Source organism: Marinomonas sp. SBI8L, from assembly GCF_001624705.1.
Lineage (GTDB): Bacteria > Pseudomonadota > Gammaproteobacteria > Pseudomonadales > Marinomonadaceae > Marinomonas.
Genome location: NZ_JSEO01000016.1, coordinates 57,672 through 113,834, shown reverse-complemented (window position 1 = coordinate 113,834; position 56,163 = coordinate 57,672). Strand labels below are relative to the sequence as shown.

68 protein-coding genes (2 of these 68 running past the window's edge) are annotated in these 56,163 nt (G+C 38.8%); 33 read left to right on the top strand and 35 right to left on the bottom strand.

From position 1 onward, the window contains the following. Positions 1-156 carry the final stretch of a MobV family relaxase gene (gene mobV, locus OA91_RS20650; RefSeq protein WP_082828053.1) on the top strand. Its footprint begins 228 nt before the window's first position, so only the last 156 of its 384 coding nucleotides appear in the window; its start codon lies off the left edge, out of view; the stop codon is at positions 154-156. A 377-nt stretch (positions 157-533) separates the two neighbouring features. Here mobV and OA91_RS20645 read toward each other — a convergent pair whose 3' ends face one another. The 3 genes from OA91_RS20645 to OA91_RS20635 all read right to left on the bottom strand — a co-directional run bounded on the left by OA91_RS20645 (position 534) and on the right by OA91_RS20635 (position 1,810). After that, positions 534-998, bottom strand: a complete 465-nt coding sequence (locus tag OA91_RS20645; RefSeq protein WP_063339583.1) for a hypothetical protein — start codon at positions 996-998, stop codon at positions 534-536. Between the two features lie 54 nt (positions 999-1,052). After that, positions 1,053-1,262 carry a hypothetical protein gene (locus OA91_RS20640; protein ID WP_063339584.1) on the bottom strand — a complete coding sequence of 70 codons (210 nt, stop codon included), beginning with the start codon at positions 1,260-1,262 and terminating at the stop codon, positions 1,053-1,055. A 167-nt stretch (positions 1,263-1,429) separates the two neighbouring features. Then, positions 1,430-1,810, bottom strand: a complete 381-nt coding sequence (locus OA91_RS20635; protein ID WP_063339585.1) for a hypothetical protein — start codon at positions 1,808-1,810, stop codon at positions 1,430-1,432. Positions 1,811-2,366: 556 nt separating this feature from the next. Here OA91_RS20635 and OA91_RS20630 point away from each other — a divergent pair. After that, a complete protein-coding gene (locus OA91_RS20630) occupies positions 2,367-2,567 on the top strand; it encodes a DUF2986 domain-containing protein (protein WP_063339586.1) in 201 nt (66 codons plus the stop codon). A 160-nt stretch (positions 2,568-2,727) separates the two neighbouring features. Here the strand turns inward: OA91_RS20630 and OA91_RS20625 are convergent, their stop codons facing one another. After that, a complete protein-coding gene (locus tag OA91_RS20625) occupies positions 2,728-3,687 on the bottom strand; it encodes an EamA family transporter (RefSeq protein WP_082828052.1) in 960 nt (319 codons plus the stop codon). 191 nt (positions 3,688-3,878) lie between these two features. Here OA91_RS20625 and OA91_RS20620 point away from each other — a divergent pair, with 191 nt between their 5' ends. The 3 genes from OA91_RS20620 (at position 3,879) to OA91_RS20610 (ending at position 7,396) form a co-directional block, all read left to right on the top strand. Continuing rightward, positions 3,879-4,388, top strand: coding sequence for a MarR family winged helix-turn-helix transcriptional regulator (locus OA91_RS20620; protein ID WP_063339587.1), 510 nt, complete (start codon positions 3,879-3,881; stop codon positions 4,386-4,388). Between the two features lie 164 nt (positions 4,389-4,552). Continuing rightward, the gene (locus tag OA91_RS20615; RefSeq protein WP_063339588.1) at positions 4,553-6,205 is read left to right on the top strand and encodes an NAD(P)/FAD-dependent oxidoreductase; all 1,653 of its coding nucleotides are present in this window, start codon (positions 4,553-4,555) and stop codon (positions 6,203-6,205) included. Between the two features lie 147 nt (positions 6,206-6,352). Beyond that, on the top strand, positions 6,353-7,396 hold the full coding sequence (locus OA91_RS20610) for a lipid A deacylase LpxR family protein (RefSeq protein ID WP_063339589.1): 1,044 nt from the start codon (positions 6,353-6,355) through the stop codon (positions 7,394-7,396). A gap of 35 nt (positions 7,397-7,431) precedes the next feature. Here OA91_RS20610 and OA91_RS20605 read toward each other — a convergent pair whose 3' ends face one another. Beyond that, positions 7,432-7,647 carry a VF530 family DNA-binding protein gene (locus OA91_RS20605; protein ID WP_046019032.1) on the bottom strand — a complete coding sequence of 72 codons (216 nt, stop codon included), beginning with the start codon at positions 7,645-7,647 and terminating at the stop codon, positions 7,432-7,434. Positions 7,648-8,147: 500 nt separating this feature from the next. Here OA91_RS20605 and OA91_RS20600 point away from each other — a divergent pair, with 500 nt between their 5' ends. The 10 genes from OA91_RS20600 (at position 8,148) to OA91_RS20555 (ending at position 12,918) form a co-directional block, all read left to right on the top strand. Continuing rightward, positions 8,148-9,569, top strand: coding sequence for a sigma 54-interacting transcriptional regulator (locus tag OA91_RS20600; protein WP_063339590.1), 1,422 nt, complete (start codon positions 8,148-8,150; stop codon positions 9,567-9,569). A gap of 78 nt (positions 9,570-9,647) precedes the next feature. Then, the gene (locus OA91_RS20595) at positions 9,648-9,899 is read left to right on the top strand and encodes a RebB family R body protein (RefSeq protein ID WP_046019030.1); all 252 of its coding nucleotides are present in this window, start codon (positions 9,648-9,650) and stop codon (positions 9,897-9,899) included. Positions 9,900-9,927: 28 nt separating this feature from the next. Beyond that, a complete protein-coding gene (locus tag OA91_RS20590; RefSeq protein ID WP_046019029.1) occupies positions 9,928-10,194 on the top strand; it encodes a RebB family R body protein in 267 nt (88 codons plus the stop codon). A 54-nt stretch (positions 10,195-10,248) separates the two neighbouring features. Beyond that, entirely contained in the window at positions 10,249-10,515 is a 267-nt protein-coding gene (locus OA91_RS20585) for a RebB family R body protein (RefSeq protein ID WP_009833203.1), read from the top strand. A gap of 42 nt (positions 10,516-10,557) precedes the next feature. Then, positions 10,558-10,824, top strand: a complete 267-nt coding sequence (locus OA91_RS20580) for a RebB family R body protein (protein WP_046019028.1) — start codon at positions 10,558-10,560, stop codon at positions 10,822-10,824. A 29-nt stretch (positions 10,825-10,853) separates the two neighbouring features. After that, a complete protein-coding gene (locus OA91_RS20575) occupies positions 10,854-11,120 on the top strand; it encodes a RebB family R body protein (protein ID WP_046019027.1) in 267 nt (88 codons plus the stop codon). 68 nt (positions 11,121-11,188) lie between these two features. Then, positions 11,189-11,470, top strand: a complete 282-nt coding sequence (locus tag OA91_RS20570; RefSeq protein ID WP_046019026.1) for a RebB family R body protein — start codon at positions 11,189-11,191, stop codon at positions 11,468-11,470. Positions 11,471-11,621: 151 nt separating this feature from the next. Further along, entirely contained in the window at positions 11,622-11,888 is a 267-nt protein-coding gene (locus OA91_RS20565) for a hypothetical protein (RefSeq protein ID WP_046019025.1), read from the top strand. 46 nt (positions 11,889-11,934) lie between these two features. After that, positions 11,935-12,480: a RebB family R body protein gene (locus tag OA91_RS20560; RefSeq protein ID WP_063339591.1), complete on the top strand. Its 546-nt coding sequence runs from the start codon at positions 11,935-11,937 to the stop codon at positions 12,478-12,480. Positions 12,481-12,579: 99 nt separating this feature from the next. Beyond that, positions 12,580-12,918 (top strand): hypothetical protein, encoded by a 339-nt coding sequence (locus tag OA91_RS20555; protein ID WP_063339592.1) that lies wholly within the window; start codon positions 12,580-12,582, stop codon positions 12,916-12,918. A gap of 74 nt (positions 12,919-12,992) precedes the next feature. Here OA91_RS20555 and OA91_RS20550 read toward each other — a convergent pair whose 3' ends face one another. The 6 genes from OA91_RS20550 to OA91_RS20525 all read right to left on the bottom strand — a co-directional run bounded on the left by OA91_RS20550 (position 12,993) and on the right by OA91_RS20525 (position 19,201). Then, positions 12,993-13,643: an acyltransferase gene (locus OA91_RS20550; protein WP_063339593.1), complete on the bottom strand. Its 651-nt coding sequence runs from the start codon at positions 13,641-13,643 to the stop codon at positions 12,993-12,995. Continuing rightward, complete coding sequence (locus tag OA91_RS20545) at positions 13,600-13,899, bottom strand: hypothetical protein (protein ID WP_063339594.1); 300 nt, start codon at positions 13,897-13,899, stop codon at positions 13,600-13,602. The genes OA91_RS20550 and OA91_RS20545 overlap by 44 nt, the downstream gene beginning before the upstream one ends. Before the next feature lie 228 nt (positions 13,900-14,127). Beyond that, on the bottom strand, positions 14,128-14,619 hold the full coding sequence (locus OA91_RS20540) for an acyltransferase (RefSeq protein ID WP_063339595.1): 492 nt from the start codon (positions 14,617-14,619) through the stop codon (positions 14,128-14,130). Positions 14,620-14,720: 101 nt separating this feature from the next. Continuing rightward, complete coding sequence (locus OA91_RS20535; protein WP_063339596.1) at positions 14,721-15,320, bottom strand: tail fiber protein; 600 nt, start codon at positions 15,318-15,320, stop codon at positions 14,721-14,723. A 27-nt stretch (positions 15,321-15,347) separates the two neighbouring features. Further along, positions 15,348-18,173: a hypothetical protein gene (locus OA91_RS20530; RefSeq protein ID WP_063339597.1), complete on the bottom strand. Its 2,826-nt coding sequence runs from the start codon at positions 18,171-18,173 to the stop codon at positions 15,348-15,350. Positions 18,174-18,340: 167 nt separating this feature from the next. Continuing rightward, positions 18,341-19,201: a lamin tail domain-containing protein gene (locus OA91_RS20525; protein WP_063339598.1), complete on the bottom strand. Its 861-nt coding sequence runs from the start codon at positions 19,199-19,201 to the stop codon at positions 18,341-18,343. A 421-nt stretch (positions 19,202-19,622) separates the two neighbouring features. Between OA91_RS20525 and OA91_RS20520 the strand changes: the two genes are divergently transcribed. From OA91_RS20520 to OA91_RS24345, 8 genes are all read left to right on the top strand, one after another. Beyond that, entirely contained in the window at positions 19,623-20,129 is a 507-nt protein-coding gene (locus OA91_RS20520) for a DUF2589 domain-containing protein (RefSeq protein ID WP_063339599.1), read from the top strand. 36 nt (positions 20,130-20,165) lie between these two features. Further along, positions 20,166-20,798, top strand: coding sequence for a DUF2589 domain-containing protein (locus tag OA91_RS20515; protein WP_063339600.1), 633 nt, complete (start codon positions 20,166-20,168; stop codon positions 20,796-20,798). An 83-nt stretch (positions 20,799-20,881) separates the two neighbouring features. After that, positions 20,882-21,097: a hypothetical protein gene (locus tag OA91_RS20510; protein WP_063339601.1), complete on the top strand. Its 216-nt coding sequence runs from the start codon at positions 20,882-20,884 to the stop codon at positions 21,095-21,097. A 222-nt stretch (positions 21,098-21,319) separates the two neighbouring features. Beyond that, complete coding sequence (locus OA91_RS20505) at positions 21,320-22,153, top strand: class I SAM-dependent methyltransferase (RefSeq protein WP_063339602.1); 834 nt, start codon at positions 21,320-21,322, stop codon at positions 22,151-22,153. Further along, positions 22,150-23,718 (top strand): transporter substrate-binding domain-containing protein, encoded by a 1,569-nt coding sequence (locus OA91_RS20500; protein WP_063339603.1) that lies wholly within the window; start codon positions 22,150-22,152, stop codon positions 23,716-23,718. The genes OA91_RS20505 and OA91_RS20500 overlap by 4 nt, the downstream gene beginning before the upstream one ends. Before the next feature lie 33 nt (positions 23,719-23,751). Beyond that, positions 23,752-24,390 (top strand): hypothetical protein, encoded by a 639-nt coding sequence (locus tag OA91_RS20495; RefSeq protein WP_063339604.1) that lies wholly within the window; start codon positions 23,752-23,754, stop codon positions 24,388-24,390. Further along, positions 24,387-26,525, top strand: coding sequence for a PDC sensor domain-containing protein (locus OA91_RS20490; protein WP_063339605.1), 2,139 nt, complete (start codon positions 24,387-24,389; stop codon positions 26,523-26,525). Before OA91_RS20495 ends, OA91_RS20490 begins: the two co-directional genes overlap by 4 nt. Before the next feature lie 88 nt (positions 26,526-26,613). Continuing rightward, positions 26,614-26,877 carry a hypothetical protein gene (locus tag OA91_RS24345; protein ID WP_157203872.1) on the top strand — a complete coding sequence of 88 codons (264 nt, stop codon included), beginning with the start codon at positions 26,614-26,616 and terminating at the stop codon, positions 26,875-26,877. A gap of 103 nt (positions 26,878-26,980) precedes the next feature. Here the strand turns inward: OA91_RS24345 and OA91_RS20485 are convergent, their stop codons facing one another. Then, positions 26,981-27,439: a BLUF domain-containing protein gene (locus OA91_RS20485; RefSeq protein ID WP_046019571.1), complete on the bottom strand. Its 459-nt coding sequence runs from the start codon at positions 27,437-27,439 to the stop codon at positions 26,981-26,983. A gap of 400 nt (positions 27,440-27,839) precedes the next feature. After that, positions 27,840-28,577 (bottom strand): LysR family transcriptional regulator, encoded by a 738-nt coding sequence (locus OA91_RS20480; RefSeq protein ID WP_231870426.1) that lies wholly within the window; start codon positions 28,575-28,577, stop codon positions 27,840-27,842. A 115-nt stretch (positions 28,578-28,692) separates the two neighbouring features. Between OA91_RS20480 and OA91_RS20475 the strand changes: the two genes are divergently transcribed. After that, positions 28,693-29,883 carry an NADH:flavin oxidoreductase/NADH oxidase family protein gene (locus OA91_RS20475; protein ID WP_063339606.1) on the top strand — a complete coding sequence of 397 codons (1,191 nt, stop codon included), beginning with the start codon at positions 28,693-28,695 and terminating at the stop codon, positions 29,881-29,883. A gap of 189 nt (positions 29,884-30,072) precedes the next feature. Here OA91_RS20475 and OA91_RS20470 read toward each other — a convergent pair whose 3' ends face one another. From OA91_RS20470 to OA91_RS20435, 8 genes are all read right to left on the bottom strand, one after another. Next, positions 30,073-30,972 carry an AraC family transcriptional regulator gene (locus OA91_RS20470; RefSeq protein WP_063339607.1) on the bottom strand — a complete coding sequence of 300 codons (900 nt, stop codon included), beginning with the start codon at positions 30,970-30,972 and terminating at the stop codon, positions 30,073-30,075. A 112-nt stretch (positions 30,973-31,084) separates the two neighbouring features. After that, complete coding sequence (locus OA91_RS20465; protein WP_063339608.1) at positions 31,085-31,726, bottom strand: glutathione S-transferase family protein; 642 nt, start codon at positions 31,724-31,726, stop codon at positions 31,085-31,087. A 74-nt stretch (positions 31,727-31,800) separates the two neighbouring features. Next, the gene (locus tag OA91_RS20460) at positions 31,801-32,148 is read right to left on the bottom strand and encodes a VOC family protein (protein ID WP_063339609.1); all 348 of its coding nucleotides are present in this window, start codon (positions 32,146-32,148) and stop codon (positions 31,801-31,803) included. 52 nt (positions 32,149-32,200) lie between these two features. Next, entirely contained in the window at positions 32,201-32,665 is a 465-nt protein-coding gene (locus OA91_RS20455; protein WP_063339610.1) for a GNAT family N-acetyltransferase, read from the bottom strand. Positions 32,666-32,694: 29 nt separating this feature from the next. Continuing rightward, positions 32,695-33,237, bottom strand: coding sequence for a GrpB family protein (locus OA91_RS20450; protein ID WP_063339611.1), 543 nt, complete (start codon positions 33,235-33,237; stop codon positions 32,695-32,697). A gap of 41 nt (positions 33,238-33,278) precedes the next feature. Then, on the bottom strand, positions 33,279-34,247 hold the full coding sequence (locus OA91_RS20445; protein WP_063339612.1) for a D-2-hydroxyacid dehydrogenase family protein: 969 nt from the start codon (positions 34,245-34,247) through the stop codon (positions 33,279-33,281). Positions 34,248-34,361: 114 nt separating this feature from the next. Beyond that, positions 34,362-35,054 carry a hypothetical protein gene (locus OA91_RS20440; RefSeq protein WP_063339613.1) on the bottom strand — a complete coding sequence of 231 codons (693 nt, stop codon included), beginning with the start codon at positions 35,052-35,054 and terminating at the stop codon, positions 34,362-34,364. A gap of 142 nt (positions 35,055-35,196) precedes the next feature. Further along, positions 35,197-36,078, bottom strand: coding sequence for a LysR family transcriptional regulator (locus OA91_RS20435; protein WP_063339614.1), 882 nt, complete (start codon positions 36,076-36,078; stop codon positions 35,197-35,199). A 100-nt stretch (positions 36,079-36,178) separates the two neighbouring features. On the opposite strand from OA91_RS20435, the gene OA91_RS20430 reads away from it, so the two are divergent. Further along, entirely contained in the window at positions 36,179-36,940 is a 762-nt protein-coding gene (locus OA91_RS20430) for an SDR family NAD(P)-dependent oxidoreductase (RefSeq protein ID WP_063339615.1), read from the top strand. A gap of 179 nt (positions 36,941-37,119) precedes the next feature. Here the strand turns inward: OA91_RS20430 and OA91_RS20425 are convergent, their stop codons facing one another. Beyond that, the gene (locus OA91_RS20425; RefSeq protein WP_063339616.1) at positions 37,120-37,422 is read right to left on the bottom strand and encodes an antibiotic biosynthesis monooxygenase family protein; all 303 of its coding nucleotides are present in this window, start codon (positions 37,420-37,422) and stop codon (positions 37,120-37,122) included. 677 nt (positions 37,423-38,099) lie between these two features. On the opposite strand from OA91_RS20425, the gene OA91_RS20415 reads away from it, so the two are divergent. After that, on the top strand, positions 38,100-41,033 hold the full coding sequence (locus OA91_RS20415; RefSeq protein WP_082828050.1) for an ATP-binding protein: 2,934 nt from the start codon (positions 38,100-38,102) through the stop codon (positions 41,031-41,033). Next, positions 41,033-42,013 (top strand): response regulator, encoded by a 981-nt coding sequence (locus OA91_RS20410; RefSeq protein ID WP_063339619.1) that lies wholly within the window; start codon positions 41,033-41,035, stop codon positions 42,011-42,013. Before OA91_RS20415 ends, OA91_RS20410 begins: the two co-directional genes overlap by 1 nt. Before the next feature lie 201 nt (positions 42,014-42,214). On the opposite strand, the gene OA91_RS20405 is transcribed toward OA91_RS20410, so the two are convergent. Then, positions 42,215-42,562, bottom strand: a complete 348-nt coding sequence (locus OA91_RS20405; protein ID WP_063339620.1) for a DUF1428 domain-containing protein — start codon at positions 42,560-42,562, stop codon at positions 42,215-42,217. Between the two features lie 273 nt (positions 42,563-42,835). On the opposite strand from OA91_RS20405, the gene OA91_RS20400 reads away from it, so the two are divergent. Both OA91_RS20400 and OA91_RS20395 read left to right on the top strand, forming a co-directional pair. After that, the gene (locus OA91_RS20400) at positions 42,836-43,333 is read left to right on the top strand and encodes an SRPBCC family protein (protein ID WP_063339621.1); all 498 of its coding nucleotides are present in this window, start codon (positions 42,836-42,838) and stop codon (positions 43,331-43,333) included. Between the two features lie 53 nt (positions 43,334-43,386). After that, on the top strand, positions 43,387-43,785 hold the full coding sequence (locus tag OA91_RS20395) for a hypothetical protein (protein WP_063339622.1): 399 nt from the start codon (positions 43,387-43,389) through the stop codon (positions 43,783-43,785). Positions 43,786-43,857: 72 nt separating this feature from the next. Here OA91_RS20395 and OA91_RS20390 read toward each other — a convergent pair whose 3' ends face one another. The 3 genes from OA91_RS20390 to OA91_RS20380 all read right to left on the bottom strand — a co-directional run bounded on the left by OA91_RS20390 (position 43,858) and on the right by OA91_RS20380 (position 45,224). Beyond that, positions 43,858-44,298: a MarR family winged helix-turn-helix transcriptional regulator gene (locus OA91_RS20390; RefSeq protein ID WP_063339623.1), complete on the bottom strand. Its 441-nt coding sequence runs from the start codon at positions 44,296-44,298 to the stop codon at positions 43,858-43,860. A gap of 92 nt (positions 44,299-44,390) precedes the next feature. Further along, the gene (locus tag OA91_RS20385) at positions 44,391-44,756 is read right to left on the bottom strand and encodes a cupin domain-containing protein (RefSeq protein WP_063339624.1); all 366 of its coding nucleotides are present in this window, start codon (positions 44,754-44,756) and stop codon (positions 44,391-44,393) included. A 54-nt stretch (positions 44,757-44,810) separates the two neighbouring features. Continuing rightward, a complete protein-coding gene (locus OA91_RS20380) occupies positions 44,811-45,224 on the bottom strand; it encodes a GNAT family N-acetyltransferase (RefSeq protein ID WP_046019550.1) in 414 nt (137 codons plus the stop codon). Between the two features lie 465 nt (positions 45,225-45,689). Between OA91_RS20380 and OA91_RS20375 the strand changes: the two genes are divergently transcribed. Further along, positions 45,690-47,171 (top strand): EAL domain-containing protein, encoded by a 1,482-nt coding sequence (locus OA91_RS20375; protein WP_231870425.1) that lies wholly within the window; start codon positions 45,690-45,692, stop codon positions 47,169-47,171. 33 nt (positions 47,172-47,204) lie between these two features. On the opposite strand, the gene OA91_RS20370 is transcribed toward OA91_RS20375, so the two are convergent. The 5 genes from OA91_RS20370 to OA91_RS20350 all read right to left on the bottom strand — a co-directional run bounded on the left by OA91_RS20370 (position 47,205) and on the right by OA91_RS20350 (position 51,405). Then, positions 47,205-47,501: a DUF3817 domain-containing protein gene (locus tag OA91_RS20370; protein WP_063339626.1), complete on the bottom strand. Its 297-nt coding sequence runs from the start codon at positions 47,499-47,501 to the stop codon at positions 47,205-47,207. Between the two features lie 247 nt (positions 47,502-47,748). After that, positions 47,749-48,003 carry a DUF2589 domain-containing protein gene (locus OA91_RS20365; RefSeq protein ID WP_063339627.1) on the bottom strand — a complete coding sequence of 85 codons (255 nt, stop codon included), beginning with the start codon at positions 48,001-48,003 and terminating at the stop codon, positions 47,749-47,751. A gap of 215 nt (positions 48,004-48,218) precedes the next feature. Further along, positions 48,219-49,400, bottom strand: a complete 1,182-nt coding sequence (gene nhaA / locus OA91_RS20360) for a Na+/H+ antiporter NhaA (protein ID WP_063339628.1) — start codon at positions 49,398-49,400, stop codon at positions 48,219-48,221. A 93-nt stretch (positions 49,401-49,493) separates the two neighbouring features. Further along, entirely contained in the window at positions 49,494-50,333 is an 840-nt protein-coding gene (locus tag OA91_RS20355) for a DMT family transporter (protein ID WP_197477855.1), read from the bottom strand. Positions 50,334-50,442: 109 nt separating this feature from the next. After that, entirely contained in the window at positions 50,443-51,405 is a 963-nt protein-coding gene (locus tag OA91_RS20350) for a DMT family transporter (protein WP_063339629.1), read from the bottom strand. Between the two features lie 142 nt (positions 51,406-51,547). Between OA91_RS20350 and OA91_RS20345 the strand changes: the two genes are divergently transcribed. Beyond that, positions 51,548-52,447 carry a LysR family transcriptional regulator gene (locus tag OA91_RS20345; RefSeq protein WP_063339630.1) on the top strand — a complete coding sequence of 300 codons (900 nt, stop codon included), beginning with the start codon at positions 51,548-51,550 and terminating at the stop codon, positions 52,445-52,447. Between the two features lie 101 nt (positions 52,448-52,548). Then, positions 52,549-52,716, top strand: a complete 168-nt coding sequence (locus OA91_RS24340) for a hypothetical protein (RefSeq protein ID WP_157203873.1) — start codon at positions 52,549-52,551, stop codon at positions 52,714-52,716. 35 nt (positions 52,717-52,751) lie between these two features. Here the strand turns inward: OA91_RS24340 and OA91_RS20340 are convergent, their stop codons facing one another. Further along, positions 52,752-53,273 carry a cysteine hydrolase family protein gene (locus OA91_RS20340; protein ID WP_063339631.1) on the bottom strand — a complete coding sequence of 174 codons (522 nt, stop codon included), beginning with the start codon at positions 53,271-53,273 and terminating at the stop codon, positions 52,752-52,754. Between the two features lie 202 nt (positions 53,274-53,475). Between OA91_RS20340 and OA91_RS20335 the strand changes: the two genes are divergently transcribed. After that, positions 53,476-54,504 carry a GlxA family transcriptional regulator gene (locus tag OA91_RS20335; RefSeq protein WP_063339632.1) on the top strand — a complete coding sequence of 343 codons (1,029 nt, stop codon included), beginning with the start codon at positions 53,476-53,478 and terminating at the stop codon, positions 54,502-54,504. A 6-nt stretch (positions 54,505-54,510) separates the two neighbouring features. Here OA91_RS20335 and OA91_RS20330 read toward each other — a convergent pair whose 3' ends face one another. The 3 genes from OA91_RS20330 to OA91_RS20320 form a co-directional block, all read right to left on the bottom strand. Next, positions 54,511-55,164 carry a LysE family translocator gene (locus OA91_RS20330; protein ID WP_063339633.1) on the bottom strand — a complete coding sequence of 218 codons (654 nt, stop codon included), beginning with the start codon at positions 55,162-55,164 and terminating at the stop codon, positions 54,511-54,513. A gap of 54 nt (positions 55,165-55,218) precedes the next feature. Continuing rightward, the gene (locus OA91_RS20325) at positions 55,219-55,965 is read right to left on the bottom strand and encodes a DNA alkylation repair protein (protein WP_063339634.1); all 747 of its coding nucleotides are present in this window, start codon (positions 55,963-55,965) and stop codon (positions 55,219-55,221) included. A 148-nt stretch (positions 55,966-56,113) separates the two neighbouring features. Continuing rightward, a protein-coding gene (locus OA91_RS20320) for a dihydrodipicolinate synthase family protein (RefSeq protein WP_063339635.1) crosses the window boundary here: on the bottom strand, positions 56,114-56,163 show its 3' end. The gene runs 838 nt beyond the window's last position; only the last 50 of its 888 coding nucleotides appear in the window; its start codon lies beyond the right edge, outside the window; its stop codon occupies positions 56,114-56,116.

The window sequence follows — 56,163 nt, the reverse complement described above, 5'->3', positions numbered from 1 at the left end:
CACCTTGACGAAAAAACGCCACATATACACGCTCATATTGTTCCAATGACGGATGATGCTAGATTATCAGCTCGTGAGCTTTTTAATAAAAGCACATTACCTGATTATCAAAAGTCTTACTTAAACCAAATGAAAACAATTGAAACTAAAATATAATCCAGGCTCTAAGGCGGTGCATACAAAACTTAAAGATTATTATTCTATGGTTAATAAAGAAATAGAAAACAATAAAGAGTTAAAATAGAATATTTTCAAATTAGGAAATTAACTTGAAGATAAAGAAGATAAAGAAGATAAAGAACAGAAAAATGGGATATCTAAATTAAAGTTATTTATTGAAAATCTTAAAAAAATAAATAAACTTTCTAACCCAAATAAACTAGATAAAAAGAAAAGATATAATATGAATATCAACATATTTTTCCAGAGCTAAGCCCCAATAATTTCCCTGATAGCTCTGAATATAATGAAAAAGAATAAAAAATAGGTTTAAGGGACAAACCTATTTTGGTTAAATAAATTATTTACTTTTCTCAATTGTTAATCTCAAGGTTTTTTAAAGGATCAGAAATATATTTTATATGTTCGCTTGTAATATTAACACCACTTCCGATCTGTATTGTTTTTCCGAATGATTTTTTCTTTTTATCTTCGGTACGGTGTGTTCCTGTTAATTGGTCAATGTGATCCTGCTGATCAAGCTTGTAGTCATCATAATGATTTTGTATCATTTCTACTGAATTACCCGCATATTTAGCTATTAGGTAGATATCTACAACTTGCTTTAATTTTTCTGTTATAAAAGTATGACGGTAAGAATACAATATATAAGTCCTATCTGTTTTCAGGTAATCACCTTTTTCTAACCATTTTAAGTAGTTACCAAACTGCTTTGAATAACAAGTAAACTTGCCTTCTAAGCTTTCTAAAATAGATCTTTGAATAGTGTTAAAGTTTTTTAATGTTACCTTTTTATCTGGATTTTGAACTTTAGCCATTTCAAGTATAGATTGTGTTATTTTCCATTCGTTAAAACAATTTTTATTCCTTGTTTAAGGTGCCGGGCTGTTTTCCCTTTGGTGATCAATACAGAATACTTCTGTTTCACCATAGTCATTTGTAGATCGTTTAAAATTACTAAACTTTAAATGTTTAACTTCTTCGCCTGGTCTAACCCCTGTTTCAATTAAAAACTTAAAATAATATTTTAATATGGTTCTATATTCTTTTGTTTTAGCTAGTTTTTCTACTGTCTGATCCATGTATTGATCAAACCCTGCATCAATAACAGTCAAATGAGGGAATAAGAATGAATGTCTGATTTCTTGTTCGGTTGTTTCTATTTTTGGGATAATAGGAAAGTTAGATTTTTTGAGAAGCTCTTCTTCAAGATGTTCAAAAAGTTTTTTGAAACAAGTTTTATGTATGGTTATACGGCTTTTTGATAATTCCAGGGTTTCAAAATAAAGACGAACAATTTAGTTGTAAGAAAAGACATTGATTTTCTGTTGAAGTAAGGGAACATCACATTTTCAAAAACATACTTATAATCAGCGTAAGTTGTTCTTTTGATTTTTTTGAGTTCCATATTTTTCAAAATCTGCTTTATAGCAGTGTTGATCATAGGCTCTTTACTTTCAATAATGGGTAAGCCTGCTGTTAGCTTTCCTTCATACTCAAACTTTAACGCCCAATCTCGACTTTTAGCTTCGTCAATATTTGATATTTTGAGAGAACGCTTGATCTCTTTACCATCAACTCTGAGCCTGACATAGATACTTTTTGTGTGTTTTTGGCGGTAAATTGCCAATCCCTAAGTTAGATTATCATACATTTCAAAACCTCAAAGTTGTATACGCATGAGTTTAATGCGTTGTAAGTTGCTGATAATGCAAATCAAAAAGATATATCCAACCAATTCAAAATCCGTTGCCGAAAGGCGTGGCGGTTCGAGTCCGCCTACTGGTACCATTTTAATTTTAGTGTTACGGCATTAAAAAGTATGGTTTAAAAAAGCCCTGATAACCTATCAGGGCTTTTTTTTCGTCTTGTTTTTGCTAAGGAACCTGCGAATAAGTCACCTCTTCTCAGTCTTTACAGAAAAAGCATCACACAAGGTGTTACTTTGATATAATCTAGGTAACTTATGAGAAGTGACAACACAGGGTGTTACTTTTTCTGAAAGATCCGAAGGGCATGGCCTAAAAGCCCTATCTTTATGTTTGAAGAGCTTATCAATAGAATAACTATTAAGTTACGCTCCTCGCCATAAATCTAACGGCTTTTATCCACACGCTGAGGCGGGAAGACATATTCACAGGCTCCCTAGTGTTAGCTTTGTCATACATTTAACTAAAGGCTTTATCATGAATCGTCGTAAAAAGATTAAAAGCATCTTAACGAAGAAAGAAAAAATGGCGAACCGCCATAACAATCTAAACAAAAAGCCTAAGTACATAAGCAAAGCAGATAGAGCAAAATTAGAAGCAGAAGAAAGTTTGGCAACATCTGAATCAAGTGAAGAGTCTATATCACCAGTTCAAGAAACAACTCAATCTGATCGCTAGTGGCTCCGCTACTGATTAAGTTCAGCTAACACCTAAAACCTGCTTTTCTTGAATTGCAGGTTTCAGACAAGATCTAAGCTCACCTCAAAACACACCCCACAAACCTCATATAAAACAACGCCTTACATAGTAAAGAATAAGTATACACTTTCCCCTAATTCTAAATACTCGCTTTTTGGTGTGAGCTATTAGCGTGTGAAATACTAGAAATAGCTTCCTGAGTGGCGTTAGGCTTATTTTGTTTTTGTATTGCTGGATTCAACCAACGTTGCAGCATCAATACAGAACCTAATACGATAAGAATAGCGATACTCTCACGCATAGTTAGAGCTTGTTCTAGAACGGCCCATCCAACTAAGATAGCCGTTACTGGGCTAAGCAAACTTAAAGATGAAACAGAAACAGATGACAGTTTAGCTATCCCTCTAAACCAGAGACTATAAGCTAATAAGGCGCCAAAAATAGATAGGTAACCATAACCTAGGTAGTTATTCAGAGTTAAACTTGGTAATACCCCTTCAAAAGCAAATGCTAAAGGAAGCAGAATCAAACCACCTAAACCAAGCTGCCATCCTGTAAAGCTCAACACAGACATACCATTATTCCAACGCCTTGCTAGGTAAGTCCCAAAACCAAGGCAGACAGTACCTGCAAACGCCGCCATCAAACCAATACTATCCCACTGTGTTTGAGGCGATACAAAAAGCAAGCTCATTCCAAGTACCGAAAATACTGCCATTAGAACCACTTTAAGCTGAGGTTTTTTATGTTCAAAAAACCAAACTATTAACATCATTAAAAGCGGTTGTATTGCACCTACCACTGCTGCTATTCCACCCGGCAATCGATAAGCAGCGACAAATAGTAAGGCTTGAAAAATACCGATATTAAGTCCAGATAATAGAGTGAGCTGCAGCCATTGTTTAATGCTCAACCTCACACGAGGAAGAAAGAAGTAGCTCCACAGAATAAGAATGATGCCGGCCGGTAGAGCCCTAATTAACGCCGCACTAAAAGGCCTATCCTGGGGTAGAAACTCACTTGCCACTAAATAGGTTGTCCCCCACATAATAGGCGCTAGTGCGGTCAACGCGATATTGCCAAAAGCCTGATCCTTCATTGTTTTAATCCTCATCTATTAAAGTTATTTAAGTGTCAAAATTATCTTGAACTTAAGATATATTTAGATTGGCAGCATTTTATCTTGACTTCAAGGTAAATTTTAGAGAAATTAGACATCAATGAATATTGCTAAATTGGACGTCTTTTTAGCCAAAAAACTCTTCACATCTATTAAGGATTGGCACAGAAATGAATGATAAAGATACAAATAAAGGCGATGCAGTAGATGCAATTAAACGTCAATGGCAAACAGAGCGACCTGACTTAAGCCTTGATGCAATGGGAATTTTTGGCCGTTTAAAACGTTGTTCAATGTTAATGACGGATAGACTAGATAACACCTTTGCCAAGTTTGATTTAAATTATTGGGAGTTTGATGTTTTGGCGACCCTGAGGCGTTCCGGTGCACCCTATACTCTTGCACCAACTGAACTTTTCTCAATCATGATGATAACTTCAGGCACCATGACTCACAGGATGAAACGATTGGAAGCAAGAGGCTTAATTGAAAGACTGCCAAATCCGGACGATGCTCGTAGCCAGCTTGTAAAATTGAGCCAAACTGGCTTTGACATTATCAATAAAACGGCTACTGCCCATGTTGATAATATGGAGAATATGCTCTCAGACATGAGTGATACTCAGAAAAAAGAACTAGACTCCAAGCTCACTAAGTTACTGGCTATTTTTGAGAAATAAGCAAAGCGTCTTAATTAAAGAAACTGCGATTAAGTAAGCAAGCGTTTTTTAATATGAGTCAGCTTTCCCCCATGTTAAACTCGCCCACAATTTCCATTGATCCCTTGTTTGGTTAATTTTTAAGTTAATCAAACAAACTACTACATAAGATACTCTAATCCCCTATGTTACGAATTACAGAACTTAAGCTGCCCCTAAATCACACTCAAGAAGAGTTATCTAAAGCCATTGCCTCATTCTTATCCATTGAAGAATCACAATTGGATGACTTTAGTATTTTCAAACGAGGTTATGATGCCCGCAAAAAAAAGGACATTCAGCTCGTATACCAACTTGATGTGAGCCTTGATAACAAGCTTGAGTCAAATGTACTGGCTCAATTCAGTGATTCTAACGCGGTAAAAGAAACACCTGATACAAATTACTATTTTGTTGGGCAAGCAGACAGTAGCTTCCCAAGTAAATCACAACAAAGACCTATCATTATTGGTTTTGGGCCTTGCGGTATGTTATCTGCTTTATTACTTGCTCAAATGGGCCTTAAGCCTATTGTTATTGAACGCGGGCAAGATGTTAGGCAAAGAACAAAAGATACTTGGGGCCTGTGGCGTAAAGAAAAACTTAATACTGAATCTAATGTTCAATTTGGCGAAGGCGGTGCTGGCACCTTCTCTGATGGTAAGCTTTATAGTCAAGTCAAAGACAAGCGATTCTTAAGTCGAAAAGTGCTGACTGAATTTGTCAAAGCCGGTGCACCTGAAGAAATAATGTATGTTAGTAAACCCCATATTGGTACTTTTAAGCTGGTTACCATGGTGGAAAAAATGCGTGCTGAAATTAGAGAGTTAGGCGGCGAAATTCGCTTCGGTGAAAAAGTAGAGTCATTAATTCGTGAAAATACTCAGGATGAGACAAAAGGTAAAGTAACAGGTATTAAACTCGCTTCTGGCGAAACCCTGTATTCTAGCCATATTGTTTTAGCAATTGGCCACAGTGCGAGAGATACCTTTAGTATGCTAGAAAAAGAAGGCATCTATATGGAAGCCAAGCCTTTTTCGATAGGTTATCGCATCGAGCACCCTCAATCTGTGATTGATGACGCACGATTTGGTGATAATGCAGGGCACCCTATTCTTGGTGCGGCTGACTATAAACTGGTTCATCACTGTAAGAATGGCCGAAGTGTATATAGCTTTTGTATGTGCCCAGGTGGCACAGTAGTCGCCGCAACATCAGAAGAAAAACGCGTAGTCACAAACGGCATGTCTCAATATTCGCGTAACGAGCGCAATGCGAACTCAGCCATTGTAGTCGGCATAGACCCAGAAAAAGATTATCCAGAAAGTGTTTTAGCGGGTATAGATCTACAAAGAAAATTAGAGTCTTTAGCTTATACACTAGGTGGTGAAAGTTACCATGCACCAGCACAATTAGTGGGTGATTTCTTAAAAGATACACCTTCTACCGAGTTAAGAAGTGTCGTACCTTCCTATAAACCAGGTATTAAATTAGGTGATTTAAGTAAGGCTTTACCTGATTTTGCCGTTGAAGCAATTAGAGAAGCGATCCCAGCATTTGAACGTAAGATTAAAGGTTTCTCTATGTCTGATGCTATCTTAACCGGAGTAGAAACACGTACTTCTTCTCCCGTTTGTATCCGTCGTGATGCAAGTTATCAAAGCATGAATACCTTAGGCCTATATCCAGCGGGTGAAGGCGCAGGCTACGCAGGAGGTATTCTTTCTGCAGCAATTGACGGTATCAAGGTGGCTGAAGCAGTTGCTAAAGACTTGTTAGAATTAGAGAAAGACGCATAAATAGAATTTTATTGGGGAGGTCAATAGCACTCTCCCCAATCAGCTAGGTTAAATTACGAGTTTCTGATATAAGTTTAGACAGGATAGCCAAGATACTGATATTCTAAAATTTAAACTGATTCAGAAAGAGCCTGCTAAGTATTATTTATGCAAGAATTTTTAACTCACTTACATAAGCAAGTTAAAGGCCTGAAGGTCAAACTCTCACTTCAAAAGTACTGTTTAATTTTATTAATTAGTAGCTTTTCTCAAATCTCATCTGCCGCTGATGGCATGGTCACATTAACCTGGGAAAACGACATGTTTTCCAACAGTGACGGCCAATACACCAATGGAATTGGATTTAACTACGCCGCCCCCTTAGGTAGTCGATTCAAGCGAGAGGATACACCCGCTCCGATATTTTGGTTTATTGAAGGCAGTGATTTTGCGACTCAATCAGGTAAGCGTAGAGGCATTTCTTACCGCTTTGGCCAAGCCATGTTTACCCCTGAAGATATTACTCAAGAAAATTTAATTACAGATGATAGACCCTATGCAGGCCTTCTTATTTGGGATGCAACGCTTATCTCATTTGACGACACCGTTTCTGATCGCTGGGCTTTTAGCCTAGGTTTAGTAGGCCCTGCAACCTTTGCCGAAGATGTCCAGGCAGGTATTCATGGTGCAACAGGGTCGGATGAGCCTCTAGGCTGGGATAATCAATTAAGTAACGAACCCGTTTTTCGTATTGAAAGAGAAATCTTATTCAGAGCCTTTGAATTTGAGCTTAATCCGAGCTTCGGTATGGACTTTTTAACCTTTGCATCACTCGGTGCGGGGAACCTGAGTAGTAGTGCAGAAGCAGGAATATCAGTACGTATTGGCCATAGTTTAGATCAAACCTACCCTAATTTTTCATCCTTCCCAGTACGAAGCCCCAATTATCTTGCAGGCAGATCTGCCCATTGGCAGATATTCGCTAGTCGAGCTAAATCCTACGTATTTAACGATGTCACCCTAGATGGCAATACTTTTACTGATAGCCACTCAGTTGACATTATTAATGACAGACTATTTAGCGTATTAGGTATTACTGTTGGTTTTCAATCTTGGAGCATTATGCTGTCTTATCAAGAATCCAGTAAAACGTTCAGAACTCAAGCAGAAGATTCAAGCTATGGGGCGCTTAGTATTTCTGCTCTTTGGTAAAGCTCCATCAAGAATTAGGTGTGTCTATGGCTAAGCTATTGGCCAACTATTATTTCAAGGTATAGCGCTTCAACTTTTTCTCTTGCCCAAGGCGTGCGTCTTAAAAACTTCAAACTTGATTTCACACTTGGATCCACTCTAAAACAATTAATAGGAATCCGAATCCCCATTTCGCGCCAGCCAATACTCTCTTCTAACGCAATAATCATCTGCTCTAATTTAATTCCATGAAGGGGATTATTTTGCTGCATTTTCAAACTCTTTTAAAAAAAGCCAATCATACGCACTTTCCAACCTGAATACCCTATCTATTCACCCTATGTTTACTTTCTTTTGCTTACTCTTAGACAAATCGTATACCTAGAGTACCGGCGAATAAGCCCCTCACCTCAGCATGCGGACTTAATCGCAAATTCCCTAGACTTATTTAATGATCTCCAGCAAACCATCCCACTTAAAATCAGAGTTTTACTTTATTTTTCCAAAATATATAGAAAATAACTTTGCTTTTCCTCCTTATAGGATAATGTGAGTCAGGCTCACTTTTATAAGATCTACCAATAAAAACTATATAAACCAAATATAACAAAAATCGATTTCAACCAGTTTTTCACTGATTCCGCCAATTTAACCGCAGCGCATATTTATACGCTGTATTAAAAATACATACCGGATAGATTTTAGCGAATTATTTTAAAACATTGATTAATTTTTTATTGATATCCGGAACTGATATCAAATGGAGTATGAGATGGACCGATTAAATATCCAAGAGTTAATAGGAAAAAATGAAAGACAAATTTTAGAGTCAATAATATATAAGAAACTTGGTGAGTCAGAGCTTAAAAAAGCAACTGTACATTTTAGCCAGGATAACTGCAATATAAATGAAAATTTTGAAAATAAACATTCTTTTTATTACAACAAAAAACCAATTGGCTATATTGACTTTCATGAAACTTATTTAGAAAGCTCAAGGCTAAATGAGGTTTTTGAAAAAGTTGATTTGCTTGTAAGCCGACACATTACTAACCAAGTTTCTCGCTTTCATCTGGGTAAAGGACAAGCGCTAATTGGCTCTAGCGATCATATTTTAGATATCGAAAACTTCATCAAACATGCTTCAAAATCTAAGCATCCAGTCATTGTTGAAGGCTATTCTGGCTGTGAAAAGCAAGCCGTCGCTAGTGCAATTCATTACAGTAGTGAAAGGCGTGAAAATGGCTTTTATGAGTTAAATTGCAGTTCTCTTAACCCTGAAAATTTTGAAGCTCAATTACTTAAATTATTAGGTAAGTTAAGCGGTGGTACGCTTTTCATCAGTGAAATTGAAAGGTTACCACTTGCACAGCAAGGGCAATTAATTCAATTACTTAGTGCAAAAAGTCAGATAGACCACACAGCTAAAAGCCTTAACAAGACTGACATAAGGTATATTATTTCTAGTAGTCAAAATTTGGCTAACGAAGTAAAAAAAGATAGATTTTTAGAAAGTTTATTAAGGGAGTTTAACTACTTAAAAATCAAGATGCCTTCTCTGAAAGATAGACGAAATGACATCCCCTATATCCTGAACTTTCTTCTTGCTGAAAACAGTGATGGTAATAAGCATTTTACAGATCAAGCCATCTCTATTTTGAAAAATCATCACTGGCCAGAAAATTATTCTGAGTTAGAAAGAATTGGCATACGTTTAATTGTACTCAGTAAAGGTCACCATATAAGGCCTGAAGACATTAAAAACCTGGCACCGGAAGTTTTTAGTGAAGACATTGAGACAATTAACCATAAAATTCTAATTGAGAATTTATTTAATTCAGATTTCAGTCAAATTAAGAACCTTCATCAAGGTCTGTCGAAGTCTTTGATTTATTTATCAGAAAACTATCATAAAGAGATCACTCTACAGCATCTTTCTGATTTTTCTTTCGTCAGCCCATCTCATCTATCTTATTTATTTCGTTCAAACCTAGGAAAGACTTTCAAACAGATTTTAGCCGAACTAAGAATTGAAAAAATCAAAAAGTCTTTTGCTGAAAACCCTAATAAAAAAATCACTACAAGCTCTTTGGAAGTTGGGTTTGGAGATCTAAGTCATTTCGAAAAAATATTTAAAAAATACACAAAGATGACGCCTAGGGAATATAAAAATAAATTAAAAGAGAGTTTATAACGAATATTTAGTTCGTTTACCCAAGTCTCATTTAGTTATTAAAAATATCATAGCCTTATTAAATAAAAGGACGTCACCATGAGCCAAGATGCCATTGAAGATGCAGTTGCACAGACCACCCTACTCACCATAGGGCTGACCTCATCAAATGCAGCTGCAAACTTAATCACAGCAACAAGCCAGTCCCTTGCGATTGCAGCACACAATGCTGTTGCCAACCAACAGCAGGGCAATATTACGCGACAAGCGTCTGGTACCCAGGGTCGTACTGGTATGTACACGACAAGCACAGCCGTAAATGGTGCCGTTGTAGATAATCTAACCGACTAGATAAGTCGTCATTTCAAGGAGCAAACAAATGCCGAATCAAGTAAATGAAAACATTACAGACTCAGTTACTCAGGTAAATACCAATACCCTTGGTATGACACCTGCCACATCCATGGGCAATCTAATGCTTTCCACTAGTCAGTCTCTTGCGGTTGCCGCAATGAATCTGACAACAGGTCAGCAACAAGCGAACGTTATGTGGCAAGCCGCAACAGTTCAGGGCATCAACGCCCTTATGAATACTGGTAACGCAGTTACCGGCACAGTATCCGGTCAAATTATTGACCGTGGGTAAGCAAGACAGTCTATTCATTTCGTTTAGACACATCATTTAAAAAAGGAAATTACTATGCCAGATACAGTAAATGGAGCAATCACAGACTCAGTCACTCAGGTAAATACCAAGGTATTGGGTGATACGCCAGCAACCGCTATGGGCAATCTGATGATGCCAACAAGCCAAGCCTTGGCTGCGTCAGCGCAGAACTTAACTGCAGGACAGCAACAAGCCAATGTGATGTACCAAGCTGCAACAGTACAAGGTATCAACGCCTTGATGAACACAGGTAACGCTGTAACAGGTGCTGTTACAGGCAACATCATCGACAAAGGTTAATTTTAACTATTTGTAAATCACTGATAAATAAGGAAATAAGTTATGCCTAGATATGTAAATGAAGCCATCACAGATTCTGTCACTCAAGTTAACACCAAGGTGTTAGGTGACACACCTGCAACTGCTATGGGCAACCTTATGCTAGCGACAAGCCAAGCATTGGGCGTTTCTGCGCAGAACCTAACAACAGGTCAACAGCAAGCTAATGTGATGTGGCAAGCAGCAACTGTTCAGGGCATAAATGCTCTGATGAACACTGGTAATGCAGTGACAGGGACAGTATCAGGTCAAATTATTGACCGCGGTTAATTCGCATTTTTTAAATTAAGGAGCATTCCATGCCAAATTCAGTAGATGGATCAATTACAGATTCAGTCACCCAGGTAAACACCAAAGTATTAGGTGATACCCCAGCAACCGCTATGGGTAACCTAATGATGCCAACTAGCCAAGCATTAGCCGCTGGTGCTCAAAACCTAGTGTCAGGCCAACAGCAAGCCAATGTTATGTACCAGGCAGCCACTGTTCAAGGCATTAACGCCCTAATGAACACTGGCAATGCTGTAACAGGCACAGTGACAGGCAACATTATTGACCGAGGTTAAGCTTGGTCTCGCGAATACCCTAATCAGGGTATTCGCTTTATTTTCAATCAGTTTTTAAGGATAAAACCATGCCAAATTATGTGAACGAAGCCATTACAGATTCAGTTACTCAAGTAAATACTAAGGTACTTGGTGACACCCCTGCGACAGCGATGGGCAACCTAATGCTAGCAACTAGCCAAGCACTTGCAGCTGGTGCACAAAACCTAACGACAGGGCAACAACAAGCAAATGTTATGTGGCAAGCGGCGACTGTTCAAGGCATTAACGCCTTGATGAATACAGGTAATGCCGTCACAGGTACTGTATCTGGCCAAATCATAGATAAAGGTGCTGCGCCGCGTCGCTAGACTGGCACAATAAATACACGCTGGGTTTAGCACAGCAGCTTACTTAGCGTGTATTTATCTAGCTTTGACTAGGTTGAGCTCAAACAAACAGCCAACAAAAAATTAAATTAATAAACCGCTATTTCTTACTATTAATGACAAGGAAAACACCATGTCTAATGAAGCAACTCAAGATAAAACCCAGTCTATTGCAAGTAAATCGCTCGCTCAATCAGGTGCTTTAGCGGTACAAGATGCGGCGAATACAATGCGAGATATGAATACCTTGTTATCCACTGCCGCCGGGGTTGCACTCGCAAACTTTATTGAGTCAGGTGACCCCAAATATCTAGAAGCACTGGATAAATTAAACTCTCAAGCAAAAGACTCTAAGAGTAATTTTATCGACCTTTACTCCAGTGTCACTGAGTCGAAATAACAGACAACTCATACGGATAATATTGTTTAGATAACAGGACTTCATCATGGATTTGTTACACACAAAAGAGGCTAAAGATCAGGCCGAACCAATTACAAATGTCAGCCCAGCGAGCGAAGAATACTCAGTTGCCATGGTTGATACCATCTTTGCAGATACTCTGTCTCGGGGTATGCAAAATGCCATTACATCACAACAGAATGCACAAATGGCATCATCAACCTCTATCACGAATGCTTGTGCAAGAATATTACAGGCAAGAGCTAGCACGCCAATAAGTGCTCCGATCCCTGAATCAACGACGGTGTCAAAAAAAGCGGCTGAATCTGCACAAGCAGTACATGAAAAGCTAACAGCCGTGGATAACACAAACCTCTTTACAGCTAATCCAGCGCAAGAGTCACCCCCACCCGCTCAAGCAAAGAGTGAAGCTGCGAACTTCAATGGAATCTCAAATCAAGTTGAGCCAAAAAACATAAAAGAGGCTTTACCTAAGTTCAATAAAAAAGCGCTAGTTTTATCTCTTGGTCTTTTAGTTGCAGGGGTAATTGCTTCTGGTTTGTATTTAGCACTGCACCCTAATATCACGTAATTTACAAAGATATGTAGAGCCCGTGACAAAAATAATATGCCGTAAATAACGTTGAAATTTAATACCCAATATTAATCTGACATCCTTCAGGAGAGAAGTATGAGTGAATCAAACGCAAGCCCAGCTCCAGCACAAAGCCAAACCACCCCATCTCAAGATGAAAGTGATCGTTACGCAGCTAAAGACACAGATAAAGACACAGGACGTTATGCTGAATCAGCTACCGATAACCAAGCAGATGCTAACTCAGATATGCCAGAGTTAGCAGCAGATCTTAGTGCCATGGTTGAAAATATTAATGCCGACTTAAGTAGCTTATACCAGGAAATTAACCAACATATTAACGAACAGTTAGATCAGGTTAAGGAATCACGCCAAGATATACAGGCCTTGATGGAAAACCTGAGTCAACAGTTAAAAAACACCCAAAAGAAATAATATGACCCCTTGTATATATGACTCTGTCTAGCTCACGTTCATCTTATACAAGGGTCTGTCACCTTCCTTCAAGATCAACCTATAGTCAGTGAGTGTACAAGCTCTGGAATCACTTCATCTGGTTTTCTAAATTGGTTAATCTTGCCCAGCAATGTATTTTTTATCGTGTCATCTGACACACTTTTAGGCACTGAAACAACATAAGAAAGCCCTGTATTATTTGGCCCTTCAACAATGTTACTAATCCATGGAAATAATGCCGGCCCCATGGTGGCAAAGTAAAATGGTCTCTCAACACCAAAATCTATGTCATAGACTCCAAAGTTAGCCCAACTTGTTAATAATAAAGAGTTCCCATATGGGTTAAGCCAATCAGGAATAAACTGAACTATTTTATCCCGCCCTCCATGCTTTTCGATATACTCTAAGCTAGCATAATAATCTAAATGTTCGTTTTCAAAATGCTCAACCTTATGACGAATACCTTGAGCTAGTTTTACTGCTGAGTCACCAGGAATGTGGCTTATTTTGACAGTCGAAACCATGTTGCCCATTAAACTTTTATCTAATCCGGCTCGACTGCGAAAATTAATCGCCATATCCATTTCTCTTGGATATAACTGGCCTTTATGTTCAAGAGTATCTGTGAATACAGATAAGATATGAGCAGACAATGCATCATTAACAGATAAAAAAACGATCTGATCTTTGTCGATAGTTTTCATGCATAGTTTTGAGTTCATCCTCACTAAAATAAAACTGAACCCACCTTTGAGCCTTCCTTTTGCATTGCATGTAGTAAATTAGCTTTATGGCTTCTACGATTCCAATTTTACGCACTGCCGCTTCATCTTGGTTGTTATTTATTGGTAAGTGCTGAGCCAGGTACTGATGTCTATCAGGTACAATCAGAGGCGTTACAAAATGACGCCCAGCAAATTGATCCGACCAAGCACGCATAAAGCTCATAAAAGTCTGCATATCGCCAATCGCATGATGCCAAGTTAAAGCTAGGGAACCTGCGAATAAGTCCTCCCGCCTCAGCGTGTGGATAAAAGCCGCTAGATTTATGGCGAGGAGCGCAACTTAATAGTTATTCTATTGATAAGGTTCTCAACATAAAGATAGGGCTTTTAGACCACGCCCTTCGGGTCTTTCAGAAAAAGTAACACCCTGTGTTGTCACTTCTCGAAAGGTACCTACATTACGTCAAAGTAACGCCTTGTGTGATACGTTTTCTGAAAAGACTGAGAAGAGGTGACTTAATCGCAGGCTCCCTAGGCACATACCACCAGCTTCAAAATAATTTACCTTGATGGTTAACACTGCTTCTTGCTTTTTAATCACTGTTTTAGGGTTAATTAGATCAAATAGTATTTTATTATTTTGACTATCAAATTGATTAGCTAATAGCTGAGTCATTTCAAAGTCATGGGTTTGGGTAGAAAAGCTAACCCCTTGGTTACGACAATTAATACAAAAGTCACCATCAAGATAACTTAGCCTACCAGCAAAGATATCAAACGACTCAAGAGCGGCCTCTAACGCGAATTTGAGCTCTTCTGTTTTTAGATTTTTCTTATAATAAAAAGCGACCGAAACAGGCACTTCACGTAATACTTCATCAAAAACATTACAGTGAATCACCCTAGGTGTATGCTGGTGGGCCTTCACCAAGCGAATAGAATGTGTGTTTTGCATTAGAAGCCTCTCCTATTTACTAAATTGACAAACCAATTGCCGTTCATATCTTGTAAACAAGAGAGTAACTGGACTTTCTTATGGGACGCTTAAATCGCTTGTTAGAGCTTGGTTTTAATTAACCAATAGACAAAGGTATTAACTGGACGGGTTTCATATTGACTAACTGAGCATTTTTTAGGCTCTGAAGTATCTGCGGGTATCAAGGGTGTTTGCGTCGTCGAGACACCAGGTTCAGCAATTACAGGTACAACTTCTTTTGGCTTCTGGTAACCATGGACATGTGTTTCAAGAGCAAAACCTTGGGTTGAACCAACACCATTTTTCTCACCATTTCTCGCCCCTACTCTGTTATCTAGACTCCCTTTATGACGTTCGCCCTCATCCACACCTCGTAAAAACTCTCCCCTTAAATCCGGTAGATTAAATCTTTGTCCACTACCACCATAACGATAACCTAGCGCAGAAAATAGTTCAGGGTACTGAGCAATCTCTAAGCTTGATCCATCACACTTAAGCCAGTTAAACATAGGTAAATTCGTTTCATGAGGCCTATCACCTGAAGTACGTATTTCCCCAGCAAAAGCGATTACAGAGCCAACCGGCATAGCATCTCCCATAATAGCAGGTGGCACTAATTCAGGCAGTTCAGGATGTTGAGCGCTGGGGGCGTGTTGTGAGTACTCGTGTTTCTTCTCCATGCTAACTTACTCCTTTAGCTTTCATGCCTAACGATTGTTATCTAAATGGCTCGCAATATTATCTAAGCTTGTATCTTCGTCTATCACAGACATCACAGTCGGTAAGCACACCTGCCAATCTTTCACTCGCTTCTCTCCCTCTAAATGATTACGTAACCCTTTATAATCATTAATCAAGGCTAAAGCGCCCTGGTTAATCGGTACTAAACTCTCTTGGCCATGCCAAATTCGCCCAGTTTCATAGAAGTACATAAAACGTTTTTCAAAACCTGGTTTCACAGGAATAAGAAGCTTGGCTTCTTGTGCTTTGATAAAACGATATAAATAGAGCTCTGAATCTAACTCAGCTAAAACAGGTAAACTTTGTGTTTCTAGCGCCTTTTCATGAGAAATATCACTCTGAGCCTTCTCTTTTAAAGAAGATGCCACACTTGTAGTAGAAGATATCTGTGATGCAGAAACGGAAGAATCTGCCGTAGAAATGTCGCGCTTAGAAGTATTTACGTCACTGGTTTCGTTTGTTTCAGAATCAGGAGTATTGCATGCTTGATAGTTTATCAACTTACAATAAAGTTGATCCCATTCTAAGATGTAATCAAAGTATTGCTGATAAGCAAACAAGTCCTTGGGTTCACCTGCAACCCCTTGTACAAAGACCATACTGTGATCAAATAAAGTTTTAATACTCATCTTAATCAGCTCACGGTTAATCAAACTCAGAGTGACTTTATTATCCTCTTCTTTTAGCTTGCCTTTTAACGTCTCTAAAGACACTTTATATTCAGCGCATTGCAACCGATACGCTTGCTGGCATGCCTCATAAACTTTAAGTTGCCATTGATTTAAGCGCTCTTGTGTTAAGGCCAGCTCCAAGTTCATGCTAATGACTTGTGTATGGGCACTGATACTAACGGCTTGTTTACCACTACAATTTTGCTTTGCACCTGTATTTGGACAAACGCCTGTTTCAAGATTTGCTAAGAATGAAACCTCGATCGCTTCTTCAATCTCTCCTTCTAATACAATTGTTTGATTAGTCTGTCCGTTTGATAAATGCATTGGATAAACCTTACCCAATAACAGAATAGTTAGCCCTGTTACAGAATCTGCCACCAAAGCACTCACTGTTAGCTTCTTAGCAGAATACCCCTTAGGGATAGTGAATATTTGTGAAGAGGATGCTAACTGGGAGCGAATACTCTTATTAAGGGAAGGCTTTAACCTTGGGGCAGGTTCAATACAGTCTAAGTTATATGCTTGATAAAGATTTAAATAATAAGCTGAGGATAAATCCGCATAGTTCTCGCCCTTATCATCAAGACTGGTATCAAGGTTATTATTAACATTATGAGACGTATTATTCGCGCTTTCTTGAGGATGTGTCTGCACATTCGAAGTATCAGGAAGTTCAATCAAGATATCTGAATATTGATTAACCCCATGCTCACTTAAACTCATTGGTTTAGCCTGATCTAACTGAACTAGTTTTTTCAATTCTCGCTGTAGCTCATCACCACCAAGGTCTAAGTTTATCTCTATCATCAAACGTTTTTGAGATTCTAAAGCCTGTACCCGATAACGCTTATTTAGCCAGTAGTAAAAACCATTAAGGGGTCGATCTTTGTCATTATGAAAACGCTGACTTTCCTTATTAACTTGCTCATAACTAAGTTGTACCTGTTTTACTTGGCTAACATGACGAGACACTCTCTGTTCAGTTTTAGCCAATACATCTTTAATAAAGTCCGCCGACGCTTGGTTATCGCCCCCTCTAGGTTTTTCATCAATCGTCCAACTTCCTGATGTGCTGGCGTTCGCTGATGTGGCGATATATTGGGTGGCATACTTATCTAGCGTATTAGTCACCTGCTTGTCAGCAAGCGTATGTTGTACATGGGCTAATAAATCTTGCTCTTTATGGGACGCCAGTGTTTTATCTAAAGCTTGCTTCTCTTGCAACATACTCAACTGAGAGTCAGACTTAAACGTAAAATCCAATTGGCTCTCTCGTGATTCACCGGATAAAACAGATTCTACTTTTTGCAACTCTCCTAGTTCGTAGCCAATTAACTTGTACTCTATTCTGTGTAACGTCCCTATGGCATAAGGTCTTACGCCCGATGCAGGCAGGCTTGAAGATATGGACGTGTCAGCTTTGACTTTTACTGTACTTTTCTCCTCATCTGTTATTCCAGAACAAGGTAAAGGGAAGACACTAAGAGGCAGTAAAAGATCAGCATTCAACCAAAGTTCAGTATTAAATTCTGACCAAGTCTGATTATTCTTAATCAAGCCCAAGGCTTTATCTATGAAGTTTAATCTTTTTAAGATACGAATTAACTGATCAAGCCAGTTGATTTCATAGTCCAGAATAATAATGAGAGAAAAACAACTTAGCCAAATACGAGTAAGGCTTTCTTGAAAGTCAGGAGAGGCAAGAAACTCAACTAAGTTATCCGAAGAGGAAAAGTGTCGATCAATTACACTAATTAGATCCTCACGACTTTGTAATCGAGAAAAGTCTTCATCTAATAATTTAATTAAAGGCAAAGATAATTGCTGAGGGTATCGAATAAAGTCTGCGCTATTAATGTAACTCACAGCAGAGGCTTGAGCCTGAGCCCTATCCCCAGCAGTTTTCGCTTTTTCCCATTGCTGGAATGTAGCATTTTCATTAAGGCTATCAGGGCAGGTATAAAAGCTATTATCCAATTCTAACTGAGTAATTTTAGGGCCATTCTCTAACTCTAGATAAGGAAAAAGTAGCTGATAGTAATTTGATCTTTCTTTCACGCTCAGATCGATTGAAGATGAATTAATCGGCATATTGTTAATTGATGATGCATTAGACATAAGGTGAACCTTCTAAGAATGAGTCCATTTACCTTATTGCCATACAAGATTAACTACTTGGCGCAAATTCTGACTTTTTGCCCCAAATCAAGCAGAGTGAGTTTGGGGCCTTGCCTCTTATGGCGCTATTTATTTTAGTGCTATTTATTTCACGCTAATTGTTAGTGCTATTTACCATAGTGATAGTCACTGACTGTTCGTTGCCCCAACCCATTTAAATAAGCATGCCCTGCATGGTTGTTCCAAATAGCTCGCTTGCTATCCCATGAATAGCCGCCTGTTCTAGCATCGAGTTTATTGGTATACACACGTATGCTGCCAAAAGGTGCAATATGACTACCTTCTGAAAAGACAAAATCATCTGCATGCCCACCCCCTAAAACCCAACTTGAGATATCCACCCAAGCAGGGCTCAAATTAGTGATCTCAACATACTCGTCACCTTCTGAATATCTATCATTGCCATCAAAAGCAATATGAGAAATATAGACATCTTTCTCAGCTTCACGGCCATACCACCACTGGCTAATCAAGGTCGCATCTTGATCGTATAATTTGGCTTTATCCCCTCGATTATTCCAAATGGCTTGGTGACTTTTAAATGAAAACGCCCCCTTATCAAACGTATAAACTCGAATACTCTGACCACTTGCTATCATAGTTTTTTCTTTAAAGGTCATAGTTTGATTAGGGCCAGCTTCAATGGACCAACCACCTAGATCGAGAATAGCTGGGCCTTGGTTGGTTATTTCAATATATTCATCTTCCTCAGGATGGCTACCATTTGAACTTGTTCCCTTAAAATTTAGCCCAGTTATCATCATTTGTTGATTCGCATATAGACGATAATTAGCCTGCCACCATGCAGTAAACGCACTGGGGTTTATCCCGTCGGCATTATCCTTCAATAACTGTTCAGCAAGCTTCAAGCTCACTTCAGAAAAGGCGGATAAAGCGCGATCCTGCTCTAGGCTGAATTGATGTTTATAGATGCTTTGTTTTAGTTTATTGATCGTATTTGATTCCATAACTCGCTTCCCTCTTTTATCTATATTTAATAGCGCTATATTTCACAGCGTTTCCCCATTAAACATCTCACTCAAGTCCAAGACTTACTCGTCCAAACGCATTATTTTTGCAGGCTATTCTTACAAATTTAAGGCAGTTTTTGGTCACATCCCCATCTCTCTTGATATTCACTCCCCCGAATCTACTGCGTCATAAATAAGGAGAAGAAAGCGGTTAAAAGACCCTTGTTTTGACAGGTTTTGTCATTTTTCTTGCCGCGTTATCTCAGCGTCTTCTGGTTAATCTTTCGGTACAAATCAAAAACCTAAAAGACACTGCGAATAAGCTATCTCACTTCAAGGTGAGGATAAAAGCATCACCTAATATGACTGAGAACAGGTGATTTATTCGTGGGCCCTATAACCAAAAAAAGAGTTTGCCATGATTAAATTTAAAGCCTTAATGAACGCTATCCACCAAAGTATTCACAGTGCAGCGCAAGCTGTCGAAGCAGAAGGTGTTAAGCACATAGAGACCTTCTTTGATGCAATAAAACACGAAGAGCTGGATATAGATGACCAAGGTGTTGCACCTGAATCATATGTCACCCATAGACCCAAGATGGTCGCCATGGCGTTTCCAAGTCGAACTGAAAAGGGAGTCGAAACCGTGATGGTGAATGTCCCTTTAATCACCCTTTCCCCTGTCAGTTCACCGAGAATTCAAGAAGTAAAATTTAAAGCAGAATTGGATGTCACAACCAACGAAGATAATGAGCTTATGGTGGCTTTTGCCAACTCTAATAAGCGTGGTTTGTTAACTAACTGCGACCATAAAAGCACTAATACTGCGATCGAAATTACCCTTAAAGGCAATGAGCCACCAGAGGGTCTCCAGCTTGTGATCGAAGGGTACGAAAAGGCCCTAAGATCGCAAATCCCAGGCTAATTCAGCCAACATAAATACTTATCCAAGGAGTTCTATATGCCAGGACCAGCTTTATTATCTATGGCGCAACAATTTAGTGGTTTGCCAATGAAGTCATTAATTGGCGGGCCTTTAAAAGCCGCAGCCGAAGCAAATGCTTTAATGGCTCACACCCAAACTGAGTTCTTATTAAACACCTGCTTTCAACCACCAGCACAAGACGGCACTCGCTCACCTATCATGATAGATATGATTATTGAGCGCGCTATCATTAACGCCGATGGCACGCCCCAAGAAAAACCCGCACAAACAAAAATGAACTTGCCGTTACTCACCATCTTGCCTCTTAACTCATTAGCGGTTGATGATGTTTCTGTTGATTTTGAAATGGAAGTAAAGAGCTCTTTTTCCAATGAAAAAGAAAACTCATCCAGTACTGAGGTGGGTGCAGAAGCAAAATTTAGCGCCTCAGCAGGTATCGGGCCTTTCTCTGTTGAAATTAGTGGTAGCGTGAAATCCACCAGCAAAACAGCCTCATCAGATAAGTCCCATTACGAGAAGTCTAATAGTGCTAAATACAATGTGCATGTTCATGCAGGACAACTGCCATTGCCACAAGGGGTAACCACTATCATTGATGCTTACTCTCAAGCTATCCAGCCTATTCAGATTGAAGCCGAGAAAAGTTAACTCTGATCATCAGGTTGAGGGTGCGATTTCATCGCACCCACTTAACAAACTCAGTGAATAAACATAATTAATAAGGACGTTTTATGCCCTACCAACAGCAAATCCCTTGCCCACATTGCCAGTCCGTCATTCTCTTCGATGCCAAGCTTTTTGTCAGTGGTATGCGGTTTCGTTGCTCTAACCCAGATTGCAATACCAGCATTAGCATAAGTCCCACAAGCTTAAATCAAGCAAAAGACGTATTCGAAAACTATGAGTCACAAAAGCAAACAATTTTGCAAAAAAGTCACTCGAATTAGCCGATCAATAAATATCCTAACCGCCTACTCGAACAGTGCAAGCCACTGAATTTACAGTGGTTTCCCCCGAGATAGAAAAACTACTCTTAGCCAAACTATAAGCCTAATCCTGAATTCATCAAGCATTTGAGGAAGGTAAAAAGTCGTGTTATTCGCTTAAGAAATTCGTCTTAAGCCATAACAGGAGACAAGACAGATAAAGGCTTTAAAGGAAGAGTAATCATGAATAAGCATTATGAAAAAGATATGGCCGAGCAATACAATCAATACTATCAATCCGGTCTGTATAAAACCCGATACCCAAGTGCGAACCCTAATGTACTTAGCTTTATTCATACTCAGCTAAGCTTGCTCCCTATTAATCCCAAAAGCCAAGTTCTTGATTTTGGCTGTGGACAAGGACGCTATCTTTTAGCATTAGCAAATACCTATAACTTACACTTTATTGGCTACGACATTAGTGAAAGAGCCATTTCAGATTTAGAAGAGTTACTTCTGCTTAACCATAACACTAGCAACAAAATTCATTTATTTTGTAAGAAGCAAAAACTCGAAAAGTACTTAGAAGATTCCAAACCTATTTCACTTAGCCTCATGATGTTTGGCGTGCTTTCTCACATAACTCAAGCCTCAGAAAGGGTTAAGGTTTTAAAAGAAAACAAAGCACAACTCGCCTCTCAAGAAGGTGCTATTTTGCTGTCAGTGCCTAATCGCAGCCGTCGTTTTCTATTTAAACAAGCTTGGAATATTGTCAAAAATATCAGCTTAAAAAACAGTGAATCGATCCAATACCAGCGTAAAGGCAAGATTAAGCTCAACTACCACTTATACACCTTATCTAGCCTAAAGCAGGAACTAGCACTTGCAGGGCTAGAAGCCATCATCAGCCAAGCAGAAAGTATGCTGCCTGAAAAATGGGTGCTCTCTCACCCTCTTTTAGCCAAATTAGACAAGATTTTATGCCACCTTTTACCCATTCAATTTGCTTACGGTTTTCTCGTATTAGCAAAACCAAAACTTAAAAACTGCACCCAACAAGATAAGGAGGCTAGATGATGTTAAGGACCTTGATTAATCTATTTTTATTCGCCCTTTTATTCGCTATTTCTGGTTTATCTAGCCAGCTATATGCAGATACTTTAAGCCAGATCCAAGATAGGGAAGTCATTAGAATTGGGGTTAAGGTGGATTATCCTCCTTGGGGGATGCTATCACCTGAAGGTGACATTGTTGGTTTTGAGCCAGACCTAGCGGCATTAGTGGCGAAAGAACTAGGGGTAAAAGCTAAACTCAGATCGGTTACCAGTGGCAATCGCTTTCAATTGCTCGAAGAAGGCGAAGTAGACATGCTTATCGCAACCGTTGGAGATACCCAACAAAGACGAGAAAGAGTCAGCATGATAACCCCTCATTACTATCGTAGTGGGGTTACTGCATTAACGGCCAAATCATCCAATATCAAAAACTGGTCAGATTTATCCGGCGAGAAAGTCTGCCTATATGGCGGCTCATATTTTAACAAAACCCTCATTCAAGATTATCAAATCGAGCCCTTAATTCTATTTAACACAAGGGATGCTCAATTAGCCCTACTCACTAAAAAGTGTGTTGCTTGGGCCTATGATAATTCAGCCATCTATCATTTATTAAAATCGGATAGCTGGAAGGACTACCAGGCAGAACTACCAATTATCTATCCTATCTTATGGTCCTTAGTCGTCAATAAAGACCTCGATAGCCTTTCTCTAAAAAGGAAGCTTGAGAGTATCACTGTTAAATGGCAGCGAGATGCAACACTTTATAAATACGCAACTAAATGGCTTTTACCTGATAGAGCCTATCTCGCGGATAGAACAAAATTATGGAATCAAAAAACTGACAGGGGAGATTACTTATGCCGTTTTAATGCGGATTACCATCTCCCTGAAGCTTGTGATCAGTACCCAAAAGACAAACCCGTTGAAAACAACTATTGGTGGCCATTTGATCAACACGATACAAATTGGCTTATCTTGGCTTTCACTCAGACCTTATTATTTACCTTGGCAGTGGTCATACTCACCTTGGTATTTGCCTATATCTTTACCCTCTTTTCTCTGCTTTCTAACCCCTATATACGTAAGACGATTAATAGCATCATCAATGTACAACGCAGCGTTCCACCTATTGTCTTGTTGTATCTACTCTATTTTGGGTTATTTTCTTATCACTATAGCCACCCCTTGATGCTAGACCTTCTTTCTGGAGGAGCAGTAACAACAGCACTGATCGTGCTCTCGCTTTATACCGCAGCAGGGATAAGCAGCTTGCTAGAAGATGCCATAGCATCACAAAATAAAAGACGCCAATTAAGCACACTGAATACTGCTTTTCTTGAAGGAAAACACGGCATTATTGCCAACTTGATTAACTTGGTAAAAGCCTCAGCTATGGCAAGCGCCCTTTCTGTACCCAATGCCATTCTTGTCACTACCAGTCTGGTTGCCTCTCAAGGCCATACTCTGTTTTTAATGACGCTGCTTATGCTGTTTTACTTCTTCGAGGTCATGCTTTTTAGCAAAACAATAGAGTATTTATTTAGGCTAATTCCCCAAGCGAAGCGCCCTCAATTAGAAAACTAACAACATAGTATTAATTTGTTTAAAGGATGAATCATGACAATTTACTATCTCATCAGTTTATTTCCCGTTTTTATGCAAGCATTTAGCTTAAACATTGTGATTACCTTGTGTGCCATGGCTCTTGGCATAATGACAGGCTTATACATTACTAAACTCCACTTAAGCCGATTTAAGTTGATTCAGCTAATCGCCAAAAGTTTTCTACTTGTGTTTAGAAATGTGCCAAGTTTTGTTTTGCTCTTCTACCTTGCGCTTATTATTCCAACGCAATTTAGTCTGGCTAGCATGCACTTTCAAATCCCCGTCATAGCAAAAGCCGTTTTTGCGCTAGGCGCTCCTGTAACCGGCTTTGCTTGCGGTTATTTTTTAGAGGCTCGAACACAAAATAAAGCCTTTCAACTCGCTCCTTGGAGCCAATACTTTATTGTCATCCTGATGGCCTCAACGACCTCATCCATCATAGGCGTAAAGGAAATCATGGCTACAGCAAATGCCACTATTGCGATTTCTGGGGATAGTCAAATGGTCATTCCTATTTATAGCTTGGTTGCACTCTGGTTTATCAGTTGTAGCTTAATCTGTTCTTGGTTAATCAAGCGTTTTGATCAGGTCTTACTCCAGCGCTTTAATAACAAGGCCCAATTGAATGCTCAGGAGGGTGACAAAGAGTGAAGCAGGGAGAACTTAGCCAGGATGGCATCACAACTCATCAAAGATTAAACAAAAGGCGGATTAGGTACTGGCAGTTCAGTTTATTGCTGGCTGCTGCTCTGTTTTTATCTGCTGGTTTGTATATACAGCAAATACAAAAACACACTGTATTAACTCAAGATGCTCTATTAGTACAGGCGATTGTAGAGCAAGGAAATAACGCCAGTTTAGAGATTAGCCAACAATTTAATACCATTAAGCAAGCCACTTCAGATATTGCTTATCAGCTTTCCCAAAGCAACTTAAGCGATAACCAAATTAGAGCACTCATTAAAGACAAGGTGCTAGCAACCAAGGGAGCTTTTAGAGGTGGCGTTGTCTTTAAAAAAGATCGCTTTAGTCCAGCAGTACCTCTGTACTCTCCGTTTTATCAAAAAGGAGCCAATAACCAGCCAAAACAGGCCTTATCTGATAAGTATGATTATACCCTTGCCGATGATGCTAACTCCGGCAGACCTAGAACCTTTTGGTTTCATCAACCTTTAAAAGAAGGCCCTATGTGGTTAGCCCCCTATTACGGCACTTCTGCTAAAAGTTGGATTGCAGAGTTTATACGGCCATTTTCATCAAACTATGACAACAAGGCTGACAATGGCTATGACGGTATTATTTTCCTTAATTTATCATTGTCTGGTCTTAGTCAGATCGTTTCACAATTGGACCTCGCACAAAGTGGCTTTGGCTTTATTCTAACTGTCAATGACGAACTCATTTCTTATCCTGTAGCAGATTATCTAGGGCAGGATATTCATAAACTTAAACAGGATAATAGTTTTTTTAAAACCATTCTCGCCCAAAGAGAAAAAGGCCCTATTACCTCCTTCATCCACCCCATAAATAAAAAAGAATGCTGGTTATTTTTTAGTGAAGTATCAGGCACTAAAGACACACTAGGCATACTGGTTTGGGCTGATGAGTTAAGAGCCGAACAAGCCCTGAGTAATGGTTTATCATCGCTACATAAACTGCCTCAACTCTTATTTCTAATCTCTGGCATTTTGTTACTCAGTTGCCTCAAGTTTCCCCATAAACTCATTAATCTAGGATATCGTTTTTCTATTCTTATCAGCTGTGTCATGTTCATAAGCTTAATTAATATGTGGGCGGATAAACTGAATAATGAACTTAGTTTAGTCACAGCGAACCAAGTCTTTGAAAAAGTAAATGTGAATAATTTCATCTTAAAACACGCCCCAGATCCAAGCTTTAAAAGGCCTTCTCTTTCACAAACTGAAGTCGGCTTTAATATCAATGCAATCACTCAGCTAGATCCAGGTACGATTCAAGTGTTGGGAGATATCAGCTTATCTAAACTAGATAATGAGTATGAAGAACCGCCCGTCTTTTTCCCGCTTGCCATAGACACACAATGGGAGAAGCTAGCAAGCAAAGATAATCTGCAAAAATGGAAGTTTACCTCTGAGATAAGGCAACCTTTCAATTACGCCTCTTTCCCCTTTGATATGGAAGAAATCAAAATCCAAATTGAAGGCAAAAACCAAATAGCCAAACATATATTAGTGCCAAAATTTAGCATGTATCAGAGCATGAACCCTGAAGATTTACCTGGCATTAATCAAAATGGTTTAGAGCTTAGCGGATGGCAAATAAAGCAAAGTTACTTTAGCTATCAGGATCTTAATGAAAACTTAGATCAAAAAGCATTACTCTCTTTCAACCTTGTGATTAAAAGAGTCATTACAGGTCCCGTTATCACCCACCTACTCCCGCTTATAATGGTTAGTTGCTTGGCTTTTTGCACCTTACTCTTATGGACCAAAAACGAAGCCAAAATCACGCTTTGGGGCTTTAGCAGCTCAACGGTACTTGAACAGTGTGCCGCTTTGTTTTTTATACTGGTCATTTCACACGTTTCATTAAGGGACGAGCTAGAAGCAAAAGACATGATTTTTCTTGAGTATTTCTATTTCGGAACCTACGCACAAATTGTCTTCGTAGCTGTCGCAGCCATTCTTTATACCTCAGATATACAAAGTCGAATTCTCGATTTTAAAGAAGGGCTTATTTTAAAGATGCTCTATTGGCCTATTTGCTTCGCTTTTTGCATCGCTATCACGCTCATCAACCTACAATAACCCTTTGATTACAAAAGTTATAATTGAATTCATTTTTAAAATGCTATTGTTCAGATTTTGTTATTAAGTTGATGGGGCTTCGATTTTAGTGGCACGAAGTTCCTCTTTGTTCTTTATCTTAATTCTTTCGAATACTTCGTTACGAAATGCATTAGAGGCCAAAGGCATTATCTTTTTAGTGTTCTATTATTTAGCCTGTTACAGCTTGCTTATATGTGTCACTATTTCGTCAATGCTTTACCTTTCTAATAGCAGAAACTATCTCATTGATTATCAAGATGGCCTGCTATTAAAAGTCTTGTATTGGCCTTACTTCCTATTATTCTGCATTATGACAACGCTTATTCAATAGCAATAAAGTAATATATAAATTAAGAGCTATTTTTAACTAATTGATATAATAGAAAAAACCACCGAATATGTGGTTTTTCTTTAAGCTTATAAACATTTAATAGTTAATTAATCGATGTACGCCACTTTCCATCTTTAAAGGCAGATAAGAGTTTTTTGGCTCTGCCTTCATCCAACTCTACAAAGGTATTGTTAGTTTGGAAAAAGTCATTTAACCCATCAATACTTTGCAAATCACTTCTTGAGGCGCCAGAATATCCCATAGTCCATTCAGAAAAATCCCTTTCCTCTATATCTTCGTAAATAATTTTGACGACTTTATCATGCCTTTTGTCATTTTGGATTGTTTTTAGAAGTCGCGCTACAACTTGTGGGTCACCTTCTAGTACTTGGAAAAATGATCCTTCGTCATATAACAACATCCCCGAAACACCTAATTTATCATTGTTTCTTCTAGCCTTTTCAAGCAGCTCGGTAATGTCTTCTGGTGTAAACTCAATTGTTGATGCACTAGTATAAATACAGTGAACTAAATCTTCTTTTTTTTCTTCTTCAGCTTCCATATAAAACCTCCATCATCACTAAAATTAATTTGGTTTGTTCTCACTCCCGATTAAACCAATAAGCCAACTTATGTCAGTTTAATAAACATGAATTAAAGCAAGAGCTTACTCTAATTCTAAAAAGTATAGTCGATTAAAAATATAAGACTTTAAATTTATGTAAGAAAGCATCAAATCAGGAAACACTGATTAAGTTGATCGACTTATCATAACGAGGAGCTAACACTCGCAGGCTTTAACTAAAGACTTTTATAAGTTCAAAACACTTTTCCCTCAATAGCTCTCTAAAGATGATAACTGAAGGTGTTACATGTGCCTTATTTGGACAGATCAAATAAAGCTCAACGGGTGGAGACTCATAGCAGGTTAGCAAAGGTTGTAATTGACCTAACTTTAGCTCTTACGCAATATCAATTTCAGATCGATAAGCAATACCATGACCAGCAAGCGCCCATCGCTTTACTATATCCGTATCATTACAAACTCGGTTACCTGATACTTTTACTTTATAGTTTGAAGCTGACTGACTATATTCCCAATGGTCAAATAATCGATCATTTATTCGGTACAACAAACAAGTATGATCTCTAAGCTCCTCTGGATGCTTTGGCTTACCATAAGTGGCTAGATAATCAGGAGAAGCGCAGGTTATTCGTTTTAAAGTTGCTATATGAAACGCGACTAAGTTCGAATCCTGAGGCTTGCCATATCTAAGAGCTAGATCTACCTTATCCTCAAAAAAGTTTGAAAGGGTATCACTTACAGTTAAATCAATTGCCAAAGCAGGATATTGCCCTAATATCTCATCTATCCATGGTATCAAGATATTTCTGCCTAAATCAGATGATACAGATAACCTTAAATTTCCCGCTATGCTTCCCATAGACTCATTGGCATTCACAACACCTAGCTCTAAAGAAGCTAGCGCCTGCTGGCAATGAAACAGGAATTTTTCACCTGCAAGCGTGATACGTAACTGCCTAGTACTACGAATAAAAAGCTGCACCCCAAGCTGTTGCTCCAAACGTTTAAGCGCGGAGCTTGCTGCTGCTGTTGTAATACCAGCCTGCTTGGCCGAAGCCGTAATACTGCCAGATTGAGCTATTTGCACAAACAATGTGAGATCAGATGTATTCATTATCAACTTATTTTTAACAGTCTATTAATCATTACCCTGTTTTTAGTTTATCTAAAAATATCAATAATAGCGCTATGAAACTATATGGCTCCCACATACAGCAAAGGGCAAAGCAATGGATAGAATACACACCTTACTTGAACAACCTCTTACCCTACCCTGCGGTGCGGTATTAAAAAATAGATTAGCAAAATCCGCCATGTCTGACTCATTAGGCGACGGAGAAGCCAATCCAACGCAAGCTCAGATAAGGCTTTATGAAAGATGGGCACAAGGCGGTATCGGTTTATCCATCATAGGAGAAGTGCAAATTGACCCAAGATACCCTGAAAAGCCAGGCAACCTCAGTCTCACAAAACATTCGGATAAAGAAGCCTTAAGGCGACTCACTCAAAGGGCAAGTATTACAGGCGCACATATATGGCCACAACTTGGCCATGCAGGGGCCTTATCTCACGCGCCTATCAGTCAAGCTAAAGGCCCATCTGCACTAGATGTAGGCACACTTCACTGCGAAGGTATGACGATAGAAGAGATAGAGAGCTTACCTGCAAGTTATGCCAAGGCTGCCAGCATTGCCAAAGAGGTCGGATTTACTGGCGTACAAATTCATGCAGGCCATGGCTTTTTATTAAGCCAATTCATTTCCCCTTTGTTTAACCTAAGGGACGACAAATACGGCGGTAGTATCAAAAATCGCTGTCGTATTATATTGGCTATTATTGAGGCTATTCGCCTTCAAGTCGGGCCCAACTACCCCATTGGTATCAAAATTAATGCATCGGATTTACTTGAAGGCGGCTTAACAGAAGAAGATGCCTTGGCACATGTTAGCTTGTTAGAGAAAACCAGTTTGGACCTGATTGAAATTAGCGGAGGCACCTATTTTCCTGGTGCAAAGTCTAGCTCAGATAGCTCAAGCAAAGGGGTTTATTACAAGACCTTTGCTAAAAGAGCAAAAAACCTTACCTCTATTCCCCTCATGGTGACAGGTGGCGTCAAGTCTTTATCCGATGCCAGCACCCTGTTGCAAGATATGAGTGCAGACCTAGTAGGCTTGGCCCGCGCTATGGTGCTCAACCCGAACCTCCCTAACGATTGGTTTGCTGGCATCCATCAAACACTGAATTTTCCTCGTTTTGATTCACCCCCAACAGAAGGTATTACTGCTTGGTACACAATGCGAATCAATGCGATCGCCATGGACGAAGAGCAAAACTTTTCTCCACCTTTAGCTCTCGCACTAAAGCAGTATTTAGAAAGGGATGAAGAGCACACGCAAAGATGGAAAAAAGCATTCCTTTAGCACTCATTAGTGTCATGGCATTAAAGGGTAATTTGCCCATTCTCTAACATCATACTCAACTAATGGGAGGGATGATGTGTTCTAAGCAATGCTCTTTTTATGAAGACAAAAGGCAAGAGACAAGCCTCAGAAATGAGCCTTGTCTCTGAGGACAGTCTCAGGTCAAAAAAGTCATCGCATTAAGCTATTCTAACGACTTGTCTGAACCGGTATCCAAGTTTCAAAATAAGAGTTTTCTGAATCAGGATCAAACCTTTCATCATACACTTCAATACTAAAGTCACTCGACATCTTATAGTCTGACTCCACTAACCATTGTCCACAAAATGCGTCTAGGGTATTACTTAAATCAGAGAGTTTGCCATGATGAGGAATAATGGCATAAAGCTGCTCATTAACCTCTTTTTTGATCCCTTTTTTGTGCATCTGAGCCTGACTAGAATCAATTGCTGCCAAATAAGCTAGATCTCCTTTTGCTTTATCATCACTCTCATAAATTAACCCATAACCTATTAAGTTAGCTTGCTTAATAAATACGTCATCCTGCATTAATGATTGCCAAAGTTTTGGAATCCGTTCGAGATTATTTGCTTTTGAACTATCAAAACCATTGAAGTAGCCCTGCACGCCCTCTAGTAAGATCGCACTTTTATGCTCAACTTTAATCGTCATCGCCTTGCTCCACTTGTAATGTTTAGGAATAAATAAGTCGAAACTTACCTTGTCTACAACAGCTCGTTGACGATATTGAACTGGAGTCATAGTAAAATGCGTTTTAAAGGCTCTAGAAAAGGCGGCTTGACTACTAAACCCTGACGCGAGAGCAACATCTAGCACGCCTTGATTAGTCTCCAATAAGAGCTTTGCGCCATAGCAAATACGACGCTCTCTTAAATGCTCTTTTAAGCTAATGCCCACTAATGCGCTGAAAGTCCTTTGTAACTGCCAACGCGATAAACCAAGCTTTTCACTTAAAAATTGAACACCTAATACATCCACATCATGTTGGTTTATCTCATTAACCAAGCTAACTAAAAACGCTTTAGCCTTACTCACTTTACATTCCTTTTCTTTCTCATCAACAGACACAGGATATCCATTCCACCAAGGTGATGTTTGATTCTAGGGTGCAAAATCAAATAAGTTTTGATTCTGGAAAAATGAAAAATAACAAAGCAAGGTGCTTGATTAGTTTGAAGGATTAAAAATCTTCACGACCTTTTAACTCACTGTAATCACTCATAATCCATGTTTTATAGCCCGGTCTTTTGCTTAATTTGTCAAACCATTTTTGAGTATTTGAGGGTAATGAGATAGAAAGCCCCTGTGTCGTCAAACGATACAGGACTGCTCCAACACAAATATCGGCAAGAGACATTGATGAACCTGCAAGATAATGCGTTTCTTTTAATTGAGCTTCAATCTGCCCAAGGCATTGTTGACATTTAACTAGATTTAACTCAACTGTTTTCATATCTCTTTTAGCTGGGGGCATTCGATAGAAGCCCCAAAAAGTTGCCATGAAAACGGGTTGAAAAGTCACCTGAGACCAGTCCATCCAACGCTCATATAAAGACTGGCTATAAGGACTTCCCTGACACCATAGCTGTGGTGAGTATTCAGCAATAAGGTATCTCATTATGGTATGAGACTCCCAAATATGTCTTTCACCATCAATTAAAACTGGGACCTTCTTCATAGGGTTTAACTGCTGAAAATCCTCAGTCTCCAACCCACCAAAACGCCCACCTAATTCCACGAGTTCATAATTTATGCCAAGCTCTTCAAGTAACCAGAGCACTTTTTGAACATTAAAAGAGGTGATTCTTCCAAACAGTTCCATGTAAATCCCTTTTTAAAAAAACCTTAACACTGAATTGTCAGTATGAACTAAGCAATACTGTTGGCCACGTAATGCTATCGACCACGTAACCCAATCAAGTTACCAAAAGGGTCCTCGATTTGGCACATTCTCAGCCCTTCTTCTATCGCCATAGGCCCACGATATAACTTTGCACCAAGAGATTCAAAGTGTTCTAAGGCGTCATTAACCGAGCTCACCGGCCAATATAAAACACTCCCCGCTTTTCCTGATCCAACCTTAGCGTCAGCTTTGACTATCTCAATCATGAATCCACTAATATCCAAAAGCCTCATATCAAATGCTTCCAAATACCTCTCCTTCGCATTAGGAAAAGCTTTTTTATACCAATCAAAACCTTGGTTAACATCAACAACATGGATCAATACACTTACAGGTTTCATAAAAGTACTTTTATAGAATTAGGAGACAATCAGCAGAATGACAAAATTTGACTTACTCTACCGCCAATTGGTAACTGATAAATTTATTACCATATAGCTCGGTTTCTTGAACGGATTTAGCTATTTTCTTTAAGAACCTGTACTCGGGGCGAGTATGTAAAAAATGAATGTAGACGTCTTCATGTTTGAACTCTCTTGCCCACTGCATCATATCTTTAAACACGCGCTTTCCTAGGCCCCAATGGCTGTCATCAATGATAATAGCAATTTCATACTGGCCCTCTTCGTATTGGATCGCGCACCAACCAGCCAGTTTTCCATCACACAAAATCCCTCTCGCTTTACAGCCAGCTTCATTATCAAGTGCACGTTTCGTTGCCATCCATTGGGCTAATGTCTCGGGCGTAAAAAGAGCATGCGCCATCAGATGCTCTCGCACCCTTTGACTATTTACTAAGGGGAGGAATGCTTCCTGATCAATGTCATCGAATTTAATATATTCTATTTTTGCCTTCATAGATTTCCCCCTAATAAACAAACGTTGCTTTATCTATTTTTGAACCAAGCCAATGCCTCTGCTTCATGCTTAACCACAAAGTCGTTTTTATGCTCACAGTATTGATCAATACTATGGGAGTAGAGGGTCGCACCTTCTTTTTTGATTCTTGCATAATCCTTTGCGACCTCAGGAAATGCAGACAAATAATCACGGAACGCAAGGTGTCGAATAGCATGGTCAGACCCCTTTAGAAACGCATGTATTTGATGCGTACGTTCCGTTTCACCTCGTTGAAAATAGCGACGCCCCTTAATGCCATATTCACCTTTTACTTGATAACCGATCGCAGCGAGCTTGTCTGAATCAAGATCAAGCGATTCCAAGCTTTCTACTTCTAATAGAATATCAATAATAGGTTTAGCGCTAAGCCCTACAACAGAGGTACTACCAATATGGAGTATATTAAAGGGTTGAGAATACACTTGGACGCCTTCACCCGAAAACTGAGATAAGATCAGCGCCTTTTCCTTTTCAAACTCATTTACCCAGTTCGGGTTGTAATCCACCACTTCGATAATACGCAAGGCCATTCATCCTTCTTTAAAACCTGTTTAATTAGACTTTTCAGACACTAAGTCTTTCTAGCCACTAGATTTTTTGCTTCGCCATTTGCAAAGGCTAAAACATTTTCAAATGCTATTTTGAAATACAACTCATAGCTCTTCTGCTCTACATAACCTAAATGCGGTAAAGCGGTGACATTTTCTAACCCAATTAATGGCTCGTTTTCAAGATTCGCGGGTTCATTTTCATAAACATCAATAGCCGCTTTCTTTGACGGATTCTGACTGAGCTCTCGATATAAAGCTTCCTTTTCAACCAATTCTGCACGGCTAATATTGACGAATAAGGAATCTGACTTCATCTTGGCAAGATCAGCAGAAGTAACACATTCTCTGGTGACCTCGTTTAAACGCAAATGCAAGGTTAAAATATCAGCACTTTCAAAAAACTCACCTTTTGACTCTGCTGCATCAAAACCATCTTCAATCGCAGCTTGGCGTGAGCTTTCACTCCCCCACACTAGCACCTTCATATCAAATACTTTGGCATACTGGGCAATACGTTTACCTATTTTACCGTACCCCCAAATACCTAAGGTTAATCCGTTTAAAGATCGACCCAACCCCATATTCCCAGAGTCTTGCCATTGGTTATTTGCTAAATTCGCACTATAAGCAGGAATATGACGAGACGCAGCCATAATCAAGGCCCAACACAACTCTGAAGGGGCAACCGGAGAGCCAACCCCTTCTGCCACTTCAACCCCATACTGATGACAAACACTCGGGATAATATGATTACTCACCTTGCCGGTTTGGCTTATCAGTTTCAAATTAGGCAAGCGAGATAAGAGAGATTCACTGATCTCAGTACGCTCTCGAATCAAGACTAAAATCTCAACATCCACTAATTTTTGCACCAATTCATCTTCAGGCAATGATTGGTTTAGCACTAAGACATTATGTCCTTCTAACAAAGAAAAACAGTTAAGTTGCCTAACCACATCTTGATAATCATCTAAAATAGCAATCTTCATAAATATTCCTTTGTTTAGGTATTCATAAATAGTTAGTCAATCAAATTAGCACCTTGTACTTAAGCTTCATTCAGATAGCTACCACTTAATAGAGCCCTATCCCTTAGTAGAGACTTATAACTCAATGAGACGATACTCTTTGCCATTTTCATCGGCGTAAATATCATCTTCAATTTGGGTCAACTTAAGCTCAAGTGGCTTTTGAGCAGCCTTACTTTTACGGCTGTTTTGTAATGCACTCTCTAATTTATATTCTGCTTTTTTGTCTAGTTTAGAGAAGATTGGAATTAGCAGGCTAACCAAAGCAACTATGATAGCTAAGGTAATCAGTAGCCTGAAATAGACTTCTGAAACCATACGCTCATCCCAAATAAGAACCATCATTAACAAAGACATAATGGAAACTGAGATAGCCGCAAGATAACGCAGCCAAAATCGTTTTTCTATCAGAGGAGGCAAGTTAAGCAGTAACACATGGGCAAAAGCAAAAGTCACGATTAATGAACTAAAGCACAAGCGCCAAATGTTATTTCCTCTCACCTCACTCCAAATTAAAAATAAAGTGAGAGACAAACTCACTAGCGCAGATATTATTCCAATACCACCAGCCAGCTTAATCTTGGTCTTTTCAATATGAGCACCACATGCCATCGCACACATACTTGCCATTGAAATAGACAGAGTTGTTAACAATACCCTGATTTCAAAGTCCCCAAACTCTCCGAATAACACTAGCCAAATAGAAAATATTGCCGTTAGAATCAAAAAACCGATTGAGACTTTAAGTGCGCTTTTTTTGATTTCCATTCAAATTCCCTTTTACTGTAACAATAAGCATGCCGTTTATACCTCAAACAGTTCATCAAGGCGATAAAAATACTATTTTAAAACACGCTAAATACCAACTTTAAATAGCGCTAATTAAGGTGGTCATAAAAGAAGTGTTTCTTCATAGGCTAAACGTTTTTAATGCAAAATTTATAAAGCTTCTGGTTCTAGGAGTCATATGTTGATCCTGATAATAAATCATAGATAACGGTTTCTTTCCTAATTCCCAATCGGGTAATAACTGGATAAGACGTCCTGCTTTTATATCAGCATCAAGTAACACTTTTGGTTGAATAACAATGCCTAATCCAGCTAAAGCCGCATTCAAGATCGCATGACTATTGTTAACTTTTACCATAGAGGTTAGAACTACCTGCGCAGTAACATCCTTCTTATAAAAAGTCCAAGTTAGCCTCTGAGATGGCGTAAATGTTATCAATTGGTGTGTCGCTAAATCATCAGGGAGGGAAGGTGTTCCAAATTTATCTAGATAATCAGGCGAAGCACATACAATCACCTCATACGGCATTAAATTTCGCTGAATTAAACGGCTATCGGGTATATCACCAATTCGAAATGCGATATCAAAACCTTCCTCTATCAGATCCAGATTACTATCACTCAGAACAAGATCGATTGAAACAAGAGGCGAAAGGTCACGATAGGACTTTAATGCAGGCATAAGAACTGAAGAACCAAAGGTAATTGGTGCTGTAATTCGTAAATTTCCTCTTGCTTCATAATGCTGTGTTTCTGCTGCCAGTTCAGTTAAAGCAACTCGCTCTAAAATATCCTTACATTGAGCTAAGTAGCTCACACCAAAATCAGTCAAGTGTTGGCGCCTTGTTGTACGGTTAAGCAAACGTGCTTGTAATCTAGACTCTAATGCTGCGATATGTTGCCCAACCATCGCAGGCGATAGATTAAGTTGATTTGCAGCAGCACTCATTGAACCTGATTGCACTGTTGTTACAAAAACCTGCATCGAGCGAAATAAATCCATTTGATAGTCCTACTTTATAGTGAATAAAGAATATCAGCATTTAATTACTATTCTTATAAAATTAAGATCTTTTTCACACCAATCAAATGAGAAAAAGGTCATGCAAACATCACAATTTAAGAACAAAACAATTTTAATTACAGGCGCTGGTTCAGGGATGGGTAGACAGACTGCTCTCCAGCTAGCATCAGAAGGAGCACAACTAGCCTTAATAGGTCGGCAATTAGAACCTCTTGCGACACTCTCAAATGAACTTAAGAAAATGGGAGTAGACTCACTTGCTATAACTTGTGATATCAGTATTGAGGAATCGGTGATTCTGACGATAGAAAAAATTAAAACTCATTTCGGTAAGTTAGATGGGGTGTTTGCCAATGCTGGAATACTGGGCGACTTTAAAACATTAGCAGAAACTGAAAAAGATGACTTTATTACCCTTTTTAATACCAATCTTCTTGGCACCTTTTTTACTATTAAACATAGCCTTTCGCTGATGGCTCAGGGATCAATCGTCATCAATGCTTCTTGGACTGCGAATGCTGTTATGCCAGGCGCTGGAGCTTATGCGTCTACCAAAGGTGCTATTTTAGCCATGATGAAAACCTTAGCCATTGAACAAGGTCCTAATAACATTAGAGTCAATGCGATTAACCCAGGAATTATACTCACGCCAATGGCCGAAGAAGTACTTGATCAAGCGTTATCTACACGCCTTGCGCAACAAGCTGCATTAAAACGTAATGGAACTCCAGAAGATGTGGCAGGTACCGTCGCTTGGCTTCTTTCTGATAACTCACCTTTTGTAACAGGGCAAGAAATAACCATAGATGGCGGATACTCAATAGGTGGGGTTCGACTATGAAGTTAGCAAGATTAAAGGTGTCAGCTAGCTTTTATAATTAGATTGCTTGAACTTAGAAATAGTTCTTTGAGAAGAGAGTTACCCACTTTGATTGTATGGGGTTAACCCAGTATAAAAATCAAACAAGGAAGCTCTCAATTCTCAAATTACTAATTCGTTTATTTAACGCTATCAAAGGCTTATATCACCACTTCAAATAGCTCTAATTGAGGTGGCCCTAAATAAATTTCACGTCGATTCCCAGCGTTTGCATGAGCTTTTCTAAAAGCGTCAGACTTGGTCCAAGCTTCAAAGTCTGCTTTAGATTCCCAAGTTGCATGGGAAGCGAACAAGGTAAACTCGTCGTTCGTCTCAGCTTGTAAAAGGTTAAAGCTCACAAAACCAGGCACGGTTTTTAACAGGCTGTCACGTCCTTCCCAGATAGCTAGAAAGTCTTCTTCAAAACCAAGTTTGATCTTAAAACGATTCATTGCAATAAACATTTCGACCTCATTAATTGAAAGTTAGTGGTGATTCTTAGATTGCTTCATTCAAAGTACTGCCTAATAAGCCACTGAATCATATCTTTTCTTCAGCGTTATCACACTTAAAGCGACAGCGTGTTTTAACTTATTTAAAGTTTCATTTTCACTGCTTCAGTGGTTCAGTGGTTCAGTGGTTCAGTGGTTCAGTGGTTCAGTGGTTCAGTGGTTCAGTGGTTCAGTGGTTCAGTGGTTCATAGAGTGTCACGCTTTCTCCCAATAGCCCAGCAGAAAATTATGCTTTATTTATTGGTATTTTCTCTTAAATCAATCACAGAAAGCTAAGCTTAATTTTAGTTTTATTAGGTTAGGGTAACTTGCGGATATGCCGATTCAAAACTACGCTTGATCCTAATAATCATCTAAAAAATGAACGAGTTAATCATGCTTCATTGCCTTTTCTCCTTTGGACTATCCTATCAGAGCACTTTCATTCAGGTAGGTCTTTATAGAAGAACAATACTAGGTTTACTTTGGGGGCAAATCATTAAGATATTCATTCAAACAAGAAAACTAGATAAAGCATTATTTAGCTTATGCAAAGCATTTGAGGCTTTAGGTACTTTAACAAAGAAAGAACTTAAATTAGACCTTTACCCTTCACTTTTATTCTCCAACTCTGCCAGAAAAAACTCATTATGTCTTTTCGCCTAAAAACCATACTAGGGTTAATTCTAATCCAAAGTACAGTGTTCACTATTCTGTATTTAGTGAGTATGTCTGTTTTACAAAGCTCAACTGAAAAAGCGATTCAAAAACGTATTTACACTGTCTCTAACTTATTTTCAGCTATGGCGAAAGACAGTGTTCTTTCATACGATTTAGCAACACTTAAAACCTATGTAGATGAAATTATTAAACATCCTGACATGGTATATATTAGAGTATTTGATGATCACACTAACTTACTAGCCGCCGCAATAAGAGAAAATGAACAGATCAAACCTTTTGTTCAAGATCAAAATATCGAAGAAGCAAGTGACGGTGTGTTCGACACTTTTACAGAGATAATCGAACAAGAAAAGGCCTATGGTAGAGTAGAGTTTGGCTTAGACATAAACTTTGCAAGAAAAGATGCGGCAGAAGCGCAAAACGTATTAGTTATAATTTCAATCCTATCAATCGCAGTCACTGTTTTATTTTCTTTCGTGTTAGGTAAGTATCTCACTCGTCAATTAACCGCACTTGCACAAGCGTCTAAGGCACTGTCAAAAGGTGACTTAAATCATCGCGTTATAGTCTCCTCAGGAAAAGATGAATTAACTAAAACTGCTCAGTCATTCAATGAAATGGCAGACAAGTTAAATACTTTATATTTTGATGTTCAGCATGAGGCGAGCTTTAACAGAGCCATTTTTTCAACCTCTCCTAGCGGTATCATTATTGCTGATGAAAACGGCATTATTAAACAGTTAAACAAGGCTTCAGAAATTCTTTTTGGCAAAACTGAAGATCAAATAATCAATAAAAACATCGACACGCTAATCTATAGCACGAGTAAAGAGAATCACTATTTTCTCAATACGAATATTAAATCAAATGGCAATCTGATAAATGAAGCTGAAGCGATACGCCAAGACAACAGTCGATTTCCCATTTATTTAGCAATAGGCAAAATGGATATAACAGAGGAAGCTATGTATGTCGTTATTGTCAGCGACCTTACGGAGAATAAACGACATGAAAAAGAGTTAGACAATTATCGCGCTAACCTTGAGCAAACAGTCAAAGAAAGGACCGAAGAATTAATTCAAGCACGTGATTCAGCCGAAGCAGGCGCACGCACAAAAGCCGCATTTCTTGCGAATATGAGCCATGAAATTCGCACCCCAATGAATTCAATTATTGGTTTTACCGAAATGCTAATTTTGAAGCATTCGCTACCTGAAAATAGCCTCAAGCATTTAAGAACAGTCCTTAATTCAGCTCAATCTCTGTTAGTTATTATCAATGACATTCTCGACATATCTAAATTAGAAAGCGGAAAGTTTGTATTGGAGAGAACCTACTTTCATCTACCAAATGCACTTGTACTCACCTTGCAGACTGTTGATCAACAAGCGAAAGAAAAGAACTTAGATATCAAATTAGAAATAGATGCGAACCTGCCACACAAATATCTTGGTGACCCTACCCGTTTAAGGCAAGTAATTTTAAACTTAGTGAGTAATTCCATTAAATTCACACAAGAAGGTCATATCCGCCTTTATGTCAAAAGGGATGCAAAAGATAAGTTACATTTCATTGTGCAAGATACAGGCATTGGAATGAGTGAAATGCAGGTTAAAAATGTATTTGATTCATTCGTACAAGCAGATGAGTCAACAACTCGCTGCTTTGGTGGTACGGGACTTGGTACTACCATTAGTAAGCAAATTGTTAACATTATGGGTGGTGATATTTGGGTTGAGAGTAAATTAGGTGAAGGTTCAGAGTTTCATTTCACTTGTGAATTAGAAGTAGCTGAAGAAGAGTTGGAACAAGAATGTTTATACGAAAGTGACAATGTGGAAGTTGATGAGTATAACTCTCCGCGTAAATTTAAAGTACTGTTAACAGAAGATATAGACGCAAATGCAGAGTTAGTGACCATCCGCCTTGAGCACCAAGGTCACAGTGTTTATTGGGCAAAAAATGGGCTTGAAGCGGTTGAAGCGACTCAAAAATTCAATTATGACATTATTTTAATGGATGTGATGATGCCTGTGATGGACGGTTTTGAAGCTAGCCGTGAAATCAGAAAGAATGAAATTGGAAGTGGTCAACATATTCAAATTCTTGCTTTAACAGCGAGTGTAATGAATGAGGACTATCAGAATTGCCTAGATTCTGGCATGGATGCCGTTGAGGCAAAACCTATCAACTTTAATCATTTATTTTCTGCGATGGAGAATATGGTTCCCGCTGAACTAGGCGAAATCAATGACACCCAAGACATAGAACTTTATCAGCAAAGCAATATCAATTTTTCACCCTTAAGAAATATCGCAGACTACACCAAAGCAATTGAGGTATGGCGGTCAAACGACGTATATGCAAAAGCATTAATAACCTTTGCCAAAGAACGAAGCAATGATGCAATCCAAATAGAGCAATTATTACGGCAAAACACAGATAAATTACAACCAGCGAAAGCCATCGCTCATGCTTTAAAAGGCTTAGCGGGAAACCTCTATATTAGTCAGGTCGCAAAAATCATCACTGAAATTGATGCGGACCTAAAATCAAATGACTGTGATAAGGCAATTTTAAAACTCGACTCATTAAAACAAGTACTTGATGACGCTTGTTGTGCAATCAACCAATTAAACCTATCCCACCTCAATCAAGCCAATCAACCTAAAACGCTGGATAAAGAAGCTATGGGACCTTTGTTATTAGAATTAATTACAGCTTTAAATACATTGGACCCTGATGTTATAGAACCTCTGTTAGATAACTTAACTCAATCAATCGGTCATAAAAAGTTACAAGATATTCAAAGGGAAGTTGATGCATTTAACTTTGAAGGTGCAATACTTAAAACCCATGAAGTTGCGATTAATCTAGGAATCACGTTGGAGTTTGCCTAATGCTGAAAAAAATATTAATTGTTGATGACGAACCTAATAACCTTAATTTGTTAAGACAAGTTCTTAAAGGTAAGTTTCAGCTCATTTTTGCTAACTGTGGTATAAAAGCACTTTCAGCAGCCCAAGAACATCGACCAGACTTAATTTTACTAGACATCATGATGCCTGATATCAGTGGTTATGATGTATGCGAAAAGTTAAAGAGTAACCCTTTAACTAAAGCTATTCCTGTTATCTTTGTCTCAGCCATGAGCGATACAGAAGATGAAGCCAAGGGTTTCGACGTTGGGGCTGTAGACTATATTCAAAAGCCTATTTCTGGTGCGATTGTACTACGCAGAGTACAAACACATTTATCCCTTGTTAAAGTAAATGAATTAGAAAAAGTCCAAAAAGATGCTGTCTTTATGCTAGGTGAAGCAGGTCATTATAATGACAATGATACGGGTGATCACATTTGGCGAATGGCGGCATACTCAAGATTACTCGCATCTGCAGCAGGCTGGACAGATGAAATGGCTGAGCTAATGGAACTTGCCGCTCCCATGCATGACACAGGAAAAATAGGTATTCCTGATGAAATTTTAAAAGCCCCGCGAAAACTCACACCTGAAGAGTGGGTAATCATGAAACAACATACTCAAATAGGCGCAGATATCTTAAATAAAAGTGACTCTAAACTTATTCATTTAGCGTCAGAGATAGCCTTATCTCATCATGAAAAATGGGATGGAAGTGGTTATCCAAATAACCTTGCAGGTGAAGCCATTCCTGAGTCAGGACGTATTGTTGCCATTACAGATGTCTTTGATGCTTTAAGTATGAAACGTCCTTATAAAGATGCTTGGCCAGTAGAAGATGTCATAGACGAGATTGTTAAAAATGCAGGGTCTGCATTTGATCCAAGGTTAGTTGATATTTTCCAACAAATTCTCCCTCAAATTTTAGAGGTTAAGCTGGCATGGGATAATAAGAATTAGGCTATCAATAGTCTTTTTTTGCAAATTACTTGATCGATTATAAATGTTCTAAACATTTCAAACTTCTCCTAATTCCCTCTTCCTTATGGCAAATGTAAAAAAACATCTTATACAAGCTTAGCCTTAGCTAATAAAAGATAAAAAAGGGTTAGTAAGCTCAACCTTATAAACCCTTTTCATAGCTCTTTAAACTAGGAACTTTTACTCGTCCACTATGGTTTGAAAACCACCATAGATGAGACGACTCCCATCGAACGGCATCATAAATTCTTTCATTCGCTCATCTTGCATCATGCCCTCCCAACCCTTGTCTCGAACCGCTTTAGAAGGCCAATTAACCCAAGAGAACACCACAGTTTCATTCTCTTCACACTTAACAGCCATAGGAAAAGATGTCTTCTCCCCTTCTGGAACATCTTCACCCCAGCATTCAACAATACCCAAGGCACCATACTCCTTAAAAAGTAATGCGGCATCCTTAGCATGCTCAATGTACTTTTCCTTATTTTCTGTTGACACAGCAGCGACAAAACCATCAATAAAATTCATTTTTATCTCCTCAACAAATTCTTATGAGTAAGAAACAATCCTTCGCAAGCCCAAAGAGCCAAAGTTTGACCCTCTTTTGTCATCCCTCTTTAACACTAGCCCTTATCAAGCGAATTTTCTTATCAAATCCATTTATAGGTAGTTTTCTTATCTTCATTCATTCTAAAGTCAAATAGCAAAAAACAATATAGTTGACATTTATCCACAAAAATAATTAAAATCACATTAGCTGATAAAAATCTACTAAATTAATAATTCTTACCTGGATCAAAAATGAAGATAAAAAAAACCATTAGGATAGAACGCAGTCCACAGGATGTTTGGCACCTAATTGCAGAAGAGTTCGATCAAGCTTATTTATGGATGGACTTTGTAAAAAAATCTTACCCTTTGGATGAATTCTCTCAAAATCAAACAGCGCCAATTCCTGGCCGTGTTTGCGAATTCACGGATAATCCAAATGGCCTCAAGGCTAAAGAAAAAATACTGTCTTATTCAGAAGAAGAAATGCGCTTTTCATTTGATGCAATCCCCATAGACGCACCTAAAGTTTTTCCTGTCAAAAAAAACATAGTCACTATGTCAGTTAAGGCTATTTCTGATGATCAATGCAGGGCGAGCTGGGAATCCAACATCACCCTTTCGGTATTGGGGATCTTGCTTTATCCAATTTTGAGAAGAGGCTTATCTAAGAATTTTACCGGTGTTTTGAAAGACCTAAAAAATTACTTGGAAGTTTCCAGTCGAACTTTTAGCGCTAGAAGCGCTTAACATACCAACACTCACATTGAGTTAAAGAACTCAACATTTAAAGGTTATTTACTATGGTTCGTCTTGCTAACATCATCGCGTGTTTATTTGTTGTCATTTTTTCGGTTGCAGGAATAACTGCAACATTTTTTCCGCAGATACTTGGTGACACAAGTGGCTTTAATCCAACCTCAGACTATGGTCTGACAAATATAAGGACACTGGGTGCGCCGCTATTAATGATGGCTTTAGTGACTGCCTATGGCATCTTATCTAAAAACTGGTTATTAATTGCACCCGCCTGCCTTTACTTTTTTCTTAATGGCAGCACCCGTGTAGTGTCATTATTAAATGAAGCCTATGACCCAATCATGATAAGAGGTCTAATCATTACTTTTAGCCTATTTTTGTTAGCGACTTGGGTCATCAAAACCCTAAGAAAAGCACAAATCACACAAGCAAAGCTAAACTGATATTCAAAGAAGGGAAGTATTTAAAAAACCTAACTCTAGATCAGTGATCAAAAGGCGAAGTAAAAACTTCGCCTAATCATCAGAACTTTCACGTAAGTTAGTTAACAATCGATTCGACACATTAAAGAAAACTTCCAGCTCTTCATCTGAAATTCCCTCCATTAGCTGCTCAGAAAAGGTCATTTCAACCCTTTCAACGTATTCAAAAAACTCTATGCCTTTTTGAGTCAAAAATAATAATTTACTTCTTTTGTCTTTCGGATTTGGTTCACGCCTTACTAAACCCAATTCATCCAGTTCGTCTACCAAGCGTTTAATTTGACTTTTATCTCGCTTAAGGGTGTTAGAAATATCTAACAAGGTAGACTGTCCTGTCATCCTAATCTGGCGCATAGCACGAAGCTGCATTAAGGTTGGTCTAACAGATAAGCCATCTAACTTAGGATTCATCTTCATTTGTAAATCAATACTTAGCGGGAAAACCGCCTGATGGATTGTTTGTTTCTTTTTCATCACTTTATGTCTTAATGTATGTAGGGAGATTTAAACATTGATACGATTAGTTTGTCTGCTTAGTTAGATAAAAATACCAAGTTAGTAAGAGCTTAAATCCACTCTTGAGCATCTTGAGAAACAGTAACACCTGTCTCTAGCTCACCGGTGTGAGCGGTACTAGTTGGCTCTATCATCATAAAATGCGTATCAGATGCCGCAACCGGACAGTGCTCAACACCTTTTGGAACCACGTACATTTCCCCTGCACCCAGCTCAATATTTTCAGTTCTAAGCTGTAAGGTTAATTGCCCTTTAAAAACGATAAACAATTCGTCTTCATTATCATGTTTATGCCAAACTAGCTCACCACTGCCTTTAGCAATTTTAACTAATTGACCATTTGATTCTGCAAGTACCTTGGGTGTCCACTCATCCGTAAAGAGTGAGAACTTTTCACTAATATTAATCTTACTCATGACATCTCCTAGCGAAAACCAAACAAAGGGAAGTTTGAGCATCCCCAGCTAACATTAGAGCTGTTTCACCATAAAATACTGACAACCCGTTTTTGGATAGTTTTCTTGTACCCATTCTACCTGATAACCCTTTCTCTCATAAAAAGGTTTAGCCTGAAAATGCAGTGTTTCTAAAAAGCACTTTTTACAACCTCTTGCTTTGCCCGCCTCTTCAACTTTGGCTAGAATTTTACTACCGACATCTTGGCCTCTTAATGTTTCAGAGACCCATAAGGTATCCAATAATAGCCAATCACCAAAAGTACGAGCTGCGGCCCCAGCGACGACCTCACCAGAGTCATCTTTAATTTGAACAGCAAGAGGAAGTCTTTCACTCACCTCCCAGTTTTGCCAATTCATCTCTTTGATTTTCTTATCCAAGAAATCAATCAAGTCACTATCTGGCTTTTGTAATACTTCAATATTCATCTAGGATCTCTAATATTCAGCTTTCTAAAACAACACCAATATTCTCTAGTTTAAATCAAACAGAGAACGCTATCCATTAACATAAACAAGGTAAAGGCTAGGTAAAAACTAAGGTATTAATATCAAAAGTTATTCATTTAGTTAGACCAAATCACGCCACTTTTTAGTAAAAGATGACAAAAATAAATGCAGCAAAAAAAACGTATACTCACACAAACAATTATTTTATGATCCTTTCAACCTTATAAATGAACCCTTAAACATCGAGCACTTAAAACAGCTAAATTATTTACGTTATTTTACTTTTTAACACTTTACTTAATACAAATAAAAACAAAATCCGCTCAGTATAAAAGTCGTGATGTAATTTAAGGCACAGTAATGAAAAAGCACTTCATTTTAAAATTCAAAATTGATAGTGGCATCAAGGTTTCATTTTTCTTTATATCTTGTTTAGTCTTATCAATGGCAATCTTGTTGCCTTTTTCCTCTCTCCATTATAAAAACCTCACTCAAGGTTCCGCTTACTACTTAGAGACAGAATTAAGCAATATCAAAACCTCTTTTACCCCTTTCTTAGATACCAAATTCACTCAAAGTAGTTGTGCTTCTTTCATACGTGAGTTCCGGCAGAAAGTATTTAATGAAAAGATAGTCAAAGAGTCTGGTATTTTTAATCAGCAAGACCATTTCTTTTGCTCGACAACACAAGGAGATGTTTCTTTTAACCTATTTAAAAGTATCAGAAAAAGGCTCAATGAGAGCCCAGTAAACACCACACTCTCCTACACAAAAACGGCGATAACGGGTGAAAAATCAGTTTTACTAATATTCTCAAAACCCGAAGTTGGCGGCATAAGTAGCTTGATACCACCACAATACCTAGTTGATATGGTAAAAACAGAGCTAAGTCCTTACGATATAAGCTTCAAGTTAGAAGTGATTAATAGGGAATTAACACAAAATATAGATGATAGGCCTTTCGCAAAATACTATTACCAATCAAGCAGATATCCTTTTTCTATTACGGCATATTTAGGCTTATCTTATTATTTAAACTTCCTGCTTAACTACCTTTGGTTTGGTTTTTTGGTTGCAGGAGTAAGTACCAGTTTGCTCGTATTCTACAAACACAAAAAGCTCTCCCAAGGCAGCTTAGGCTTCTCCCTATCAAACGCCCTTGATAAGCAGCAGCTCTACATAAATTACCAACCAATTGTCGAGCAGAGCCACAGCCATTTTGGCTATAAGGTAGTTGGCTGTGAATCCCTATTACGATGGAAAGACCCTCAACTTGGCAATGTTCCGCCAGATGTTTTTATTCCATTGGCTGAGAGATCTGGGTTAATACAAGATTTAACCTACTTTGTTTTACAAGAAGCTCTAGGGCTACTCAAGGCACACAAAAGTACATTTCAAAGCCAATATATCAGTGTCAATATCAGCCGAAAAGTTATTTGTAGAGAAGACTTTATTGAGCGAGTTAATGCTATCTTCAAAAATAATAGGCACTTATTTAATCAAATTATGTTTGAAATAACTGAGAACACAGAATGTAGTGAAGCCGAACTTGAGGTTATCAAAGAAAACCTTAAAACCTTCTCAGACCTAGGTGTAAAAGTAGCAATTGATGACTTTGGAACAGGTTATTCTGGTTTAGATTTTATCCGTAAATTCCCTTTCCATGTTTTAAAAATTGACAAGGTATTTGTTAAAAATATATCAGACGAATCAAGCTATGCCATCCCATTAATTGAGTCAATTATTCAAATTTCAAATAGCCTAAAAACAAAAATTATTGTTGAAGGTGTGGAAAATACGGCACAACTTTCTACCTTAAATAATTTAGGAATTAACTGTATTCAAGGTTTTCACTTTTACAAACCTGTTCCGAAAAAAGATTTAATTAATATCTTGCGAAGGCAGAGAGCAATTAATCATTTTTAATTAATTACTCTCTGTATTGATCTATTTTAACCATTATGATGTGCTAGAAAGTGAATCATTTTTCACAGATGATTTACGAAGAAACAACTCTGCCCTAATAAATGCGAAAGGAACAATAGAAGCGATAAATAACCCACCTCTTGCCTGTTTCGACCACCCTTCTTTCTCAGAAACTAGGGCCAGCAATACTAGGTAGATCATAAATAAAATACCATGGGTCATACCTATCATAGAGACATAGTCTCGGCTTAACAGCCCCATACTAATTGAAAGAATCATGACATACGAAACACCCTCAGCAAAACTGAGTGCTCGAAACAAACTGAACATAACCAAAACCTTCTTTTAAACTTTTCTCTATGAATAACACCCTATTAAAGGGCAACTGATGTTATCAAACTTAAGATGAAGGTGAAATGAATCAGTGTTCAGGAATATGTTTTAACGCACTTTTATCAATGAAAGCAGCGATAACTAAACCACATATAGGTCAAAACCCTATTTAAAAAACTCATAAGAAGTACCCATATCAGTAAAATAGAGCGTTTATCAGGCAGGTTTGAACGCTCTTTAGAGGCTATAAATGAGTGTGCATTAGGGTGAGAAGAGGAATGTTTACCTCTCTTTCTGCCGCCTCACCCTTGGCTCTTTTTTCAACATCGTCAGGGTGTAAGGAAGGCACTTTAAAAGACACCATTTTGGGGCGCCCTTCTTCATCAAACCATTCATTAATATTGTCTAGCGTTTGCTTTTCGATTTGATCTTGAGCATCCGCAATTGAATTCATAATGGCTTCTACAAGATTTTGCAGTGTCAAATTAGACCCAGACATAATGTCCCCTTTCTGTATCAAGTTATTTGTTTTAGTTAAGTAAGTGTTTAAACAATAACGAGGAAATCAATCAGAAACGCGGCTTAATCTGTGTATAAAATTTATTCTAGAAATAGTCTGTAGAAAGCGGCGAGCACAAAAAAAGCGTCCAACTTTATGGGGTCACTTCAATAGGCGCTGCTTTTCAAACCATACTTAATCTGGCTTAAAGCCTTTCAGGTTGGTTTCTTAAGGCTATATTTCAGGATTAGATACCCCACTATTCCTGAGGTTAACGACCCCATAATAATACCCAGCCTTTCATCAAAAATAAGGTTAATACCTGTGGCCTCAAAGGCTAGGGAGCCGACAAACAAGCTCATGGTAAAGCCAATGCCGCACAAGGTTGCTGTACCGTATAAAGCGCTCCAACTCATGCCATTAGGTAAGCTTGCAAACTTCATTTTGATGGTTAAGTAACAGATCACAAATATCCCAATTTGCTTGCCAAAGAAGAGGCCTAAAGCAATACCTAAAGGCACATTGTGGAATACTTGATCTGAGTTAACGCCGGTTAGATTGAGACCCGCATTTGAGAAAGCAAAGATGGGTAAAATGACAAAAGCGACAACAGCATGTAAGTCATGCTCCAGTACTCTAAGGGGGGAAACATGGCTGCCCTTAACATTTAATGGAATGAACATAGCAAGAATTACCCCAGTTAAAGTGGCATGAACGCCGGACTTCAACATGGCTACCCACATAATAATACCGATAAAAATATAAGGACTATTAGTAATTACATTGTAGCGATTGAGCAAGTACAAAACAGGAATGTACAAGGCCACTATGATTAATGCGGTTGAAGAAATTTTTGCTGTATAAAAAAATGCGATGATTAAAATGGCCCCAAGATCATCAAAAATTGCCAAGGAGGTTAAAAAGATTTTAATGGAAATGGGGACACGAGAGCCTAGTAAAGCTAATACACCTAAAGCAAAGGCTATATCGGTTGCTGCAGGAATCGCCCAGCCTTTTTCAGCAAGCGGATCACCATAGTTAAAATACAAATAAATCAGTGCAGGCGCTGCCATCCCCCCAATCGCACCAACCGCTGGCAAGATAACATTCTCTTTATTGGATAACTCACCTTCTAACAGTTCACGCTTCAGCTCTAACCCCACTAAAAAGAAGAAGACGGCCATTAAACCATCATTAATCCAAAGTAAAAGAGGTTTAGCAATTTCGAGGGCGCCAATGCGTACTTCTACTGGGGTTGATAGGAGCAGTTGGTAAAAGGGCTCTAAACGAGTATTAGCAAATACAATAGCAAGGACTGCCGCTAACATTAACAAGATGCCAGCTGAAGATTCCATCTTAAAAAATGTATGAATAAGCGATAAAAGGACCTTGTTCATGACTCTCCATCCTAAAATAGAAAAGCTAGACGGTTGTTTTTCTCCCTCTTATTTAGCTCTTACGTCACGCTTAGATAAGCTTCTCAACTTATATTAAGTTTTAGCTTTGCGTTGGGTGTTTACCAGATTTCCTAATAACATAACGCCTGCTCCTAGAATTAAACTTAGCTCAAATGCCTCTTGATACAAGAAAACCCCAATTAAGGCGACCAGCGGCAAGCGTAAAAAGTCCAGCGTGACTATTACTGTCACTTCGGCATGACCCATCGCTTTGGTGATGCAATAATGCGCTGTTAAAGCAGTCATTCCAATTAGGCTTAACCAAATCCATTGAGCTCCCTCAGGCCAAACCCAGTGATCAATTGATCCAATAAAACCAATAGGTATCTGTAAAAGGCACATATAAAACAAGATGCTAAAAGGCGCTTCGGTGGTCATTAAGGCTTTAGTGGTGGTATAGGCAACGGCATAACACATAGCCGCCCCGATGACGATTAAGGAAGCAAGCTCAAAAATGCCATAGCCAGGCTTCACTATGATGAGAACACCCATCAGGCCAAGGCAAATCGCAATTATTTTTTTCTGCGTTAAGGTTTCTTTTAAAAAGAAGGCGGCAATAAGGGCCGTCCAAACAGGGACAGTAAATTCTAATGCAAACACATTTGCCAAAGGTAATAAGCTGATTCCCATAAACCAGCCATACTGCCCTGCAAAGTGGACAAAATTACGTAAAGAATGCAGCTTTAATCGATTGGTACTCAGTTGAGGTTTTTCTTTGAGAGCAAGGTAAATCACACTTAAACAAATAAGGCCGATGGCGCTACGAAAAAAGAGAGCTTGGAAGATCGACAATTCTCCAGCTAATTCTCTTGCCGCTACCGCCATTAGACAAAATGACACCAAACTGCCTGTCATCCATATGATTGCAATCATCTTTACCCTTCAACTTAAATCTTCAACTTAAATCTTTAACTTAAACCTAAGTTTTAAACCTAGGTGCTTGCCCTAATAACCTAAGAAAAAGAGTTTAACAGCAATCACTTTAAGAGGCTTGCTTTAGTGGCTGGACCACCGCTTTGGAGAAATGAGAGTCTGTCTGACGTGGCTTACTTTCTTGCTTAGGGGCAGGATGACGAATCGCTAGCGCTATCATCACCAATAACATGGCCGTGATATCCAATCGAGTTAAACTTTGATCTAGTAATAAAGCACAAGACAGCATGGCTACCACCAGCTCAGCAGAACCAAAAATCGCAATAATTTCTGGCTTGGTTTTAATCGCTCCTATCACAAACAAATATTGAGGAATAGCCGCCGCGATAAAAGCTAGTCCGATTAAAGCCCACCACCCGCTCGCTTCTACAGGAAATATCATTTGTGGAGCGCAATAAATGGCTAAAGGAATCAGCACAATCAGGTGTCCAAGCGTGCCCCATGCCATCCTTCTTGGTGCCGTTAAACTTTGTTTAGGCTTAGCTAAATATTGAATTTGAAAAGCAAATACCAAGGGTGCAAGGAAGCAACCTATTAAAGCAAATTTAGATTCCATCGATAAAGCAGCGGGATCTATCACTAATGATGCCGCAATCAACACTAAAGCAGCGGATAAAACCGCATTCGTATTCACACTGCGTTTAAAAATAAGCACGCCAAGCAGTAAGGAGAAAAAAGGATAAGTGTAATAAATCAGAATCGCCGTCGCCGAAGCTAAAGTTTGTAAAGCATAAAAGTAGGCAAAAATACCTATCCCATTTGCAAACCCTAGCATTAGCATTCTGCTCACTTCTGGCCATAGTGAAGCAGGGGTTGGTAAATAAAATGACAGGAGAATACCAGGTAAGATAAAACGATAAAGCGTCACCATTTCAGCCGACATACCTTGTGCAAACAGTATTTGAGCAAAGAGAGGGTTAAATCCAAAGCCAATCGCAGCTAACAGCACCATTATTGGGCCACTTGCTTGTGTGCTCACGCTTTGTATCTCTTTGATTTGGTTAAAACTCATTCAGTTTTGTCCTTATTAGCCTTAGATTCCAGTAACGCTTCAATAGGCTAGACAATAGTTGAAACTAGATTAATATATAAGTGAATTAATTATTAAATACATGCAAAACCTGCATGTATTAATTAACAATACAGGCTCAATAATGAAGCTCGAAATTAGACACTGGCAAATGCTTAAAGCGATCTCAGAGTTAGGTAATGTGGCACAAGCTGCAGATGCTCTCGGCATTAGCCAATCGGCTTTGAGTCACAGAATCGCCGAGGCAGAACGCCGCATGGGAGGCAAGTTTTTTGAGAAAGAAGGCAGGCGCTTAAAACTCACACCTGCTGGCAGTTTAATCACTCAAGCGGCATTGCACTCGCTACCTGTGCTTGAAAGAGCTGAAAATGACTTTGAACAAAATGCCAGTGATCAAAACCAAATAGTACGGCTTGGTGTCGCCTCTTATTCTTGCTATCACTGGTTACCTGAATTTATTCAATACGCTAGCCAAAAAGCGCCTAAGCTCAAATTACAATTAGTCGCCTCAGCAACACAAAACCCGATTACCAGTTTGCAACATGGGTCAGTGGATATCGTCATTGCACCGGGTTATCTCGCAACCCCGGGTATTATTCCCATTCCACTGTTTGAAGATGAGCTAGTACTCGTCACACCTTACGACCACCCTCTCAGCCATAAACCCTATATAGAAGCGCAAGATCTTAGCCAAGAGCAGTATTACACCTATAGCCAAAATGTCTTACCTGGGTTTGAATATGAACGCTTTATTCGTCCCTCTGGTGTTATTCCTCAACAGGTGGAAGTGGTAGAAATGACAGATGCCATCATAGAATTAATTAGCGCAGGATTAGGTATGAGTATTCTGTCTAAATGGGCAGTCGATGCAGCATTACAATCACAAAGATTAAGCTATACGAAGCTCGGCGAAAAAGGCCTAGACCTAGCTTGGTCAGCCTTAATAAGAGAAAGTGAAAAGCGAAATAGCGCCAGTAAAGAACTCAGCAAATTATTAGCAGCTTGGTATAAACTTTCTCGTTAATAATCAGACACTAAATACCGATTTAAATAACGGATATAACACAGCATTCATTCATAGCCAGACATAAAGTATCAATTTAACCCGTAACATTAGGTGCTCATATGACAGGTGTCGAACTCGTTCTCTTTTCTAGCCTTATCAACTTACTAGTTAGCTACCTTGGAACACCAGACCCTGAACCTATTTGCTCACTCAAAACCGATATTAGCTATGAAGAACAGGTTACCGAGGTTCAACGTCCGGTGTATTGCAAAGACATTGGCCTATAGAGCTTAATCAGCTACTGTCAAAACAACGATTGATGCTATAGAGAATCAGTCGGTCTAAAAGTACAACGTACAGATAAAGCCGCTAGAGCAATGTTATGCACCATCTCATCTACTGTTGTACAGGCATCTGACAAAATTGAAACCTGATACTCTTCTGCTGTTTTTGATAACGCCGTATGGGTAATGCAGTTCTGCGTCATCATGCCGCAAAGCACTAGATCTTCGATACCTTCTGCTTTGAGTAAGCGATTTAATTCAGTTTGCTCAAAACTATCCGCATACACTTTTTGCACTACCTTAGCATCAGGGGCTTCTTTTTTAAGCGCTGCGATAATATCTGCGCCTTCACTGCCCTTTTGGAAAAATGGGCCATCTTCTGGGGCGATATGCTGTACAAAATAAATCGACATGCCTTTTGCTTTAGCTCTATCCATCGCCTCAATAATTTGCTTAATACTGACTTCCATATTCCAAAGAGGATATTTACCCCCTGGCAAGTAGTCATTTTGTGGATCAATAATAATTAACGCGGATTTGTTGTTTGAGGATTGGCTCATTTTTTCTACCTTTTATTAAACTCAATTCATTGAAAGCACTTGCTCAGGCTCTCAGCTAACAACCGCCCTTTAATTGCTAGGCGATAACTTGATAGACATTATGCGAGTTAAAGGCTTGACCGATAAGCGTCTAATTAGACACAATTAATGCGAAATCAGACATTCTTTTTATTGAATTAAAAACAAGATTCGAGCCAGTTTTATGATTAAGATTGCTATAGTAAATTACCCTAATGCGCTGAAATCAGCCCTTTATGGCCTTGAAGAGCTCTTCTTACTCGCTAATGGCATTCGTTCTTCGCAATTACTACCAAGTCTAAATCTGGTTCAGAAACCACTAGAATCTGATGATGAATTAGCAAATTCAACATTCGGGTCCAGTAGTGAAGATGCCGCAAAGCCAATCTTTGACGTGAGCTTAATTGACTGGTCTAGCAAGACAGCATCCAAGCCCTTCGACCAAGTATTTGATGCCATTATTCTCCCGCCTAGTTTGGGATCTGACTTTTATTTAGCGAGTGAAACAGCGTCATTCAACACGTTAAATTTGTGGCTGATAGAACAACACAAGCAAGGTGCGATTTTAAGCTCAGCCTGTGCAGGCGCTTTTCTGCTCGCCAATACCAGACTATTAGACGACAGGCCTGTTACCACTCATTGGCAATTAAGCCAAAAGCTAAAGACACACTGCCCTAAAGCGAAAATAGAAGATGATAAGATTCTGATTAATGATAAAGATATCATTACTGCTGGTGGCTTGATGGCCTGGCTAGATCTTGGTTTAGAGCTGGTGTCTGTACTCACCTGCCCAAGCTTAATGCGACAATTAGGCAAACAACTTGTTGTCGACACAGGCCATAGAGAGCAAGCCTACTATCAAGTATTTAAACCCAATAAACACTCAGACCAAAGTGTGCTTGCCTGCCAACACTATATTCAACAACATCATGCAAAATCGATCAAAGTCGGTGATTTAACCCAGCTAACTCATTTAACCGAACGCACCTTATTACGGCGTTTTCAAAAACACCTTCAGCTCTCACCCAGTGAATATATTCAAAACACCCGCATCCAAAGCGCTTGCGACCTTTTAGAATCGTCTAATTTGAGTGTGGAATCCATAGCCCATCAAGTCGGTTATCTAGATACAAGCGCCTATCGCAAAGTCTTTAACCAAAAGATGGGACTGAGCCCATCTCAATTCAGACAACGATTTGCGAGTAAACGTTAATAACCCTTACTTCTGAGACTGGTAAATGAACCCACAACCAAAGCCTAAAAAGCTAATGCCTGAGAGGCGAGCCATGATTCGTCTCGATTTAGCGCCAACCAAGCGAGACTTCATGCGCAAGGCTAATAATGCATAAGAGGTATGTATTGAACTGACTATCAAGATGATAGACATAAACATGATCCCAAACTGTAGCGGTACAGGTTCACTTTGATTTAAAAACGCAGGGAAAACAGCCGATAAGAATAAGATGGATTTTGGATTACTATAGGAGATCAGCATGGCTTTGATAATCAAGCTTCGTTTTGATATCTGCACTTCTTGCTCTAGCTTATCACTATCTGCCTTCGCCAAATTGATAGTAGGCATCTTATTAAAAGAGCTTTTTAACATCTTAAAACCCATCCAAGCTAAATAAGCCCCCCCTGCTAATTTCATCACATTAAAGACGCTGGGAGCGGCTTCTAATAAAGCGCCTACTCCTAAGGCCGCTGCTAGAGCTATGGTAAATAACGCGATTAGATTACCTAAGATGGTATAAAAAACGCCCCTTAGGCCAGACTCTAACGCTTGTACTATCACTGCAATCACATTAGGCCCAGGTGAAATAGAAGCCAAAGTGATTATCGAAGAAAACATGATCCAGTTTGCCAAATCCATAAACGTTCCTTTTAAGCATCAAATATCAGGTGTCTGAAAGTAGCTGTCACAAAATTATTTAAGAGAAAGCATTGTTTTGCGTGTTTCGCCATCCATTTTCTCAATAGCATAACGTAATGTAGGCCTTGTAAAGCGATTGATATTTTCTTCTATAAAACGGATAACTTCAGCTTGGTGCTCTATTGCCGTTACTTTTAATAACCAACCAACCCCTTTTTGTACAAACTCATTCTCATCTTCAAGCAATAAATTGCACTGTTTAAAAACCAAAGCCGTATTTAGGAAATAGGTTTGCTTGCCCATTTTACGCTTAATAAACTTTACCCAGATAACACAAGCGGCCCGCCGACACCAAGGGCTTTTCGATAACGCCCAATGTTGCATTGACTCAATTAAATGAGGTCGCGCCATCAAGAAATTAAAAATCGCTTTCAGACATAAATCATCCACCAAGGACCAATTATCCGCATAGTGCGCTAACCAATATTCAAAGCGTGCTAATAAAGCATCATCATAATGGCGTTTTACAAACTTGTTTATCAGTGCAAAGGCTAATAAGCACTCTTCGTTATATTTGGCTTCTTTAAGAAAGGCTTCGGTTAACTCTAAGGTTTGCTCGGCATTAAGATCAGCATACTCAGTTTGAAACCTTTTCAGTATCTGTTTGATATCCGCTGCATTGACTCCAAGACATTCAAACCCTTCGGGAAAATAACGACGGCTAGATTCCGCTTTTTCAGGCGTACTGACTTGCCTAAGCTCTGTTTTGAGGTGATGAATATAAAATGAAATGTCTCGCATAAAACAATGACCACCAGCTTGGATCTAGATGAGCCTTTAATTTTGCGTGAGATGTTAACAGAATAAAACCCTTAAATGATGAAGCAAAAAGAGCCCACTTATTAGAGGACTCTTATCAACATCAACCAGACTATTTAATACAGGCAATTTAACTCAGACTATTTAGCTCAGTTAATAAACCTTTTAATTGTGTTTCAA

Coding starts and splice junctions, on each gene's coding strand:
- OA91_RS20485 (WP_046019571.1), bottom strand. CDS start 27,439: ATGGAAGCTGAAGAAGAAAAAAAAGAAGATTTAGTTCACTGTATTTAT.
- OA91_RS24340 (WP_157203873.1), top strand. CDS start 52,549: ATGACAGGTGTCGAACTCGTTCTCTTTTCTAGCCTTATCAACTTACTA.
- OA91_RS20550 (WP_063339593.1), bottom strand. CDS start 13,643: ATGAAAACTATCGACAAAGATCAGATCGTTTTTTTATCTGTTAATGAT.
- OA91_RS20465 (WP_063339608.1), bottom strand. CDS start 31,726: ATGGAACTGTTTGGAAGAATCACCTCTTTTAATGTTCAAAAAGTGCTC.
- OA91_RS20350 (WP_063339629.1), bottom strand. CDS start 51,405: ATGAGTTTTAACCAAATCAAAGAGATACAAAGCGTGAGCACACAAGCA.
- OA91_RS20385 (WP_063339624.1), bottom strand. CDS start 44,756: ATGAGTAAGATTAATATTAGTGAAAAGTTCTCACTCTTTACGGATGAG.
- OA91_RS20545 (WP_063339594.1), bottom strand. CDS start 13,899: ATGCAGACTTTTATGAGCTTTATGCGTGCTTGGTCGGATCAATTTGCT.
- OA91_RS20615 (WP_063339588.1), top strand. CDS start 4,553: ATGTTACGAATTACAGAACTTAAGCTGCCCCTAAATCACACTCAAGAA.
- OA91_RS20460 (WP_063339609.1), bottom strand. CDS start 32,148: ATGAAACCTGTAAGTGTATTGATCCATGTTGTTGATGTTAACCAAGGT.
- OA91_RS20640 (WP_063339584.1), bottom strand. CDS start 1,262: ATGGATCAGACAGTAGAAAAACTAGCTAAAACAAAAGAATATAGAACC.
- OA91_RS20600 (WP_063339590.1), top strand. CDS start 8,148: ATGGACCGATTAAATATCCAAGAGTTAATAGGAAAAAATGAAAGACAA.
- OA91_RS20335 (WP_063339632.1), top strand. CDS start 53,476: ATGATTAAGATTGCTATAGTAAATTACCCTAATGCGCTGAAATCAGCC.
- OA91_RS20590 (WP_046019029.1), top strand. CDS start 9,928: ATGCCGAATCAAGTAAATGAAAACATTACAGACTCAGTTACTCAGGTA.
- OA91_RS20325 (WP_063339634.1), bottom strand. CDS start 55,965: ATGCGAGACATTTCATTTTATATTCATCACCTCAAAACAGAGCTTAGG.
- OA91_RS20475 (WP_063339606.1), top strand. CDS start 28,693: ATGGATAGAATACACACCTTACTTGAACAACCTCTTACCCTACCCTGC.
- OA91_RS20580 (WP_046019028.1), top strand. CDS start 10,558: ATGCCTAGATATGTAAATGAAGCCATCACAGATTCTGTCACTCAAGTT.
- OA91_RS20535 (WP_063339596.1), bottom strand. CDS start 15,320: ATGGAGAAGAAACACGAGTACTCACAACACGCCCCCAGCGCTCAACAT.
- OA91_RS20515 (WP_063339600.1), top strand. CDS start 20,166: ATGCCAGGACCAGCTTTATTATCTATGGCGCAACAATTTAGTGGTTTG.
- OA91_RS20510 (WP_063339601.1), top strand. CDS start 20,882: ATGCCCTACCAACAGCAAATCCCTTGCCCACATTGCCAGTCCGTCATT.
- OA91_RS20455 (WP_063339610.1), bottom strand. CDS start 32,665: ATGAAGGCAAAAATAGAATATATTAAATTCGATGACATTGATCAGGAA.
- OA91_RS20395 (WP_063339622.1), top strand. CDS start 43,387: ATGGTTCGTCTTGCTAACATCATCGCGTGTTTATTTGTTGTCATTTTT.
- OA91_RS20330 (WP_063339633.1), bottom strand. CDS start 55,164: ATGGATTTGGCAAACTGGATCATGTTTTCTTCGATAATCACTTTGGCT.
- OA91_RS20365 (WP_063339627.1), bottom strand. CDS start 48,003: ATGTCTGGGTCTAATTTGACACTGCAAAATCTTGTAGAAGCCATTATG.
- OA91_RS20645 (WP_063339583.1), bottom strand. CDS start 998: ATGGCTAAAGTTCAAAATCCAGATAAAAAGGTAACATTAAAAAACTTT.
- OA91_RS20500 (WP_063339603.1), top strand. CDS start 22,150: ATGATGTTAAGGACCTTGATTAATCTATTTTTATTCGCCCTTTTATTC.
- OA91_RS20630 (WP_063339586.1), top strand. CDS start 2,367: ATGAATCGTCGTAAAAAGATTAAAAGCATCTTAACGAAGAAAGAAAAA.
- OA91_RS20415 (WP_082828050.1), top strand. CDS start 38,100: ATGTCTTTTCGCCTAAAAACCATACTAGGGTTAATTCTAATCCAAAGT.
- OA91_RS20345 (WP_063339630.1), top strand. CDS start 51,548: ATGAAGCTCGAAATTAGACACTGGCAAATGCTTAAAGCGATCTCAGAG.
- OA91_RS20405 (WP_063339620.1), bottom strand. CDS start 42,562: ATGAATTTTATTGATGGTTTTGTCGCTGCTGTGTCAACAGAAAATAAG.
- OA91_RS20445 (WP_063339612.1), bottom strand. CDS start 34,247: ATGAAGATTGCTATTTTAGATGATTATCAAGATGTGGTTAGGCAACTT.
- OA91_RS20495 (WP_063339604.1), top strand. CDS start 23,752: ATGACAATTTACTATCTCATCAGTTTATTTCCCGTTTTTATGCAAGCA.
- OA91_RS20565 (WP_046019025.1), top strand. CDS start 11,622: ATGTCTAATGAAGCAACTCAAGATAAAACCCAGTCTATTGCAAGTAAA.
- OA91_RS20375 (WP_231870425.1), top strand. CDS start 45,690: ATGGCAATCTTGTTGCCTTTTTCCTCTCTCCATTATAAAAACCTCACT.
- OA91_RS20410 (WP_063339619.1), top strand. CDS start 41,033: ATGCTGAAAAAAATATTAATTGTTGATGACGAACCTAATAACCTTAAT.
- OA91_RS20430 (WP_063339615.1), top strand. CDS start 36,179: ATGCAAACATCACAATTTAAGAACAAAACAATTTTAATTACAGGCGCT.
- OA91_RS20390 (WP_063339623.1), bottom strand. CDS start 44,298: ATGAAAAAGAAACAAACAATCCATCAGGCGGTTTTCCCGCTAAGTATT.
- OA91_RS20555 (WP_063339592.1), top strand. CDS start 12,580: ATGAGTGAATCAAACGCAAGCCCAGCTCCAGCACAAAGCCAAACCACC.
- OA91_RS20560 (WP_063339591.1), top strand. CDS start 11,935: ATGGATTTGTTACACACAAAAGAGGCTAAAGATCAGGCCGAACCAATT.
- OA91_RS20520 (WP_063339599.1), top strand. CDS start 19,623: ATGATTAAATTTAAAGCCTTAATGAACGCTATCCACCAAAGTATTCAC.
- OA91_RS20525 (WP_063339598.1), bottom strand. CDS start 19,201: ATGGAATCAAATACGATCAATAAACTAAAACAAAGCATCTATAAACAT.
- OA91_RS20440 (WP_063339613.1), bottom strand. CDS start 35,054: ATGGAAATCAAAAAAAGCGCACTTAAAGTCTCAATCGGTTTTTTGATT.
- OA91_RS20620 (WP_063339587.1), top strand. CDS start 3,879: ATGAATGATAAAGATACAAATAAAGGCGATGCAGTAGATGCAATTAAA.
- OA91_RS20340 (WP_063339631.1), bottom strand. CDS start 53,273: ATGAGCCAATCCTCAAACAACAAATCCGCGTTAATTATTATTGATCCA.
- OA91_RS20540 (WP_063339595.1), bottom strand. CDS start 14,619: ATGCAAAACACACATTCTATTCGCTTGGTGAAGGCCCACCAGCATACA.
- OA91_RS20625 (WP_082828052.1), bottom strand. CDS start 3,687: ATGAAGGATCAGGCTTTTGGCAATATCGCGTTGACCGCACTAGCGCCT.
- OA91_RS20480 (WP_231870426.1), bottom strand. CDS start 28,577: ATGAATACATCTGATCTCACATTGTTTGTGCAAATAGCTCAATCTGGC.
- OA91_RS20355 (WP_197477855.1), bottom strand. CDS start 50,333: ATGATTGCAATCATATGGATGACAGGCAGTTTGGTGTCATTTTGTCTA.
- OA91_RS20400 (WP_063339621.1), top strand. CDS start 42,836: ATGAAGATAAAAAAAACCATTAGGATAGAACGCAGTCCACAGGATGTT.
- OA91_RS20585 (WP_009833203.1), top strand. CDS start 10,249: ATGCCAGATACAGTAAATGGAGCAATCACAGACTCAGTCACTCAGGTA.
- OA91_RS20575 (WP_046019027.1), top strand. CDS start 10,854: ATGCCAAATTCAGTAGATGGATCAATTACAGATTCAGTCACCCAGGTA.
- OA91_RS20610 (WP_063339589.1), top strand. CDS start 6,353: ATGCAAGAATTTTTAACTCACTTACATAAGCAAGTTAAAGGCCTGAAG.
- nhaA (WP_063339628.1), bottom strand. CDS start 49,400: ATGAACAAGGTCCTTTTATCGCTTATTCATACATTTTTTAAGATGGAA.
- OA91_RS20425 (WP_063339616.1), bottom strand. CDS start 37,422: ATGTTTATTGCAATGAATCGTTTTAAGATCAAACTTGGTTTTGAAGAA.
- OA91_RS20605 (WP_046019032.1), bottom strand. CDS start 7,647: ATGCAGCAAAATAATCCCCTTCATGGAATTAAATTAGAGCAGATGATT.
- OA91_RS20435 (WP_063339614.1), bottom strand. CDS start 36,078: ATGGATTTATTTCGCTCGATGCAGGTTTTTGTAACAACAGTGCAATCA.
- OA91_RS20595 (WP_046019030.1), top strand. CDS start 9,648: ATGAGCCAAGATGCCATTGAAGATGCAGTTGCACAGACCACCCTACTC.
- OA91_RS20380 (WP_046019550.1), bottom strand. CDS start 45,224: ATGAATATTGAAGTATTACAAAAGCCAGATAGTGACTTGATTGATTTC.
- OA91_RS20450 (WP_063339611.1), bottom strand. CDS start 33,237: ATGGCCTTGCGTATTATCGAAGTGGTGGATTACAACCCGAACTGGGTA.
- OA91_RS20530 (WP_063339597.1), bottom strand. CDS start 18,173: ATGTCTAATGCATCATCAATTAACAATATGCCGATTAATTCATCTTCA.
- OA91_RS20570 (WP_046019026.1), top strand. CDS start 11,189: ATGCCAAATTATGTGAACGAAGCCATTACAGATTCAGTTACTCAAGTA.
- OA91_RS20505 (WP_063339602.1), top strand. CDS start 21,320: ATGAATAAGCATTATGAAAAAGATATGGCCGAGCAATACAATCAATAC.
- OA91_RS20370 (WP_063339626.1), bottom strand. CDS start 47,501: ATGTTCAGTTTGTTTCGAGCACTCAGTTTTGCTGAGGGTGTTTCGTAT.